Here is a 41,209-nt window from a genome sequence, read left to right as displayed (position 1 = left end):
GGGGCGGCGCCCCAGGAATCCCGGCTCCGCCGGGCACCGGGCTCCGCCCGGACCCGCGCCTCAAACGCCGGCGGGGCTGGATTTGCCGGGCGCTGGGCTCCGCCCGGGACGGGCGCCTCGGGCGCCGGCAAGGGTGGAATCGGCCGGCTGCGGCCGCGGCTGCGGTGGTCGCGTGGAGTAGGCGTGAAGAACGGGGGTGGGGGGCTGGTCCCCGGGGTTACTCGTCCGTAGATTACCGGCGGTAACAACTCGTGCCGAGCCAAGGAGCGCGCGCCGTGGAAACCGAACCGAAGCTGGTCGAGCCCGCCAAGACGGTCGTCGACGGAGTGGTCCGCGAGGTACGGGTCCCCCCGCTCGCGGCGGTCCCCGGGCACGGGTCCCTCGGGGACATCCCCTTCGAGAACGCCGCCCAGGCCCCGGCCGACCCCGTGCTCGCCCGCAAGCAGCCCGACGGCACCTGGCGCGACGTCAGCGCCGCCGAGTTCGCCGCCGAGGTGATGGCCGTCGCCAAGGGCCTGATCGCGGAAGGGCTCCGCGAGGGCGACCGGCTCGCCATCATGGCCCGTACCACCTACGAGTGGACCCTCCTCGACTTCGCCGGCTGGGCCGCGGGCCTGGTCACCGTACCGATCTATCCCACCTCCTCCGCCCTCCAGGCCCGCTGGATCATCCACGACTCCGGCGCCGTCGCCTGCGCCGTCGAGGACACCGCCCAGGCCCGCATCATCAGCGCCGAGCGCGGCAACCTCCCCTGGCTGGCGCACCTCTGGGAGTTCGACACCGGCGCCATCGGCCGCCTCGTGCACGCCGGCCGGCACCTCCCCGACGCGCTCGTGCACGCCCGCAGGGCCGCCCGTACCCCCGACTCCGTCGCCACCCTCGTCTACACCTCCGGCACCACCGGCCGGCCCAAGGGCTGCGTGATCACCCACGCCAACTTCTTCGCCGAGGTGGACAACGCCGTCGGACTGCTCCACCCCGTCTTCCGCTCCGTCAGCGAGGACCCCGCCTCCACCCTCCTCTTCCTGCCGCTCAGCCACGTCTTCGGCCGCATGGTCGCCGTCGGCTGCCTGCGCGCCCGCGTCAAGCTCGGGCACGCGCCCAGCATCAGCACCGACGACCTCCTCGCCGACCTCGCCGGCTTCCGCCCGACCTTCCTCCTCGCCATCCCCTACGTCCTGGAGAAGGTCTTCAACACCGCCCGCGCCACCGCCGAACGCATGGGCCGCGCCTCCTCCTTCGACCGCGCCGTCCGCATCGCCCGCAGCATCGGCGAGAGCGCCGAGGGCGAGAGCCCGGGGATCGGCCTGCGCGCGGCACGGGCCCTGTACGAGCCCCTGGTCTACCGGCGGATCCGCGCCGCACTCGGCGGCCGCGTCCGCTACGTCCTCAGCGGCGGCTCCCCCCTCGGCCGGCGCCTCGCCGCCTTCTACACCGGCGCGGGCGTCGAGGTCTTCGAGGGCTACGGGCTCACCGAGACCACCGGCGCCAGCACCGTCACCCCGCCGCAGCGTCCCCGCCTCGGCACGGTCGGCTGGCCGCTGCCCGGCACGGCGGTACGGATCGCCCCCGACGGGGAGGTGCTGCTCGGCGGCCGGCACGTCTTCGCCGGGTACTGGAACAGCGGGCAGGCCGTCCCGCACGGGAGCTGGCTGCCGACCGGCGACATCGGGGAGCTCGACGCCGACGGGTACCTCACCATCACCGGCCGCAAGAAGGACCTGATCATCACTTCCGGCGGCAAGAACGTGGCCCCGGCCCCGCTGGAGGACTGGCTGCGGGCCCATCCGCTGGTCGGGCAGTGCCTGGTGGTCGGCGACAACCGGCCCTACATCGCCGCGCTGATCACCCTGGAGCCGGACGGCCTGCTGCACTGGCGGCAGATGCACAAAAAACTGGGCGTACCGCTGCGGGAGCTGGTCCGGGACGAGGCGCTGCGCGCCGACCTCCAGCGGGCCGTGGACGAGGCGAACCGCCTGGTCTCCCGCGCCGAATCGATCCGCCGCTTCGCGGTCCTGCCGGGCGAGTTCACGGAGGCCCGCGGCCACCTCACCCCCTCGCTCAAACTGAGACGCGCGGCGATCGCCCGCGACTACGCCGACCACATCGACACCCTCTACCGGGGCCCCCGCGAGCCGTGACCCCCGCCCCCGCCCGCCCCCGGTACTCCCGCTCCGGTTCCCGCCGCCCTAAGCAGGTGACATCGGCTCGAAGTCGATGGATGATGATCCATGTCCGCGCGGTGCGCGTGCGCCCGACTGACGCTGGGGGAACAGAACGTCTACCAGTCGTGCGGCGCCGCCACCCGCGCGGATCCACCTCACCTCTGGCTTGAAGGAACCCCTTTCCGGTGCGTCCCACTCGTGCGACGGCCCTGCTCACAGCAGGTCTCGTCACCCTTCTCGGTGCTCCGGCCGCTGCGGCCGCCGCCCCGGGCCCGTCCACCCTCTTCGTGAACAACCAGGACAACGCCCACTGTTCGGACACGGGCCCCGGTACGCAGTCCGCGCCCTTCTGCACGATCTCGGCCGCGGCCAGGCTCGTCGTACCCGGCCAGACCGTCCGGATCAAGCCAGGCCGGCCGTACTACGAAGCACTCACCGTCGAGCGCTCCGGTGAGCCCGGCAAGCCGGTCTCCTTCGTGTCCGACGGGCCGGCCGGCAGCAACCCGTGGTGGGTCGACCCGGAGAAGGGGCTGACCGTCAAGGGCGCCTCGCACGTGGTGGTCCGCGGCGCGGCCCTCGGCGGCGCGGCCCGCGTCCTCGGCTCCTCCGACGTCGAACTCGACCGGATCTCGATGGTCCCCGGCGGCGGGTCCCTCGTCGTCGGCGAGGGGTCCCAGGACGTGCGCGTCAGCCGCAGCACCCTCTACGGCGCCCGCGTCGAGGGCGGTTCCGCGCGCACCGTGCTCAGCCACAACATGATCTACGGGGAGAAGGCCGCCGCCGTCGCCGCCGTGGACGCGCCCGGCACGGTCGTCACCAACAACACCGTCTTCCTCAGCTGCGTCGCCGCTGTCTCGCTCACCGGCGGCTCGGCGGGCTCCGCCCTGTTCAACAACGTCATCGCCGAGCGGGTCTCCAGCCCGTGCACGACGCCCGGACAGCGCTCCGGCGTCTCCGTGGCCCAGAGCGCCACCGCCGGCACGCGCGTCGACTACAACCTCATCGCCGGCAACGGCCGCGCCGACTACACCACGTACCACTGGGCCGGTACCGCCCACGCGGACCGGGACGCCTTCCACGCGGCGACCGGCCAGGGCGCCCGGGACATCGTCCTCGCCTCCGACGAGAAGGCCGAGTCCCTGGCCGTCGACTCGGCCGACGCGACCGCGCCCGGCGTCCTCCCCACCGACTCCCGCGGCTACCCGGTCGTCGACGACCTCCGCGTGCCCAACACCGGCAAGGACGGCGGCTACCTGGACCGGGGCGCGCGCGAGGGCCAGAACTGGCTGACGAGCATGACGGTCGACCTCGACCAGCCCTGGGCGCCGGCCGGCACCCCGGTGAAGGCGACCGCCACGGCGGTCAGCGCCTGGGCCGGTCCGCTCACCTACACCTACGACTTCGGTGACGGCTCCGCCCCGGTCACCACCACGGAGCGCACCGCCACGCACGCCTACGGCTCGCCGTGCGCGTGCACGGTCCAGGTGAGTGCCCGGAACGAGGCCGGCCACTCCGTCTCCGCCCAGCAGACGGCCAAGGCGGCCGCGCCCGGCCCGCTGACCGCCGCCTTCACCACCCAGCCGTACCTGCCGACCGCCGAGAACCCGAAGGCGTACGTCCTCCCGCTCACGGTCGAGCTCGACCCGCGGACCACCGCCGCGCCGTGGCCGGTCCGGCAGATGGACGTGGACTTCGGTGACGGCACCAAGGAGACCTTCTCGGCGCTGGAGCCCGTCCGGCACACCTACGGACGGCCCGGCGACCACAAGGTGACGGTGACCCTCAAGGACACCCGGGGCGCCACCTCCACGACCACCGGCACGGCGCGGGCGGCCTACACCCCGGCGGGCTACGTGCCCGTCTTCCCGCAGCGCATCCTCGACACCCGCACCGCCGGCGCCCCCGTGCAGGCCGGCACCGCCACCCCGCTGACCGTCCCGGTGCACTACTACAGCTCGGGCCCCAGCCACACCGCCGGGGCGAGCGCGGTCGTACTGAACGTGACCGTCACCGGCACCACCCAGGACACCCACCTCAACGTCTGGCCCGCCGGCCAGCCGCGCCCGGCGACCTCGAACGTGAACGTCCGCGCGGGCGGCACCTCCTCCAACACGGTCACCGTTCCCGTCGGCGCCGACGGCAAGGTCTCCGCCCAGCTCAACTCCGGCCAGGGGCACCTCGTCGTCGACTTCGTCGGCTACTACCAGCCCCACGCCGGTGAGCGCTTCACCCCGGTCACCCCGAGGCGCGCCGCCGACACCCGCACCGCGGGCGGCCCGCTGGGCGGCGGCCAGACCCGGACGGTGAAGGTCGCGGGCGTCGGTACGGTGCCCCCGGACGCGGCGGCCGTCGCGCTCAACCTGACCTCCACCGGCACCACCACCGACACCCACGTCATCGCCTACCCGGACCCCAACCGCCGGCCCGTCAGCTCCAACCTCAACCCGGAGCCCGGCAAGGACAAGTCCAACCAGGTCATCGTGCCGGTCGCCCCGGACGGCACCATCACCCTCTACAACAACGCCGGCTCCACCCACCTCGTCGTCGACACCGTCGGCTACTACGGCAGCGTCGGCGCGGGCTACTTCGTCCCGGCCACGCCGCAGCGGCTCGCCGACACCCGCACCACCGGCAAGCTCGCCGCCGGTGCCACCACCACCATCCCGGGCCTGCCCGCGGACGCCATCGGGGCCGCGCTGAACGTCACCGCGACCGACACCACCACAGCCGGCTTCCTCACCGTCCACGGCTTCGGCACCGCCCGCACGGACGCGAGCAGCCTCAACACCCGTCCCGGTGAAACCGTCCCGAACCATGTCATCACGCCCGTGGGCGAGGGCAAGGTGAACGTCTGGAACAGCTGGGGCGGCCCCAACCACGTGATCACCGACCTGCTCGGCTACTTCGTCCGGGGCTGACCCGGGCGTAAAACAGGGCGCACCGGGATCAACGGTGCGCCCTGTCGCGTCTGTTGTGCGATCGGTCGTGAGGGTGCGGTGAAGCCGAGACGAATGGTGCGTCACAACTGCCGGGGGGACGGCGAGTCGGGTCCGAATACCTGATAGACAGTGGATATCCACGGCTGGACCGGCCGTGCCATCTGAACGGCTCCTTGGGGGGATCGCCGCACTGTGAAGCCGCTTCACCGCCACATCGTCAACACCTCGCGCAAGGTCCTGTGCACGGCCGCCCTCGCGGCCAGCCTGACCACGGCCGCGGTCGTGTCCACTCCGGGCACCGCCGACGCGGGGGAGTCCGAACCGACCCCGGACAGCCCGCAGGCCACCGACCGCGGTGACGCCCGGCTGGACCTGCCCGACATCGTGGCGGACCCGCCGCCGGCCGCCGGTACGGGCGCCCCCGAGGGAGCCAGCGGCATACCCGCGACCGCCCTCGACGCCTACCACCGGGCCGAGGTGTCCGTGGCGGCGGCGCTGCCCGGCTGCAAGCTGCCCTGGCAGCTCCTCGCGGGCATCGGCCGCGTCGAGTCCGTCCACGCCTCCGGCTACGGGCTCAAGGCCGACGGCTACACCGAGCGCCCCATCCGCGGCCCCCGCCTGGACGGCAACGGCTTCGCCGAGATCCGTGACACCGACCGCGGCGAGTGGGACGCGGACGTGGTCTACGACCGCGCCGTCGGCCCGATGCAGTTCATCCCCTCCACCTGGGCCACCTGGGGCGCCGACGGCAACGGCGACTCCAAGCGCGACCCGAACAACATCTACGACGCGGCGCTGGGCGCGGGCCTCTACCTCTGCGCGGGCGACCGGGACCTGTCGGTCGCCGCCAAGCTGGACACGGCGATCCTCAGCTACAACAACTCCCGCGAGTACGTGAACACCGTGCTCGGCTACATGCGCCAGTACCAGCAGGGCGGCGCCTCCGAGGTGCCGAACCCGCCCGTCGGGACCTACCCGCCGCAGCAGCCGGGCACCCTGCCCACGCCCGCGCACACCCCGGTCACCTCGCGGCCGGGCACTCCGGCCCAGACCCCCAGGCCGACGCCCACGCCGACGCCGACCCCCACGCCCACCCCGAAGCCGACGCCGACCCCGACCCCCACGCCGACCCCGTCCCAGCCCGCCGCCCCGCACCTGGCCGAGCTGACGGTGCTCGGCGGCCCGGGTCTCACGGCCGAGGCCGGAGCGGCCTTCACCGAGGTCCCGCGGGTCAAGGTGGTCCTCAGCGACGGCAAGCCGGCGGTGGGCCAGGAGGTCGTCTTCGCGGTCGAGGAGGACTCCACCGGCACCCTGTTCGGCACGGAGAAGTCCCTGGTCGTCAAGACCGCCGCCGACGGCACCGCCGCCGCGCCGGGCCTCAAGGCGGGCGCCAAGGCGGGTACGTTCACCCTCCGCGCCGCCGCCTACGACACCACGAGCCGCCTCACCGTGAACTTCACGGGCACGGTCAAGGCGCCCGCCGTGGACCTGCTGGCGCGTCCGGCGGACTCCACGCCGCTCACCACCCCCGCGGGCGGCAGCATCAAGGACATCGAGGTCCGCGCCACGGCCAAGGGCAAGCCGGCCGCGGTCTCCGGCGTCACGATCGGCCTGGGTGAGGAGAAGGACGGCGCGTGGGTGCCGGCCGACCCGGCGACCGCGAAGGGCCCGTACTTCAAGGACGCGGCGGGGAAGAAGGTCTTCGGCCTCAAGCTGGCCGAGACGGCCGCCGACGGCCGGATCGTCCTGCCGGAGCTCTTCACGGACGCCGGTCTCGCCCCGGGGAAGTACAGCTTCCGCCTGATCACCCCGGACGGGGTGGCCCTGGTCCTGACCGTCGAGGTCACGGCCCCGAAGGCGGACACACCGAAGTAGCCCACACCCAGGGGGCCCGCACCGTGCAGACGGTGCGGGCCCCCTGGGCATGTCAGGCCCCAGGCATGTCGGGCCCCAGGCATGTCAGGCCCTCATTCCCACGGGAAAAGGCAGGAGCCCCGCCGCTCTGCTCGCGCAGAGAGGACGGGGCTCCTTGGGTACTGCTATCCAACCGCGATGAGGTTGGCCCAGGCGACTAGGCCGGGGTGACGTTCTCCGCCTGCGGGCCCTTCGGACCCTGCGTGACGTCGAAGTTCACCGTCTGGTTCTCCTCGAGGGAGCGGAAGCCAGAGGCGTTGATCGCGGAGTAGTGGACGAAGACATCCGGGCCGCCGCCGTCCTGGGCGATGAAGCCGAAGCCCTTTTCAGCGTTGAACCACTTCACGGTTCCGGTAGCCATGAGCCCTCCTATGGGCCAAAGGGTCGCCCTGCTCCAGAACCTGCTAAGAAGTCTGAAAACTACAAAAGCCTGCGGGTCACATTCTCCGCAGGCCTCGTACTGCAAGGGAAACCAAACTGCAACTTGCGTCGAGCCTAGCACGCACCCCGTGGCCGAGACCAGAGGGAAAGATCACGTCACCCGGACGTTTGAGACCCGGCGCGGAGCTGACGCCGACCCGGGGACTAGTCTCGCGATGTGGACGTCTACCGCAGCCGGCCCCGCGTCGGCCACATTCAGTTCCTGAACTGCCTGCCCCTCTACTGGGGGCTCGCCAGAACCGGCACGCTGCTGGACCTGGAGCTGACCAAGGACACCCCCGAGAAGCTCAGCCGGCGACTGGTCGAGGGGGAGCTGGACATCGCCCCGATCACCCTCGTGGAATTCCTCCGCAACGCCGACCGGCTCGTCGCCTTCCCCGATCTCGCGGTCGGCTGCGACGGCCCCGTGATGTCCTGCGTGATCGTCTCGCAGGTGCCGCTGGACCAGCTCGACGGAGCCCGCGTCGCTCTCGGCTCGACCTCTCGTACGTCCGTACGCCTGGCCCAGCTGCTGCTGTCCGAGCAGTACGGCGTACGGCCCGACTACTACACCTGCCCGCCCGACCTGGGGCTGATGATGCAGGAGGCCGACGCCGCCGTGCTGATCGGGGACGCCGCGCTGCGCGCCTCCCTGCACGACGCGCCCCGGCTCGGGCTGGCCGTGCACGACCTGGGGCAGATGTGGAAGGACTGGACGGGGCTGCCGTTCGTCTTCGCCGTCTGGGCCGCCCGCAAGGACTACCTGGCCCGCGAGCCCGTCGTGGTGCAGAAGGTGCACGAGGCGTTCCTCGCCTCCCGCGACCTCTCCCTGGAGGAGGTCACCAAGGTGGCCGAGCAGGCGGCCCGCTGGGAGGCATTCGACGCCGAGCTGCTGGAACGGTACTTCACCACGCTCGACTTCCGCTTCGGTCCCGATCAGCTGGCCGGCGTACGGGAATTCGCGCGCCGTACCGGAGCGACCTCGGGCTATCCCGCGGACGTGGCCGTGGAGCTGCTGAGCGTGGCGGTGCCGGAGGGGTGAGCGGGTTTACCGGGAGGTGGCGCCAAAGGGCCGCGCAGATGAATGCCCGGTTTCCCGGGAATTCCTGAGGATTTCCCCTTCCTCCGCCCGCGGCGGAATTGCGGGAGGAGTACGGCGCCCCTCCCGCAACCCCCGTACCCCTAGGCTGCTGTTCGGCCGGACGCCACAAGGCGCCCGGGATCACGGGGAATTGGGGGAGACCATGCATCCGCTGGAAGCCGGTGAGCCGCGGACGATCGGCGCGTACCGGCTGCTCGGCCGGCTCGGCGCGGGCGGCATGGGACGGGTCTACCTCGGGCGCAGCGCGGGCGGCCGCACGGTCGCCGTGAAGATCGTCCACCCGCATTTCGCCTCCGACGAGGAGTTCCGGGCCCGCTTCCGCCGCGAGGTGGAGGCCGCCCGCCGGGTGGGCGGCGAGTGGACCGCGCCGGTGCTGGACGCGGACCCGGAGGCCGCGGTGCCGTGGGTGGCCACCGGCTATGTGGCGGGCCCTTCCCTGGACCGCGCGCTCGCCGCGCACGGGCCGCTGCCGGAGGAGTCGGTACGGGCCGTGGGCGCGGGCCTGGCGCGCGCCCTGGTGGCCGTGCACGGCCTGGGGCTGGTCCACCGGGACGTGAAGCCGTCCAACGTGATGCTGACCCTCGACGGCCCGCGGCTGATCGACTTCGGGATCGCCCGCGCCACGGACGGCACCGCCTCCCTCACCTCCACCGGCGTCTCCGTCGGCTCCCCGGGCTACATGGCGCCCGAGCAGATCCTCGGCAAGGGCGTCACGGGCGCGGCCGACATGTTCTCGCTCGGCGCGGTCCTCGCCTTCTCGGCGACCGGGCGGCCGCCCTTCACCGGCGACCACTCGGCCACGCTCCTCTACAAGGTGGTCCACGAGCCGCCGGAGCTGGGCGAGCTGCCGCCCGGGCAGCTGCGCGAGCTGATCGAGGCATGCCTGGCGAAGGCCCCCGGCGACCGGCCCGCTCCCGCGGCGGTGGCGGCGGCCCTCGACGGCGCGCTCGGCCGGCCGGGCTGGCTGCCCGCGCCGCTGGTGGAGGAGGCCAGCCGGGCCGCGGTGGCCCTGCTGGACCTGGAGGCCGAGCCCTCGGACCACCGGCCCTCCGGGACGCCCTACGCCCCGTACGGGGACGGCCCCTCCGGCCCGGTCCCCTTCACCGCCCCCTCCTACGGCGGCCCCGCCGCCGGCGGCTTCGGGCCGCCCGACCCCGCGTACGGCGGTGCGGGGGCGGGCGCGGGCACACCGTACGGCGGCCCCGGCACCGGCGGCGCGGGACGGCCCGGGCAGGAGGCCGCCGGACAGGAGGCTCCGGGGCGGCAGGCCGGGATCCGGCTCGCCGGGCGCCGGTTCAGCTGCTCCCTGGTCCTGGCCGTGGCCGCCGCCCTGGCCGTGCTCTCCGGCGGCGTCTACTGGCTGGACCTGCTGCCCGGACAGGGCGGCGCCGACCGGGACCTGGCCGACTCCGGCGGCCGGCCCACCACTCCGGCCCCCGCCGCGAGCGGATCGGCCCCCGCCCCCGGCGGCTCCGGCGCGGCCTCGGCGCAGGGCAGCCGGCCCGATGTGCCCAAGGAGTTCATCGGCACCTGGAAGGGCACGGTCACCACGGCCCGCTTCGGCGTCCCCGCCGAGTTCGAGATCACCATCAGGGCGGGGCGGACCGGTGAGGTCGTCGGCCGGGACAAGTCCGTCCTGGCGGTCCTCGGCACCGACTGCAGCGGCGACTGGAAGCTGGCCTCGGCCACCGACCGCTCCCTGGTCCTGGACACCTCCGGCGGCCCCAACCCGGCCCCCGGGATCTGCTCCGGCGGCTCCGCCGACGAGCGCTTCGCCCTGAACGCGAACGGAACCCTCCACTACACCTCGGGCGACGCCGCCGCCGGGAACCCCGAGGGGGACCTCACCCGCAGCCCCTGAAATGCGCCGCGGACGGCTGGCGTAGGCTGGATCGGTCCGGACCCTGACACAGACACACCGCCGAAAGGTGACTCCCGGTGACCGACCAGGCCGTTCTCCAGTCTGTCCTCGACCGCGCCGCCGCGGGGGGCCGGATCACCCAGGAAGAGGCGCTCGACCTCTACCGCCACGCGCCGCTGCACGCGCTCGGCCAGGCGGCCGACGCGGTGCGCCGCCGCCGCTACGCCGGTACGGAGCACATCGCGACGTACATCATCGAGCGCAACATCAACTACACCAACGTCTGTGTCACGGCGTGCAAGTTCTGCGCCTTCTACGCGGCTCCCAAGGACCGCAAGAAGGGCTGGTCCCGCGATCTCGACGACATCCTGCGCCGCTGCGCGGAGACCGTCGAGCTCGGCGGTACGCAGATCATGTTCCAGGGCGGGCACCACCCGGACTACGGCGTCGAGTACTACGAGGAGCACTTCTCCGCCATCAAGAAGGCGTTCCCGCAGCTGGTCATCCACTCCCTCGGCGCCTCCGAGGTCGAGCACATGGCCCGCATCTCGGGTGTCTCGGCGGAGGAGGCCATCCAGCGGATCCACGCCGCCGGTCTGGACTCCTTCGCGGGCGCCGGCGCCGAGCTGCTGCCGGCCCGGCCGCGCAAGGCGATCGCCCCGCTCAAGGAGTCCGGCGAGCGCTGGCTGGAGATCATGGAGATCGCCCACCGGCTGGGCGTGGAGTCCACCTCCACCATGCTGATGGGCACCGGCGAGACCAACGCCGAGCGCATCGAGCACATCGCGATGATCCGGGACACCCAGGACCGTACGGGCGGCTTCCGCGCCTTCATCCCGTACACCTACCAGCCCGAGAACAACCACCTCAAGGGCCGCACCCAGGCGACGATCTTCGAGTACCTGCGCATGATCGCGATCGCGCGCCTGTTCCTCGACAACATCGCCCACATCCAGGGCTCCTGGCTGACCGTGGGCAAGGAGGCGGGCCAGCTCTCGCTGCACTACGGCGCGGACGACCTCGGCTCGATCATGCTGGAGGAGAACGTGGTCTCCTCGGCCGGTGCCAAGCACCGCTCCAACCGCCAGGAGATCATCGACCTGATCCGCAAGGCGGGCCGCACCCCGGCGCAGCGCGCGACCACCTACGAGCACCTGCTCGTGCACGAGGACCCGGCGAACGACCCGGTCGACGAGCGCGTGGTCTCGCACATCTCCTCCACCGCCCTCGAAGGCGGCACGGCGCACCCCGAGCTGAAGCTCATCTCCGCCAACTGACGCCCCGCCGCCCGATGCTGACGCTGCACACCGCCGAACTCCTCGTCCCCGGCGCCGGGGCCGCCCCGCTGCCGGGCGGCGCGGTCCTCGTCGAGGGCGACCGGATCGCCCGTACCGGGCCGTACGAGGAGGTCTCCGCGGCCTCCCCGCACGCCCGGGTCCGGCGCTGGCCCGGGGTGCTCACCCCGGGGCTGCTGGTGCGCGGCGCGGACGAGCTGCTGGAGCGGACGTACTACCCGGACGACCCGTACGAGGTCGCCGAGCTGGGCGCGGACCCGGTCAGCGGCGCGGAGGCGCTGGAGGCGCTGAGGATGACCGAGCCGCGCTGGGGGCACAGCGCCCGGCGCGGTACGCAGCGGCTGCTGGCGCGCGGGGTGGTCGCGGTGTGCGGGCGCTTCACCGTCGGGGCGGTGCGTACGGCGGTGTCCCGTTCGGGCCTGACGATCCTGCCGCCCGCGCCCTACGAGGGGCGGCCCGCGCTGGATCCGTTCGCGGGGCGGGGGGCGGCGGCCGAGGCGTTCCACGGGGCCCTGGAGGCGGGGGCGCTCGCGCGCTTCGCGGTGTTCGCGGCGGCGGACGAGGCGGAGCTGCTGGAGCGGGGGTCGGCCACCTGCGTGGCGACGGTCATCGGGGGACGGCTGCTGCACCGCCGGCGCTGAGGCCGGGCCCCGCGGCGGGGTCCGGGGCGCCGGGTCCCGGGGCGCCGGGTCTCCCGGTGCACGCCCTGGTGCTCTCGCGGGCGAGGGCGGCCAGCAGGCATGCCTGGAGGCGGCTGATCCCGCCCAGTTTGGCCCGTATGTTCACGACGTGGAACTTCACCGTGCTGACGGACAGCTGGAGTTCCCCCGCGAGCTCCCGGTTGGAGGCCCCGGTGGCCAGGCACAGGAACACCGCGGACTCCTGCTCGGTCAGCAGCGTCTCGGCCGGCCGGCCCTCGCGGGGCCCCGGCACCCCCGGCACCCCGGGCGGCTCCTCGTAGGAGGGGAACCACGCAGGGACGCTGAAGCTGACGACGCGCACGGTTTCCACTCCTCGATGCCCCCCGGCCGGCCCCTGCGGAGGCCGCCCTTTCCCTAGAGGACGGGTGGACCGGACAGATAGGTTCCGTCGGCGTCGTACGGCCAGGCGTTGGAGGTGCAGCCGAGCAGTCCCTTGATCTGCTGCATCATCGCCGGAGCGGGCTTGCCCGGACCGGGGCAGGTCTCGTGGCCGCGGCCGATCTCGTGCCCGACCTCGTGGTTGACGATCAGCGCCCGGTACTCCTCGGGGGTGCCGCTGAACTGCGGCGAACCCTCCTTCCAGCGCTTGAGGTTCACCACCACGGTGTGCCCGGCCCGGCAGTTGGTCTCGCCGATCAGCTCGGGGGTGACGACCTCGCACAGCCGGTCGGTGGTCGCGGGCGTGGCGATCTTCACGGTGAAGTCCACCGGCTGGCCGGCGCCGACCAGCTGGAATCCGTACGCCGGGTCCCTGGTCCAGCCGCGCGGGTCCCCGAGGATCTTCTCCACCGAGCGGGCGGCCGCCTCGGGGTCGACCCCGCTGCCCTCCTCCACCTCGATCCGCCAGCGCCGGGCGGGCCCCTTGCCCTGCGGGGAGCCGGCCGAGGCGGACGCCGTGAACACCCCGGGCCGCGCGGGCGTCGGGGAGGTCCCGGCGGAGTGCGTGGGGGAGGCCGAGGGGTGGTGCGAGGCGGCGGACTTCTGCGCCTCGGGGGACTTCGCCCCGCCCTGCGGTACGGGATCGGCCGCGGCGGCCTCGCCCTCCCCGGCCGAGGGCTCCGGCGAGGCGGTGTTGCGGGCCCTGGCGGAGGTGGCCGAGTCCTCCGCCGGGATCAGCGCGTAGGCGCCGGCCGAGGCGGCGACCAGCGCGGCCGAGCCGAGGAGGACGGTGCGCCGCAGCCGTCTGCGCCGCTCGGCCCGGCGTCTGGCGCGCGGGCCGCTGCCGCGGGAACGACCGGTGGAATGGCCTGCCGGCATCGGGAACCCTCTGTTCGCGGCGGCCACTGCCGGACCTGCCACGACGCGGGTGCCGATCCGGAGGGTGACCCTCACCGGGCCGCACCCTGGCAGTCAACGCGCGTCATACGGCCGCCCGTAACTGTCCTTCGGAACAGTTCTACGCTCCGGTACGGCTCCGCCACGGCGTGGCACCGCGGAGCCCGGAGCGGACCGGGCCGCGGGGCCTGAGAGGATGGGGACGTATCCGCCGATCCGCATCGCAACCCGAGGGGCGAACGCCAGTGACAAGGGCTTCCCTGGACAAGCAGCCGCATGAAGTCGCCTCCATGTTCGACAGGGTCGCGGCCAACTACGACCTGACCAACGACGTGCTCTCCCTCGGCCAGGACCGGGTGTGGCGCAAGGAGGTCGCCAAGGCGGTCGGCGCACGCCCCGGGCAGAAGGTCCTCGACCTGGCCGCCGGTACGGCGACCTCCTCGCTGCCCTTCGCCGCGACCGGGGCGTACGTCGTCCCCTGCGACTTCTCCCTCGGCATGCTCCGGGAGGGCAAGAAGCGCAACTCCTGGCTGCCGCTGACGGCCGGCGACGCGACGAGGCTGCCGTTCCGGGACGACGTCTTCGACACGGTGACGATCTCCTTCGGCCTGCGCAACGTCCAGGACACCGACGCGGCCCTGCGCGAGCTGTACCGGGTGACCAAGCCCGGCGGGCAGGTCGTGATCTGCGAGTTCTCGCAGCCGACGTGGGCCCCCTTCCGGACCGTCTACACCGAGTACCTGATGCGCGCGCTGCCGCCGGTGGCCCGCGCGGTGTCCTCCAACCCCGACGCGTACGTGTACCTCGCCGAGTCCATCCGCGAGTGGCCCGACCAGCCCGCGCTGGCCGCGCTGCTCCAGAAGGCCGGCTGGTCCCGGGTGGCCTGGCGCAACCTGAGCGGCGGCATCGTCGCGCTGCACCGGGGCATCAAGGACTGACGGCGGTGCCTGACGTCGCTCCCCCGGACTACGGGCCCCTGCTCCAGCGGATCGCGGCCGACATCGCCCCGCTGATCGGCAGCGGCACCCCCGCCGAGTACATCCCGGCGCTCGCGGCGGTGGACCGGCGTCAGTTCGGCATGGCCGTCGCCGATCTCGACGGCAATGTCTTCGGGGTGGGGGACTGGCGGGTCCCCTTCTCCGTGCAGTCGATCACCAAGGTGTTCGCGCTCGCCCTGGCGCTGGCCGAGGGCGGCGACAGCCTGTGGGAGCGGGTCGGCCGGGAGCCCTCCGGCAACCCGTTCAACTCGCTCGTACAGCTGGAGTACGAGAACGGCATCCCGCGCAATCCGTTCATCAACGCGGGCGCCCTGGTGGTCACCGACCGGCTCCAGACGCTGACCGGTGACGCGAGCAGCGAACTGCTGGAGTTCCTGCGGCAGGAGAGCCAGAACCCGGACATCGGCTTCGACGCCGAGGTGGCCGCCTCCGAGCAGGAGCACGGCGACCGCAACGCGGCCGTGGCCCACTTCATGGCCTCCTACGGCAATATCGACAACCCGGTGCCCGCCCTGCTGGAGCACTACTTCTGGCAGTGCTCCATCGAGATGACCTGCGCCGACCTGGCCCGCGCCGGGCGCTTCCTCGCGCGGCACGGGATACGGGCGGACGGCTCGCGGCTGCTGACCCGCAGCGAGGCCAAGCAGATCAACGCCGTGATGCTGACCTGCGGGACGTACGACGCGGCGGGCGAGTTCGCCTACCGCGTCGGGCTGCCCGGCAAGAGCGGCGTCGGCGGCGGCATCGTGGCCGTCGTACCGGGCCTGTGCACCCTGGCCGTGTGGAGCCCCGGGCTGGACGCCCGGGGCAACTCGGTGGCGGGTGTGGCCGCCCTGGACCGCTTCACGACCCTGACGGGCCTCAGCGTCTTCTGAGCCGCGGCCCCGCGGAGCCGGCCCGCGGGGGTCAGCGGGGGCCGAGGTCCAGCCCGTAGCGCAGGCCCGGGTTGCCGCGCGGGGAGGTGAACTCCTCGGCCAGGGTCATGCCGAGGCGCTCCGCCACCGCCACCGAACGCGCGTTCCGGGCATCGATCATCGCCACCACGTGCGGGACCCCGGCCGCCCGGACCCGTTCCAGCGTGGCCAGCGCCGCCGCGTGCGCGTAGCCGCGGCCCCAGGCGGAGCGGGCCAGCCGCCAGCCGATCTCGATCTCCCCGACGGGGCCCCAGTCCTCCCGCGGCCACGGCTGGGCCCCGGTGAAGCCGATGACCGCGCCCTCCTCGTCCAGCAGGGTCCACAGGCAGTAGCCGAGCCGGGCGTCGTGCAGCCGCTGCCGCGCGGTGAACTCCTCGTACAGGGACAGCTCCGCCCGGCCGCCCAGGAACTCCATCACGTCCGGGTCGTCGAAGGCCCGGTGCCAGGCGTGGGCGTCCTCGTCCGTCGGTACGCGCAACTGCGCGGCGGGGAGCGGCCGGGTCGGCGAGATGGTCATCGGGGCACCCTTCGGATCGCGATCTCTCTCGCTGCATAGACTGCACATGTCCGGTGCCGCCTGGCACCCTATATCGAGCCTTCGGGAGACCCCGCAGTGACCGAGCTCCTTTCCGAACACTCCGCGGACGTGATCGTCGTCGGGGCCGGGCCTGCCGGCTCGACCACCGCGTACTACCTCGCCAAGGCCGGATTGGACGTCCTGCTCCTGGAGAAGACGGCGTTCCCCCGCGAGAAGGTCTGCGGCGACGGGCTGACCCCGCGCGCCACCAAGCAGCTGGTGGCGATGGGTATCGACATCTCCGAAGAGGCCGGCTGGCTCCGCAACAAGGGCCTGCGGATCATCGGCGGCGGGCAGCGGCTCCAGCTGGACTGGCCGGAACTGGCCTCCTACCCGGACTACGGACTCGTCCGCAAGCGCGACGACTTCGACGAGACCCTGGCCCGCCAGGCGCAGAAGGCCGGCGCCCGGCTGTACGAGCGCTGCACGGTCGGCGAGCCCCTGCGGGACGCCCGTACCGGCCGGATCACCGGCGTGCAGGCCAAGCTGGGCGAGGAGAAGACCCCGGTCACCTTCCACGCCCCGCTGGTGGTCGCCGCCGACGGCAACTCCTCGCGGCTGTCGCTGGCGATGGGCCTGCACCGGCGCGAGGACCGGCCGATGGGCGTCGCCGTGCGGACGTACTTCACCTCGCCGCGCCACGACGACGACTACCTGGAGTCGTGGCTGGAGCTGTGGGACCGGCGCGGCACCGAGGACCGGCTGCTGCCCGGCTACGGCTGGATCTTCGGCATGGGCGACGGCACCTCCAACGTCGGCCTCGGCATCCTCAACTCCTCCTCCGCCTTCAAGGAGCTGGACTGGCGCGAGGTCCTCAAGGCGTGGTGCGCCTCGATGCCGGAGGACTGGGGCTACACCCCGGAGAACATGACGCAGCCGATCCGCGGCGCGGCCCTGCCGATGGCCTTCAACCGGCAGCCGCACTACACCAAGGGCCTGCTGCTGGTCGGTGACGCGGGCGGGCTCGTCAACCCGTTCAACGGCGAGGGCATCGCCTACGCGATGGAGTCCGGGCAGATCGCGGCGGACGTCATCGTGCAGGCGCAGGCCCGCTCCACCCCGGCCCAGCGCGAGCTGGCCCTGCACAACTACCCGAAGGTGCTCAAGGAGACCTACGGCGGCTACTACACGCTGGGCCGCGCCTTCGTGAAGCTGATCGGCAACCCGAAGGTCATGAAGGTGGCCACGCAGCGCGGTCTGACGCACCCGGTGCTGATGAAGTTCACGCTCAAGATGCTGGCCAACCTGACCGACCCGACGGGCGGCGACGCGATGGACCGCATCATCAACGGCCTCTCGAAGGTGGCCCCCCGAGCGTGATCATTCAAAGCCGGGTCGCTTGTCGTGCAGTCGAGCGGCCCGGCTCGCGGCGCCTGGCCGTCACACGTTGACGATCTTCACCTTCGGCGCACCGGGAAGCTCCTCGGCTGCCTTGCACAGCGCTGGGATGTGTGACTTGTCAGAGGTGACGAGCAGCACCGGGGGCGGGCAGAGCGCGGCCGTGGCCACCACAAGTGCGTCCACGAGGCATTCGTGCCCGTCAAGGCCCGAGGCGTCCAGCAGCTTCGCTGCGGCGTCCGTCACCGCGTCGTTGACCGGTTTCACATCGAACCGGGAAAGCAGGAACTGGAGTCGCTTGGCGGCCTCCCCGGTTCGACGTACCTCCAGGGGAGTCAGCGCGGACAGTGCCACGCGTCGGCCGCTCTGCTGGGCGACCTCGATGCGCGCACGCATCCCCTCGTCGCCGTCGACGTACAGTGAAAGCCCCTGGGCGTCCAGGACGAGCGTACCCTCGCTCCTGGCCTTGATCTTGAGGCGTTTGCTTACCACTCCTGCTCCGCCTGCCGCCGGGCTTCGGCGGAGACCGGGCCGAACGCCTTGCGGTCGGCGCTCACGACCTCGCGGAGCTTCTGGGCGGCGAGCCATTCCTCCAGGGCTTCGGCCACAACGGAAGAGAATCCGTTCTTGCCGGTGCGCTCCTCGACTTCCTTGATCAGCGACTGGGCGAGCGACACGGATCTCTTACCGGCCCGCTCGGCGGCCTGGGGTGCTACGTGACTGCTCATGCATAAAACGTAGCACCGTCGGTAGGAAACTTCCCGTCCGACGGCTGCCTCGGTGCCACCGAGGGCCTGACGGCCTGCACCGCAGGTCGTGGCGCGGCCCCGGAGGTCCGGGCCCCGCGGGAGATCAGTCCCGCGGGCCGGTGCCGGGGTCGTCGGTGTGTACGGCGCGGACGCAGCGGGTCAGGAGGGTGAGGCCGGTCAGGAGGAGGGCCGCCGACAGGGTCCAGCCGGCGCCGAGCACCCAGGCGTTGCCGGGTTTCTGCCAGGGGCGCACGGTGGTCAGCAGCCAGCCGCCGACGGCGAGGAGCGCGAGCCCGAGGGCGGCCCGGACGGCGGTCGGGTCGCCGGCGCCGTGGGGCTCGTACGGCGGTGTGCCCAAGGGAACCGCTACCTCCAGGATCGGGACGCCCGGCGGACGTGCGCCGCCCATCCTCTCAGGGCCCGGCCCGGGGAAACGACTGCGGGGCCGGTACTCCGCCCCCGAGCGGGGGAGTACCGGCCCTCGGCCGTGCTGCCGGCCGCGGCCTGAGCGGGGCTCAGGAGGCGGGCTCAGAGGACGCGGACGGCGCCCGTCGGCTTGTCGTAGCTCAGGGAGCGCTCGACGATGCCGGTGCTGGGGTTCTGCGCGCCGACGAACTTGCCGCCGCCGACGTAGACGGCCACGTGGTAGGCGTTGCCCTTGGAGCCCCAGTACAGGATGTCGCCGGGCTGGAGGGCGCTCAGAGACACGGAGGTGCCGGCCGAGGACTGCGCCTGGGACATGCGCGGCAGGGAGATGCCGGCCTGGCGGTAGGCGGCCTGGACGAGACCGGAGCAGTCGAAGGAGGACGGGCCGGTGCCGCCCATGACGTACGCCTTGCCGACCTGCGCGCGGGCGAAGTTGACGATGGCGGCGGCCGAACCGGTGGCCGGCGCGGTGACGGTGCCCGTGCCCTGCGGGGCCTTGGCGGAACCGGAGCCGGAACCGGAGTCGGAGGCGGAGGCGGTCCTGAGCGTGGTGCGCTCGGAGTCGCGGGCGGCGCGCTCGGCCTCGGCCTTGCGGTCCGCCTCCTCCTTCGCCTTCTTCTCGGCGGCCTTCTGGGCCTCTTCCTTGGCCTGCTTGGCCTCGGCGGCGGCGCCGGTACGGGCGCTCTCCTCCTGGGCGGTCAGTTCGCCCTCGACGGCCGCCAGTCGGGTGTTCTCGGCGGCCGTGGTGACGGCGGAGGAGACCTCGGCGGCCAGGTCCATGTTCAGGACCGGCATTTCCAGGGTCGACTCGGTCTTGGGCTCGGCGGGGGACGCGCTCGCCGTGCCGGCCATGGCCAGGGTGCTGAGGACGCCACCGGCAACTCCGGCGCGGACCGCGAGCTTCGAGGCGCTGCGGCGGGGCTTCCGGTGGCTGGGTATGTGAGCGGTGTGGGACATGAGGACAACCGCTATCAGGGCGCGAGGGTTCCCTTCAAGAAACGTGGGCTGCGCCACAGTTGCGTCCGAATGGCGCGAACCGGGCGCGCTTCGCTTCTTATTGACGCCGTAACGGGCTAAACGGACACACCATCACAAGGCTGTGATCATGGGGTTTCAGAATTAAGTCCGAATTGATCCACGGACTACCACCCCGCCGTACAGATGGCCAAGCCCTCTTTCGGAAGGCCGGATTCGGAGTGGCGCAGGTCACAGGAACATCACGCGTCCTGGACGCTGTGGCCCGCCCGTGACCTTCCTGTGAAGAGCCCGGGAGGGTTCGTGAACGGATGCACGTGCGCGCGGGCCGCCCTCCCCGCGCCTGCCCGGCGTCCACCTCCGTACACACGGCCTCCCCCGACCGGGCGACCCCGATCCCCTTATCGCCATGTCCCCGTCGATGCAAATTTGCCTGCACCCGCCACCGTTTGATAGGGCGACCCGCCTTCCACCTGCGAAAACGGGCCCGAATGTCACCTTTGGTGATCATGCGGATGCTTCGCGTACGTAGATCACCACTCATCGGGCTTCATGATCGTTCGTCAGGTGGCGGAGATCACAAACCCGGTGCTGTTACCCGTGTCGCAGATCACAGACGAGCGGGCATAAGATGCGCAGCAGTCCGGCTTGTGAACTGCCTCACATGTACACGATCTTCGCGAGGCGGGGCACGCCCCCGGCCCACCGCTGGGAGGGCTCCCCGGCCGGCAGCGGTCCAACGGTCAAGGACGACTGGAAGGAGCGAGGAGCGTGAATGCGTACGCGCCCATCCTCGTGCTCGGCGCCCTCGGCGCAGGGTTTGCGATCTTCTCCGTGGTCATGGCCACGCTGATCGGCCCAAAACGCTACAACCGGGCAAAGCTCGACGCCTACGAGTGCGGCATCGAACCGACCCCGATGCCGGCCGGCGGCGGCCGCTTCCCCATCAAGTACTACCTGACGGCGATGCTCTTCATCGTCTTCGACATCGAGGTTGTCTTCCTCTACCCCTGGGCCGTCACCTTCGACTCCCTGGGGATCTTCGGGCTCGTCGAGATGCTGCTCTTCGTGCTCACCGTCTTCGTCGCCTACGCCTACGTCTGGCGCCGCGGCGGCCTGGAATGGGACTGAGGGGCTGAATTCCCATGGGACTGGAAGAGAAGCTGCCGAGCGGCTTCCTGCTGACCACCGTCGAACAGGCCGCGGGATGGGTGCGCAAGTCGTCCGTCTTCCCGGCCACGTTCGGCCTCGCCTGCTGCGCCATCGAGATGATGACGACGGGAGCCGGCCGCTACGACCTCGCCCGCTTCGGCATGGAGGTCTTCCGCGGATCCCCGCGCCAGGCCGACCTGATGATCGTCGCGGGCCGGGTCAGCCAGAAGATGGCGCCGGTGCTGCGGCAGGTGTACGACCAGATGCCCGCTCCCAAGTGGGTGATCTCGATGGGGGTCTGCGCCTCCTCGGGCGGCATGTTCAACAACTACGCGATCGTCCAGGGCGTCGACCACGTCGTCCCGGTGGACATCTACCTCCCCGGCTGCCCGCCCCGCCCCGAGATGCTGATGGACGCGATCCTCAAGCTCCACCAGAAGATCCAGGGCGGAAAGCTCGGCGTGAACCGGGAAGAGGCGGCGCGCGAAGCGGAAGAGGCGGCCCTCAGGGCCCTCCCCACCATTGAGATGAAGGGGCTGCTCCGGTGAGCGAGACCCACGAGCCGCACGACGGCGCCGCCGCCGAGGACAACGCCGCCGAGGGCGGTCTGCCCGCCCCCCGCGCCCAGGGCCCCGAGGTGATCGGCGTCCGCAAGGGCATGTTCGGCGCCCGCAACGGAGGCGACACGAGCGGTTACGGCGGCCTCGTCCGCACCGTGGCCCTGCCCGGCGCGAGCGCCCGTCCGTACGGCTCCTACTTCGACGAGGTGGCCGACGAACTCGAAGGCGCCTTGGAGGAGCAGGACCTGCTGCCCGCCAACGCCATCGAGAAGACGGTCGTCGACCGGGGCGAGCTCACCTTCCACATCGCCCGCGAGCACCTGGTCCGCGTCGCCCGCACCCTGCGCGACGACCCCGCCCTGCGCTTCGAGCTGTGCACCGGCGTCTCCGGGGTGCACTTCCCCCACGACAAGGGCCGCGAGCTGCACGCCGTCTACCACCTGCGCTCGCTCACGCACGGCCGGATCCTGCGCCTGGAGGTCTCGGTCCCCGACGGCGACCCGCACGTCCCCTCGCTCGTCGCCGTCTACCCGACCAACGACTGGCACGAGCGCGAGACCTACGACTTCTTCGGCCTGGTCTTCGACGGGCACCCGGCCCTCACCCGGATCATGATGCCGGACGACTGGCAGGGCTTCCCGCAGCGCAAGGACTACCCCCTCGGCGGCATCCCCGTCGAGTACAAGGGCGCCCAGATCCCGGCTCCCGACCAGCGGAGGTCGTACAGCTGATGTCCACGTCACACCACGCGTCCTCCCGCGAGACCACCGAGGGCACCGTCTACACCGTCACCGGCGGCGACTGGGACGAGATCGTCCAGTCCGCCGCCAAGGCCGACGACGAGCGGATCGTCGTCAACATGGGCCCCCAGCACCCCTCCACCCACGGCGTGCTGCGGCTGATCCTGGAGATCGACGGCGAGACGGTCACCGAGGCCCGCTGCGGCATCGGCTACCTGCACACCGGCATCGAGAAGAACCTCGAATTCCGGAACTGGACGCAGGGCACCACCTTCGTCACGCGCATGGACTACCTGACGCCCTTCTTCAACGAGGCGGCCTACTGCCTCGGCGTCGAGAAGCTGCTCGGCATCACCGAGCAGATCCCCGACCGCGCCACCGTGATCCGCGTCCTGCTGATGGAGCTCAACCGGCTCTCCTCCCACCTGGTGTGCATCGCCACCGGCGGCATGGAGCTGGGCGCCACCACGATCATGATCTACGGCTTCCGCGACCGCGAGCTGATCCTCGACCTGTACGAGCTGATCACCGGCCTGCGCATGAACCACGCGTACATCCGCCCCGGCGGCCTCGCGCAGGACCTGCCCCCGGGCGCCGTGGACCAGCTGCGCGAGTTCGTGAAGACCATGAAGAAGAACCTGCCGGAGTACGACAAGCTCGCCACCGGCAACCCCATCTTCAAGGCCCGCATGCAGGACGTCGGCTACCTCGACCTCGCCGGCTGCATGGCCCTCGGCGCCACCGGCCCGATCCTGCGCTCCGCCGGACTGCCGCACGACCTGCGCAAGTCGGACCCATACTGCGGCTACGAGACCTACGAGTTCGACGTACCGACCACCGAGACCTGCGACTCCTACGGGCGCTTCCTGATCCGCCTGGAGGAGATGCGCCAGTCGCTGCGGATCGTCGAGCAGTGCCTGGAGCGCCTGGAGCCGGGCCCGGTGATGGTCGCCGACAAGAAGATCGCCTGGCCGGCGCAGCTCGCCATGGGCCCCGACGGCCTCGGCAACTCGCTCGACCACATCAGGAACATCATGGGCACCTCCATGGAAGCCCTCATCCACCACTTCAAGCTGGTGACCGAGGGCTTCCGGGTGCCGGCCGGCCAGGCGTACGCGGCCGTCGAGTCCCCCAAGGGCGAGCTCGGCGTCCACCTCGTCTCCGACGGCGGCACCCGCCCCTACCGGGTCCACTTCCGCGACCCGTCCTTCACCAACCTGCAGGCCATGGCCGCGATGTGCGAGGGCGGCCAGGTCGCCGACGTCATCGTCGCCGTCGCCTCCATCGACCCCGTGATGGGAGGCGTCGACCGATGACCGCCAGTTCTCGGAGCCAGGGGGTCTCGCTGGGCATGCCCCAGCTGCCCGCCCCGGACTTCCCGGCGGAGGTGCGCGAGCGCCTCGCGGCGGACGCGCGGGAGGTCGTCGCCCGCTATCCCGACAGCCGCTCCGCGCTGCTGCCTCTGCTGCACCTGTGCCAGGCGGAGGAGGGGTACGTCTCCAAGACCGGCATCCGCTTCTGCGCCGAGACCCTGGGGCTGACCACCGCCGAGGTCACCGCCGTCGCGACCTTCTACACGATGTACCGGCGCAAGCCCTCCGGCGACTACCAGGTCGGCGTCTGCACCAACACCCTGTGCGCGGTCATGGGCGGCGACGCCATCTTCGACGAGCTCAAGGAGCACCTCGGCGTCGGCAACAACGAGACCACCGCCGACGGCAAGGTCACGCTGGAGCACATCGAGTGCAACGCGGCCTGCGACTACGCCCCCGTGGTGATGGTGAACTGGGAGTTCTTCGACAACCAGACCCCCGCCTCCGCCAAGGCCATGGTCGACGACCTGCTCGCCGGCCGCGAGGTCGCCCCGACCCGGGGCGCGCCGCTGTGCACGTACAAGGAGACCGCCCGGATCCTGGCCGGCTTCCCCGACGAGCGCCCGGGAGCCGTCGAGGCCACCGGCGGAGCCGGGCCCGCCTCCCTGATCGGCCTGCGCATCGCCCGCGGCGAGGCCCCGCACACCCCGATCGTGCACCCGCGCGGCGAGACCACCACCGAGGGAGGGGAGTGATGAGCGTGTCGGCCAAGGAAAGCCAGGGGGGCACCTCCCGGCCGGAGACCGGCGGGGGCACGAGCCCGGAGAAGCTGCTGGCGCCCGTCCTGTCCGCTTTCTGGGACGAGCCGCACTCCTGGACGCTGGAGACCTACCGCCGCCACGGCGGGTACGAGGGCCTGCGCAAGGCACTGGAGATGACCCCGGACGAGGTGATCGCCTACGTCAAGGAATCGGGTCTGCGCGGACGCGGCGGCGCGGGCTTCCCCACCGGGATGAAATGGCAGTTCATCCCGCAGGGCGACGGCAAGCCGCACTACCTCGTCGTGAACGCGGACGAGTCCGAGCCGGGCACCTGCAAGGACATCCCGCTCCTCTTCGCCAACCCGCACTCCCTCATCGAGGGAATGATCATCGCCTGCTACGCGATCCGCTCGCAGCACGCCTTCATCTACCTGCGCGGCGAGGTCGTACCGGTCCTGCGGCGCCTGCACGAGGCGGTGCGCGAGGCGTACGCGGCCGGATACCTCGGCAAGGACGTCCTGGGCAGCGGCATCGACCTCGACATCACGGTGCACGCGGGCGCGGGCGCGTACATCTGCGGCGAGGAGACGGCACTGCTCGACTCCCTCGAAGGCCGGCGCGGTCAGCCCCGGCTGCGTCCTCCCTTCCCTGCCGTCGAGGGGCTCTACGCGTGCCCCACTGTCGTCAACAACGTCGAGTCCATCGCCTCGGTTCCCGCGATCCTGCACCAGGGCAAGGACTGGTTCACCTCGATGGGGACCGAGAAGTCCCCCGGCTTCACCCTCTACTCCCTCTCCGGGCACGTCTCCGGCCCCGGGCAGTACGAGGCCCCCCTCGGCATCACCCTGCGCCAGCTCCTCGACATGAGCGGCGGCATGCGGCCCGGGCACCGGCTCAAGTTCTGGACCCCCGGCGGCTCCTCCACCCCCATGTTCACCGACGAGCACCTCGACGTCCCGCTCGACTACGAGGGCGTCGGCGCCGCCGGCTCGATGCTCGGCACCAAGGCGCTCCAGTGCTTCGACGAGACCACCTGCGTGGTCCGCGCGGTGACCCGCTGGACGGAGTTCTACGCCCACGAGTCCTGCGGCAAGTGCACCCCCTGTCGCGAGGGCACCTACTGGCTGGTCCAGCTGCTGCGCGACATCGAGGCCGGCAAGGGCGTCATGTCCGACCTCGACAAGCTGAACGACATCGCCGACAACATCAACGGCAAGTCCTTCTGCGCACTGGGCGACGGCGCGGCCAGCCCGATCTTCTCCTCGCTGAAGTACTTCCGCGAGGAGTACGAGCAGCACATCACGGGCAAGGGCTGCCCCTTCGACCCCAGCAAGTCGACCCTCTGGGCCGACACGGAGGTGAACGCATGACCGTCACCACTACGTCCGCCTCCGGGGGCGGGGCGGCCCTCCCGCCGGAGGACCTGATCTCGCTCACCATCGACGGGGTCCCGCTCTCGGTGCCCAAGGGCACCCTCGTCATCCGGGCCGCCGAACAGCTCGGCATCGAGATCCCCCGGTTCTGCGACCACCCCCTGCTCTCCCCGGCCGGCGCCTGCCGCCAGTGCATCGTCGAGGTCGAGGGCCAGCGCAAGCCGATGGCCTCCTGCACCATCACCTGCACCGACGGCATGGTCGTCAAGACCCAGCTCACCTCCCCGGTCGCCGACAAGGCCCAGCGCGGGGTGATGGAGCTGCTGCTCATCAACCACCCGCTGGACTGCCCCGTCTGCGACAAGGGCGGCGAGTGCCCCCTGCAGAACCAGGCGATGTCCCACGGCAACGCCGAATCCCGCTTCGAGGGCAGGAAGCGCACCTACGAGAAGCCCGTACCGATCTCCACCCAGGTGCTGCTGGACCGCGAGCGGTGCGTGCTCTGCGCCCGCTGCACCCGCTTCTCCAACGAGATCGCCGGCGACCCGATGATCGAACTGCTCGAACGCGGCGCGCTCCAGCAGGTCGGCACCGGCGAGGACGACCCCTTCGAGTCGTACTTCTCCGGCAACACCATCCAGATCTGCCCGGTCGGCGCCCTCACCTCGGCCGCCTACCGCTTCCGCTCCCGCCCCTTCGACCTGGTCTCCTCCCCGAGCGTCTGCGAGCACTGCGCCGGCGGCTGCGCCACCCGCACCGACCACCGCCGCGGCAAGGTCCTGCGCCGGCTGGCCGCCGAGGACCCCGAGGTCAATGAGGAGTGGATCTGCGACAAGGGCCGCTTCGGGTTCCGCTACGCCCAGCGCCCCGACCGGCTCACCACCCCGCTCGTGCGCGGCGCGAACGGGACCCTGGAGCCGGCGAGCTGGCCCGAGGCCCTGGAGGCCGCGGCCGCCGGGCTCGCCGCCGCGCGCGGCCGGGCCGGGGTGCTCACCGGAGGCCGGCTCACGGTCGAGGACGCCTACGCGTACGCCAAGTTCGCCCGGGTGGTGCTCGACACCAACGACATCGACTTCCGGGCCCGCGTGCACAGCGCGGAGGAGGCCGAGTTCCTGGCCGCCACCGTGGCCGGCACCGGCAAGGACCTCGACGGCGAGGGGGTCACGTACACCTCGCTGGAGGCGGCCCCCGCCGTCCTGCTCGCCGGCATCGAGGCGGAGGAGGAGGCCCCCGGGGTCTTCCTGCGGCTGCGCAAGGCCCACCGCAGGCGGGGTCAGCGGACCTTCGCCCTCGCCCCCTTCGCCACCCGCGGCCTGGACAAGGCCGGCGGCACCCTGCTCGCCGCCGCCCCCGGCACCGAGCCCGAATGGCTCGACGCGCTGGCCACCCGCACCGGCCTGGAGGCCGGCGGCGCCGAGGCCGCGGAGGCGCTGCGCGCCCCCGGCGCCGTGATCGTCGTCGGCGAACGGCTCGCCGGGGTGCCCGGCGCCCTCACCGCGGCGGTGCGCACCGCCGCCGCGACCGGGGCCCGGCTGGTGTGGATCCCGCGCCGGGCCGGCGAGCGGGCCGCCGTCGAGGCGGGCGCGCTGCCGTCCCTGCTGCCGGGCGGCCGTCCGGCCACCGACCCGCGGGCCCGCGACGAGGTCGCCGCCGCCTGGGGCCTGGACGAGCTCCCGCACCGCTACGGCCGCGACACCGGCCAGATCGTCGAGGCCGCCGCCACCGGCGAGCTGGCGGCGCTGCTCGTCGCGGGCGTCGAGGTCACCGACCTGCCGGACCCGGCGCGGGCCCGGACCGCGCTGCGGGAAGCCTTCGTGGTCTCCCTGGAACTGCGGCCCGGCGAGGTCACCGACCACGCCGACGTGGTGTTCCCCGTCGCCGCCGTCGCCGAGAAGGCCGGCGCCTTCCTCAACTGGGAAGGCCGGGTCCGGCCCTTCGAGGCCGCCCTCAAGCCCGACCAGATGACCCGGCGGCTCGCCCCCGCCGACGCCCGCGTGCTGCACATGCTCGCGGACGCCGCCGACCGGCCGCTCGCCCTGCCCGACGTGCACGCCGTACGCCGGGAGCTGGAGCGGCTCGGCCCCTGGGAGGGTGGGCTCGCCGCCGAGGCGGCCGCCGGCACCGTGCCGCCGCCGCGCCCCGGCGCCGGGGAGGCCGTGCTCGCCGGCCACCGCCTGCTGCTCGACCTGGGCCGGCTCCAGGAGGGCGACGAGGCCCTGGCCGGGACCCGGCACGAGGCGAGCGCCCGGCTCTCGGCCGCCACGGCCGCCGAGACGGGCGTCAAGGACGGCGACCTCCTCGCGGTCACCGGCCCGGCCGGCTCCGTGGAACTCCCGCTCCGGATCACCGACATGCCCGACCGCGTGGTCTGGCTCCCGCTCAACTCCACCGGCTCCGGCGTGCTCGCCGACGCCGGGGCCCGGCCGGGCACCCTCGTACGCATCGGCCCGGCGACCCCGGCCGCCGCCGGCGACACCACCGCGGAGGTGGACGCGTGAACACCGTTCAACTCGCTGCCGAGGACCTCTCCCTGTTCGGGCGGGACGTCTGGTGGCTCGTCGTCATCAAGGCGGTGTTCTGCTTCGCCTTCCTGATGGTGACCGTGCTCTTCTCCATCGTCTGGGAGCGCAAGGTCGTCGCCTGGATGCAGCTGCGCATCGGCCCCAACCGGCACGGCCCCTGGGGCATGCTCCAGTCGCTCGCCGACGGCGTGAAGCTGATGCTCAAGGAAGACATCGTCGTCAAGCGCGCCGACAAGGTGGTCTACGTCCTGGCGCCCGTCATCGCGGCGATCCCGGCCTTCATGGCCATCGCGGTGATCCCCTTCGGGCCGCCCGGCGACGAGGTCTCCATCTTCGGCCAGCGCACCACGATGCAGCTGACCGACCTGCCCATCGCGATGCTCTACATCCTCGCGGTGGCCTCGGTCGGCATCTACGGCATCGTGCTCGCGGGCTGGTCCTCCGGCTCGACGTATCCGCTCCTCGGCGGTCTGCGCTCCTGCGCGCAGATGATCTCGTACGAGATCGCGATGGGCGCGGCCTTCGCCTCGGTCTTCCTCTACTCCGGGTCGATGTCGACCTCCGCGATCGTGGAGGCGCAGGCGGACCGCTGGTACATCGTGCTCCTGCCGGTGTCCTTCATCATCTACGTGATCACGATGGTCGGCGAGACCAACCGCGCCCCCTTCGACATGCCGGAGTCCGAGGGCGACCTGGTCGGCGGCTTCAACACCGAGTACTCCTCCATCAAGTTCGCGCTGTTCATGCTGGCCGAGTACGTCAACATGGTCACCGTCTCGGCGGTCTCCGTGACCCTCTTCCTCGGCGGCTGGCGGGCCCCCTACCCGATCAGCACCTTCTGGGAGGGCGCGAACCACGGCTGGTGGCCGCTGCTCTGGTTCGTCATCAAGGTCCAGCTGCTGCTGTTCTTCTTCATCTGGCTGCGCGGCACGCTGCCGCGCGTGCGCTACGACCAGCTGATGAAGCTCGGCTGGAAGGTCCTCATCCCGGTCTCCGTGGTGTGGCTGATGCTCGTCGCCACCGTCCGGGCCCTGCGCAACGAGGCGTACGACTTCAGCGAGATCGCCCTCTACGTCGGCGGCGCCGTCATCGCGATCCTCCTGCTCTCCTTCGTCGCCGACGTCTTCCGCGACAAGCGGGAGAAGGCCACCGCGGAGCAGGCCGGCCAGGCCGCGGGGGCCGAGCCCTTCGACCCGCTGGCGGGCGGTTTCCCCGTGCCGCCGAAGCCCGGCCAGCACCTGGCACCCGTACCGCGCAGGCGTCCCCGCGGTGAGCGGGAGCTGATTGTCAGTGGCGGGGCGAATACTGAGAGTGACCGAGAGGAGGGTGCTGAGAATGTCTGACGAGAAGTGGCAGAACCCGGTGGCCGGTTTCGGCGTGACCTTCAAGGCCATGTTCAAGAAGCGCCTCACCGAGCAGTACCCGGAACAGCAGAAGACCACCGCCCCGCGCTTCCACGGACGCCACCAGCTCAACCGGCACCCCGACGGTCTGGAGAAGTGCATCGGGTGCGAACTGTGCGCCTGGGCCTGTCCCGCCGACGCCATCTATGTGGAGGGCGCGGACAACACCGAGGAGGAGCGCTACTCCCCGGGCGAGCGGTACGGCCGGGTCTACCAGATCAACTACGCCCGCTGCATCCTGTGCGGTCTCTGCGTCGAGGCGTGCCCCACCCGGGCGCTGACCATGACGAACGAGTTCGAACTGGCCGACTCCAGCCGCGAGTCGCTGATCTACACCAAGGACCAGCTGCTCGCCGGGCTCACCGAGGGCATGGTCGAGGCCCCGCACTCGGTCTTCCCCGGCACGGACGAACAGGACTACTACCGCGGGCTGGTGACGGGCGCCGCCCCGGGCACGGTCCGGCAGGTGGCGGTCTCCAAGGGGGAGGAGCCGGCCCCGGCCGGCGACGGGACCGCGGAGGTGGGAGCATGAGCACCGTCGCCGCGACCGTCACCTCCACCGGCGAGGCCGTGCAGTTCTGGGTCCTCGGCACCGTCGCCGTCATCGGCGCGCTGGCCACGATCCTGATGAAGAAGGCCGTGCACAGCGCCCTCAGCCTCGCCGGGACGATGATCATCCTGGCCGTGTTCTACCTCGCGAACGGGGCGTACTTCCTGGGCGTCGTCCAGGTCATCGTCTACACCGGCGCGATCATGATGCTGTTCCTCTTCGTGGTCATGCTCGTCGGCGTCACCGCCGCCGACTCCTTGAAGGAGACCATCAAGGGCCAGCGCTGGCTGGCCGCCCTCTGCGGGCTCGGCTTCGGCACCCTGCTGATCGGCGGCATCGGCAACGCCGGGATCAGCCACTTCAACGGCCTCGGCAAGGTCAACTCCGCCGGGCACGTCGAGGGCCTGGCCCAGCTGATCTTCACCAAGTACGTCTTCGCCTTCGAGATCACCGGCGCACTGCTGATCACCGCCGCCGTCGGCGCGATGGTCCTCACCCACCGCGAGCGCACCGAACGGGCCGCCACCCAGCGCGAACTGGCCGAGCGCCGCGTCCGCGAGGGCGTCCAGCTCCCGCCGCTGCCCGCGCCCGGCGTCTACGCCCGGCACAACGCGGTGGACGTCCCCGGCCTGCTGCCGGACGGCACCCCCTCCGAGCTGACGGTCAGCGGGACGCTGCGCGCCCGCGGCCAGATCCGGGACGTGTCCGGCGAGGCGCTGAACGACCTCAAGGCGCTGGAGCGGCGTTCCGCGGAGCGTCTCGGCCGCGAGGAGGCGGCGAAGTGAATCCGGTCAACTACCTCTATCTGGCGGCCCTGCTCTTCACCATCGGCGCCGTCGGAGTGCTCATCCGCAAGAACGCGATCGTGCTGTTCATGTGCGTGGAGCTGATGCTCAACGCCTGCAATCTCGCCTTCGTCGCCTTCTCCCGGATGCACGGCAACCTCGACGGCCAGATCATCGCCTTCTTCACGATGGTCGTCGCCGCCGCGGAGGTCGTGGTCGGCCTGGCGATCATCGTGTCGCTGTTCCGTACCCGCCACTCGGCCTCGGTCGACGACGCCAGCCTGATGAAGCTGTAAGGGGTCGCTGTGCAGAACCTGATCGCGCTGCTGATCGCGGCGCCCCTGCTCGGAGCGGTGGTGCTGCTCTGCGGCGGCCGCCGCCTCGACAAGGCCGGCCACTGGATCGGCACCCTGCTCGCGGCCGTCTCCTTCGGCATCGGCGTGGCCCTGTTCGCGGACATGCTGGGCCGGCCCGCCGAGGAGCGGACCCTCACGCAGACGCTGTACACCTGGATCCCCGTCGAGGGCTTCCAGGCGGACATGGCCTTCCAGCTCGACCAGCTGTCGATGACGTTCGTCCTGCTGATCTCCGGGGTGGGCACGCTCATCCACGTGTACTCGATCGGGTACATGGAGCACGACGAGCGCCGCCGCCGCTTCTTCGGCTACCTCAACCTGTTCGTCGCGGCCATGCTGCTGCTGGTCCTCGCCGACAACTACCTGCTGCTGTACTTCGGCTGGGAGGGCGTGGGCCTCGCCTCCTACCTCCTGATCGGCTTCTGGCAGCACAAGCCCAGCGCGGCCACCGCCGCCAAGAAGGCGTTCCTGGTCAACCGCGTCGGTGACATCGGCCTCTCGATCGCGATCATGCTGATGTTCACCACCTTCGGCACCTTCGCCTTCGGGCCGGTGTTCGGCGCCGCGGGCGAGGCGTCGGAGGGCACGCTCACCGCCATCGGCCTGATGCTGCTCCTGGCCGCCTGCGGCAAGTCCGCCCAGGTGCCGCTGCAGTCCTGGCTCGGGGACGCGATGGAGGGCCCGACCCCGGTCTCGGCCCTGATCCACGCGGCGACGATGGTCACCGCCGGTGTCTACCTGATCGTCCGCTCGGCCGCCGTGTTCAACGCGGCGCCCGACGCCCAGCTGGTGGTCACCGTGGTGGGCGCGGTCACGCTGCTCTTCGGTGCGATCGTCGGTTGCGCGAAGGACGACATCAAGAAGGCCCTGGCCGGCTCGACCATGTCGCAGATCGGCTACATGATCCTCGCGGCCGGCCTCGGCCCGATCGGCTACGTCTTCGCGATCATGCACCTGGTGACGCACGGCTTCTTCAAGGCCGGCCTCTTCCTCGGCGCCGGTTCCGTGATGCACGGGATGAACGACGAGGTCGACATGCGCAAGTACGGGGGCCTGCGCACGTACATGCCGGTCACCTTCGTCACCTTCGGCCTCGGCTACCTGGCCATCATCGGCTTCCCGGGCCTGTCCGGCTTCTTCTCCAAGGACATGATCATCGAGGCGGCCTTCGCCAAGGGCGGCACCGAGGGCTGGATCCTCGGCGGGGTCACCCTGCTGGGCGCGGGCATCACCGCCTTCTACATGACCCGCGTCATGCTCCTCACCTTCTTCGGGGAGAAGCGCTGGCAGCCCGACGCCGAGGGACACGCGCCGCATCCGCACGAGTCCCCGAAGTCCATGACCGTCCCGATGGTGATCCTCGCCTTCGGATCGGTCTTCGCCGGCGGCTTCTTCGAGATCGGTGAGCGCTTCCTGAAGTGGCTGGAGCCCGTCACCGGATACTCCCACGGGAACCCGCCCGTCAGCGCCCTCACCGTCACCGCCGCCACCATGGTGATGCTCCTCGCCGGCGTCGGCATCGCCTGGGCGATGTACGGCAAGCGGCCCGTCCCGGTGGTCGCCCCGCGCGGCTCCCTCCTCACCCGGGCGGCCCGCCGGGACCTCTACCAGGACGACTTCAACCACGTCGTGCTGGTGCGCGGCGGGGAACACCTCACCCGCTCCCTCGTGTACGTCGACCACAGCCTGGTCGACGGCGTGGTGAACGGGACGGCCGCCTCGGTCGGCGGCCTCTCGGGCCGCCTGCGCAGGCTGCAGAACGGCTACGCCCGCAGCTACGCGGTCTCGATGTTCGGGGGCACGGCGATCCTCATCGCCGCGACCCTGCTGATGAGGGCGGTGTGACATGAACTTCCCGCTTCTGACGGTGACGGCCGCGGTACCCGCGGCCGGCGCGATCCTCACGGCGGCCGTCCCGGCCGCCCGCAGGACCGCCGCCAAGTGGCTCGCGCTGCTCTTCTCCCTGGCCACCCTGGCCCTGGCCGTGCTCGTCGCGGTCCGCTTCGAGCCCGGCGGCGACCGCTACCAGCTCACCGAATCCCGCGCCTGGATCGCGGACTTCGGCGTCCGCTACGAACTGGGCGTGGACGGGATCGGGGTGGTGCTCATCGGGCTCACCGCGCTGCTGATCCCCTTCGTGATCGCGGCCGGCTGGCACGACGCCGACCCGCTGGAGACCCAGTCGAAGCGCTGGCGGCCCACCCAGGGCTTCTTCGCCCTGATCCTGCTGGTCGAGGCGATGGTGATCATCTCCTTCGAGGCCACCGACGTCTTCCTCTTCTACATCTTCTTCGAAGCCATGCTCATCCCGATGTACTTCCTCATCGGCGGCTTCGGGGACCGGGCCCACTCCGGCACCGACGAGAACGCCGCGGCGCAACGCTCCTACGCGGCGGTCAAGTTCCTCCTCTACAACCTGGTCGGCGGCCTGATCATGCTGGCCGCGGTCATCGGGCTGTATGTGGTCGCGGGGAACTTCTCCCTCCAGGAGATCGCCGCCGCCCGCGCCGCGGGCACCCTGGACATGGCCACCAACACCGAGCGGCTGCTGTTCCTCGGCTTCTTCTTCGCCTTCGCGGTGAAGGCGCCGCTGTGGCCGCTGCACACCTGGCTGCCGAACGCGATGGGGGAGTCCACCGCCCCCGTCGCCGTGCTGATCACCGCGGTCGTCGACAAGGTCGGCACCTTCGCGATGCTCCGCTTCTGCCTCGGGCTCTTCCCCGACGCCAGCAAGTGGGCCACGCCCGTGATCCTCGTACTGGCCCTGATCAGCATCGTCTACGGCGCGCTGGTGGCGGTCGGCCAGCGGGACATCAAGCGGCTGGTGGCCTACGCCTCGATCTCGCACTTCGGCTTCATCATCCTGGGCATCTTCGCGATGACCTCCCAGGGCCAGTCCGGCGCCACCCTCTACATGGTCAACCACGGCCTGTCGACGGCGGCGCTGATGCTGGTGGCCGGCTTCCTGATCTCGCGGCGCGGATCCCGGCTCATCGCGGACTACGGAGGCGTCCAGAAGGTGGCCCCGGTGCTCGCCGGGACCTTCCTGATCGGCGGCCTCGCCACGCTCTCGCTGCCGGGGCTCGCGCCCTTCGTCAGTGAGTTCCTGGTCCTGGTCGGCACCTTCGCCCGGTACCCGGTCGTCGGCATCATCGCCACCACGGGCATCGTGCTCGCCGCGCTCTACACGCTGGTGCTCTACCAGCGCACGATGACCGGCCCCGTGAAGGAGGAGGTCCGCACCATGCCGGACCTGCGCGTGCGGGAGGTGCTGGTGGTCGCCCCGCTGATCGCGCTGCTGATCGGGCTGGGCGTCTACCCGAAGGTGCTCACCGACATCGTCAACCCGGCGGTGGAGCACACCATGTCGGACGTCAAGCAGACCGACCCCAAGCCCGAGGTCGTGGTCGACGCCAAGAACGGAGAGGCGGCGAAGTGAGCGCTCTGAACTCCGCCCACAGCCTGTGGACACTGGCGGCCGACGGCCCGGCCGGCCGGATCCCGGCCCCCACCATCGAGTACGCGCAGCTCGCCCCCACCCTGATCGTGGTGGGCGCGGCGGTCGTCGGGATCGTGGTCGAGGCGTTCGTGCCCCGCAAGGCCCGCTACCACGTCCAGGTCTTCCTGGCCCTCGCCGCGCTGGCCTCGGCCTTCGCGGCGGTCGTCGGCCTCGCGGCCGGCGGGTACGGATCGACCAAGGCGCACGTCGCGGCCATGGGCGCCATCGCGGTGGACGGCCCGGCGCTGTTCCTCCAGGGCACCATCCTGCTGGCCTCGGTGGTCGCCGTCCTCACCTTCGCCGAGCGGCGCCTGGACCCGGCCGCGCACGGCAACCGCGTGGACTCCTTCGCCGCCCAGGCGGCCTCCGTACCGGGCAGCGAGAGCGAGAAGGCCGCGGTCAAGGCGGGCTTCACCACCACCGAGGTCTTCCCGCTGGCGCTGTTCGCGATCGCCGGCATGCTGATCTTCCCGGCGGCCAACGACCTGCTGACGCTGTTCGTCGCCCTGGAGGTCTTCTCCCTCCCGCTGTACCTGCTCTGCGCCGTCGCCCGCCGCCAGCGGCTGATGTCGCAGGAAGCGGCGGTGAAGTACTTCCTGCTCGGCGCCTTCTCTTCCGCCTTCCTCCTCTTCGGCATCGCGCTGCTCTACGGCTACGCGGGCTCCGTCTCGTACGCGGTCATCGCCGACGTGGTCGACGGCACGGTCACCAAGATCGACCCGGCCCTCGCGGGCACCATGGGCAATGACGCGCTGCTGCTGATCGGCGGGGCGCTGATCCTGACGGGCCTGCTCTTCAAGGTCGGAGCGGTCCCCTTCCACATGTGGACCCCGGACGTCTACCAGGGCGCCCCCACCCCGGTCACCGGCTTCATGGCCGCGGCCACGAAGGTGGCCGCCTTCGGCGCCCTGCTGCGCCTGCTCTACGTGGTCCTGCCGGGGCTGCGCTGGGACTGGCGGCCGGTGATGTGGGGCGTGGCCATCGTCACGATGCTGGCGGGCGCGGTGATCGCCGTGACCCAGACGGACGTGAAGCGGCTCCTGGCCTACTCCTCCATCGCGCACGCGGGCTTCATCCTGGCCGGTGTCATCGCGACCTCGGCGGAGGGGGTCAAGGCCGTCCTCTTCTACCTGGGCGCGTACTCCTTCGTGACGATCGGCGCCTTCGCGGTGGTCACGCTGGTGCGGGACGCGGGGGGCGAGGCGACGCACCTGTCCAAGTGGGCGGGGCTCGGGCGGCGTTCGCCGCTGACGGCGGCCGTCTTCGCGGTGTTCCTGCTGGCCTTCGCGGGCATCCCGCTGACCTCGGGCTTCACCGGCAAGTTCGCGGTGTTCTCGGCGGCGGCCGAGGGGGGTGCGGGGGTGCTGGTCGTGATCGGTGTGCTGTCCTCCGCGATCGCCGCGTTCTTCTACATCCGGGTGATCGTCCTGATGTTCTTCAGCGAGCCGAAGGCGGACGGCCCGACGGTGGCCGTCCCCTCCCCGCTGACGATGACCACCATCGCGGTGGGCGTGGCGGTCACCCTGGCCCTGGGCCTGGCCCCCCAGTACTTCCTGGACCTGGCCGGCCAGGCGAGCACCTTCGTCCGCTGACGGTCCGCCGCACGACCCAGGGCCCGGCCCCCCTCGGGGGAGCCGGGCCCTGTGCTGTGTGCGGTGCTACTCGGGCCGCCCACCCCCCGGCTTGATGGCGGTGAGGTCCAGGTCGATGGGGAAGGGCGCCGAGACCTTCAGCCGGTCGTGGAAGATGCCCGTTGCGACATAGGCGCGCGTGGCCGGTTCGAGTTCGAATACGTAGACGACAGCCCGGTCGTTCTTGTTCTCCACCCGCCAGTAGTGGGGGATTCCTGCCCTGGCGTATCTGGCCGGTTTCGTCTCGCGGTCCCGGCTGATCGAATCGGGAGAGACGACCTCGATGGCCAGCTGGACCGACGCGGCGGGAATGCGTGTCTGCTGCTCGGAACCCCGGGCCAGTTCCTCGTCGACGACGAGGACGTCCGGCTCGGGCCGGTTGTGTCGATCGATGTCGACGGTGAACTCTCGCATCACTTCGAGTCCGTCCGGAACCAGTGATTCGAGCTGCCATTCGAAGAATCGCAGGGCTCGCATATGGAATCGGGTTTGCGGACTCACGAAAATCAGGCTCCCGTCGATCAGCTCCGTGTGCGGAGGCAGGTTGGGAAGCCGGTCAAGGTCGTCAGCCGTCCACCCGCCCGCAGGCGGGACGGGCCAGCGCAGGGCGGGCTCCTGTTCAGGTGTCTCGGGATCGACGCTCATCGGTAGTGCTCCCATGCCACGGAGTCTCGCGAGTGCGATCAGAGTATCGCCGCGCATCCCCGGAATACCGCCCTACTGGGTGAGTCATATGCGCGAGGCACTTGACGGCGCCGACGGGCGCAGACTAGTGGCCGTGGGCGTGGGAGGTGGCCGGCTTGCCCGGGGTCGGGGGCTTCTTCGGGCAGGTGAGGGCGGGGTTCCAATTGTGGAAGCGGCCCGCCGGGTTCTTCTTGTACGCCCACATGTGCAGGTCGTAGTGCTTCGGCATGCCCGCCCAGTGGCCCGGCATCGGGCCGTCGAAGGGCAGGCCGAACATGCTCGGCCGGTCGTCGGCGGTCTTGAGGTCCTGGTCGCGGTCGGTGGACATCCACTCCACCGTCTCCAGCCGGCGCCGGCCGTTCTTGTCCTTGTCCCGGCTGTAGAGCAGCGCCGTCGGCCTGGCCGGGTCCTTCGAGCCCCAGTTGGCCTGCTTGACGTAGTGGTAGTTCATCGCGCCCACGCCGAAGGGGTTGCTCATGCACTCCTCGCCCTTCGGGACGTAGCCGTCCTTGATGGCCTGCCGCTCGTCCGCGTACTTGGCGGTCGCCGCCATCGCCGTCGCCATGTCCCGCATGGCCTTCGCGTCGCGCGGGTCCGGCGCCGGCCCCTCGACCCCGTGGGCGGGGGCCACCGCCGCGAGGCCGAGCGAGGCGGCGGCCGCGCAGGCGAGGACGGTCCTGAGGCTGCGTACGGACATGGTGGCGGCTCCCTCGCGGTGGGGGTACGGGGTACGGGTTCCCGCGCCCGGTCGTCCGTCCACCATCACCGCCCGCACCCCCCACCGCACGCGGCGCGCCTCCGAACGGGGGTGTGAGGGCCCGTACGGAGGCGCGCCGTGCGCCCGAGTGGCTAGGCCGCGGCCACGATGCGGCCCGTGACCTCGCCGAGGCCGACGCGGGTGCCGTCCGGGCCGGGGGCCCACGCCGTCAGGGTGACGGTGTCCCCGTCCTCCAGGAAGGTCCGCTTGCCGTCGGCCAGCTCGATCGCGTCGCGCCCGTTCCACGTGAGCTCCAGCAGCGAGCCGCGCTGGTCCACCTCCGGCCCGCTGACCGTGCCCGAGCCGAAGACGTCGCCGGTGCGCAGGGAGGCGCCGTTGACCGTCATATGGGCCAGCTGCTGGGCGGCGGTCCAGTACATCGTCGCAAACGGCGGCCGCGCCACCTCCTGGCCGTTGACGGCCACGGCGATGTGCAGGTCGAAGCCGCCCGGCCGGTCGACGGCCGCGTCGTCCAGGTAGGGCAGCAGCGGGAAGTCCCGGGCCGGCGGGGCCACCCGGGCGGCGTCCAGGGCCTCCAGCGGGGTCACCCACGCGGAGACGGAGGTGGCGAAGGACTTGCCGAGGAAGGGGCCGAGCGGGACGTACTCCCACGCCTGGAGGTCCCGCGCCGACCAGTCGTTGAGCAGGAACAGCCCGAAGACGTGGTCCTCGAAGGCACCCAGCGGCACCGGGCTGCCCATCGCGGACGGCGCGCCGACGACGAAGCCGACCTCCGCCTCGATGTCGAGCTTCACGGACGGGCCGAAGACGGGCGCCGGGTCGGTGGGCGCCTTGCGCTGCCCGGAGGGGCGTACGACATCGGTCCCGGAGACCACGAGCGTGCCGGAGCGGCCGTGGTAACCGATGGGCAAGTGCTTCCAGTTGGGGGTCAGCGGCTCGCCGTCCGGGCGGAACATGCGGCCGACGTTGGTGGCGTGGTGCTCGCTCGCGTAGAAGTCGACGTAGTCGGCGACCTCGTACGGCAGGTGCAGCGTGACCGCGTCGAGCGGCAGCAGGTGCGGCTCCACCGTCGGGCGGTGGCCCGGGTCGGTCACCCACGCGGTCAGCGCGCGCCGCACGTCGCGCCAGGCGGTGCGCCCGGCGGCCAGCAGCGGGTTGAGGGAGCTCTGCCCGAGCAGACCGGCGTACGGGGAGCCGAGCGCGGCCGCGGCCGCCCCCGCGTCGAGCACGTACCCGCCGATGCGCACGCCGATCCGGCGGCGCTCCTCACCGGCGGCCGAGAAGACGCCGTACGGGAGGTTGTGCGGCCCGAACGGGTCGCCCTCGGGGACATCGAGGGGGCTCTGCTGGGGCATGGGGTGCTGCCTCGCTTTCGACGCGGTCCGGGGGTGTCCCGGGGGCTGGTTGACACGTTACGTGGCTGAAGGGGCCTAGGGGAGGCCGGATTCGCGCTCTATTTGTAGGACTTGTCCGCAGGGGTCCGTATCCTTGGCGCCGTGACTTCCGCGCCGTTTCCGGCCCTCCCCCATGCCTTGATCGCGACGGACCTGGACGGGACCCTGCTGCGCGCGGGGGACACCGTTTCCGCCCGTTCCTACGGGGCTCTCGCGCAGGCCCGCGCCGCCGGCGCCCAGCACATCGTCGTCACCGGCCGTCCCGTGCCGCAGGTCCGGCACGTCCTGGACCGTCTCGGCTACACGGGGCTCGCGGTGTGCGCGCAGGGCGCCCAGGTGTACGACGCGGCGCGCGGCCGGCTGCTGCACTCCGTCCCCATGGACCGGGAGCTCGCGGAGGTCGCCCTCGGCAAGATCGAGGCCGAGATCGGCGAGGTGTACGCGGCCGTGAACCAGGAGGGCCTGGACGCGGAGATGCTGATGGGGCCGGGCTACCGGATGTGGCACCCGCACCTGCCGACCGTACGGGTGGACCGCCGCTCGGGCCTGTGGTCGGCGCCGATCAACAAGGTGCTGCTCCAGCACCCGGAGCTCGACGACGACGAGCTGACGCGGGTGGCCCGCGCGGTGGTCGGGGACCTGGTGAACGTCACGATGGCGGGGGAGTACACCGTGGAGCTCCAGCCGCCTGGCATCGACAAGGCCGGCGGTCTCGCCCGCGCGGCCGAGGTCCTGGGGGTGTCCCCGGCGGGGACCATCGCCTTCGGGGACATGCCGAACGACATCCCGATGTTCGCGTGGGCGGCCTGGGGGGTGGCCATGGCGAACTCGCACCGTGAGCTGGTGGCCGTCGCGGACGAGGTGACCCTGTCGAACGAGGAGGACGGGGTCGCGGTGGTCCTGGAACGCCTCTACGGCTGACCGGCGCGGCCCCGGAGGCCCGGGGAGGGCGGCCCGGCGGGGGCTCAGCCCGCCGCCCGCGGCAGCCGGCGCTCCCAGGTGCGGTGGAAGACCACCTCCCCGCCCTCCCGGCACACCAGCTCGTTCCACGTCAGGAAGCCGCCCTCGTCGCAGCCGGACTCCGAGCGGGTCTCCACCCGCGCGTCCCAGCCCAGGTCCGGCCGGTGCAGCCGGATCCGCCACTCCGAGCGGATCCGGGCCGACAGCGGGTCCGCGTCCTGGATCTCGTACGTCTCCACCGCCTCCTCCTCGCACTCCAGCCCGTCCGGGTACACCCGCGTGCCCCCGTGGCGCGGGTCCACCTCCAGCCGCCAGGTGCCCCGCGCCACGTCCCGTACGACCAGCCGCTCCGGGCGCTCCTCGTCCAGCGTGGCCGGGGCGGTCACGCCCAGGGGCTCGGCCTGCTCCGGCGGTTCGAAGACCACGCCGTCGTCGGCGCGGGAGCCCATCCGCACCGGCAGGGTCACGGAGCTGCCCGCCGGGTCGAGGGTCCACCCGGCCTCCGAGCCGGCGCGCGGCCAGATCCACGGCCAGTACGCGGAGGACACGGCGAGCCGGATCCGGTGCCCCGGCGGGAAGGCGTGGCCGATGCCGTCCAGCGCGAAGGTGACGTCCTCGTACGAGCCCACCGGCCACGGGACCGCCCGGTCCGGGCCCTGCCGCGCGGACAGGTTGAGCACGCCCCGCGTGAGCAGCGTCGAGGAGCCGTCCGGGGCCACGTCGCAGAGCCGGGCCACGACCTGCCCGTACGGCACGTCCAGCCGCAGCCGCAGGGTCACCGAGGGGCGGCCCAGGATCTCCACCGGCTCCTCGCCGCTCACCGGGAACTCGAAGCAGGCCGACTTGGCGTCCTCCTCGCGCTGGTCCGGCGGCAGGTCGGCGGCGTTGCCGAGGGGGCGGAAGCGGCCCGCGTCCAGCCCCGTGTGCTGCGGGGAGGCCACGGCCACCGGCGCGCCCGCGAACACGTACGGGACGGGGATCACGGTCGGGGAGGGCCAGGCCCGCTCTCCGGCCCAGCGGCCGGGCAGCTCCTCGTACACGGTGGCGGGCGGGTGCGCGTCGCCGATCCAGGCGCGCAGCAGCGGCTCCTCCAGGGCGCCGTTGTCCTCGCCCCGGAGCCAGTGGTCCCACCAGCGCAGGGTCTCCTGGAGGAAGCCGA

Annotated in this window: 37 protein-coding genes (1 of these 37 running past the window's edge); 25 read left to right on the top strand and 12 right to left on the bottom strand. The window is 71.8% G+C overall.

The genetic code is table 11. The features are described from left to right. Positions 1 to 326: 326 nt before the first annotated feature. From ABZ873_RS10565 to ABZ873_RS10555, 3 genes are all read left to right on the top strand, one after another. On the top strand, positions 327 to 2,141 hold the full coding sequence (locus ABZ873_RS10565; RefSeq protein ID WP_360868263.1) for an AMP-dependent synthetase/ligase: 1,815 nt from the start codon (positions 327 to 329) through the stop codon (positions 2,139 to 2,141). Positions 2,142 to 2,350: 209 nt separating this feature from the next. Continuing rightward, entirely contained in the window at positions 2,351 to 5,083 is a 2,733-nt protein-coding gene (locus ABZ873_RS10560) for a PKD domain-containing protein (RefSeq protein ID WP_360868250.1), read from the top strand. A gap of 213 nt (positions 5,084 to 5,296) precedes the next feature. After that, entirely contained in the window at positions 5,297 to 6,979 is a 1,683-nt protein-coding gene (locus ABZ873_RS10555) for a lytic transglycosylase domain-containing protein (RefSeq protein WP_360868247.1), read from the top strand. A gap of 196 nt (positions 6,980 to 7,175) precedes the next feature. On the opposite strand, the gene ABZ873_RS10550 is transcribed toward ABZ873_RS10555, so the two are convergent. Further along, positions 7,176 to 7,379 carry a cold-shock protein gene (locus ABZ873_RS10550; protein ID WP_030012116.1) on the bottom strand — a complete coding sequence of 68 codons (204 nt, stop codon included), beginning with the start codon at positions 7,377 to 7,379 and terminating at the stop codon, positions 7,176 to 7,178. A 237-nt stretch (positions 7,380 to 7,616) separates the two neighbouring features. On the opposite strand from ABZ873_RS10550, the gene ABZ873_RS10545 reads away from it, so the two are divergent. The 4 genes from ABZ873_RS10545 to ABZ873_RS10530 all read left to right on the top strand — a co-directional run bounded on the left by ABZ873_RS10545 (position 7,617) and on the right by ABZ873_RS10530 (position 12,337). Next, positions 7,617 to 8,480 carry a menaquinone biosynthesis protein gene (locus ABZ873_RS10545; protein WP_360868244.1) on the top strand — a complete coding sequence of 288 codons (864 nt, stop codon included), beginning with the start codon at positions 7,617 to 7,619 and terminating at the stop codon, positions 8,478 to 8,480. A gap of 202 nt (positions 8,481 to 8,682) precedes the next feature. Next, positions 8,683 to 10,401, top strand: coding sequence for a serine/threonine-protein kinase (locus ABZ873_RS10540; RefSeq protein ID WP_360868241.1), 1,719 nt, complete (start codon positions 8,683 to 8,685; stop codon positions 10,399 to 10,401). Between the two features lie 77 nt (positions 10,402 to 10,478). Further along, positions 10,479 to 11,678, top strand: a complete 1,200-nt coding sequence (mqnC, locus tag ABZ873_RS10535) for a cyclic dehypoxanthinyl futalosine synthase (RefSeq protein WP_360868238.1) — start codon at positions 10,479 to 10,481, stop codon at positions 11,676 to 11,678. A 14-nt stretch (positions 11,679 to 11,692) separates the two neighbouring features. Beyond that, positions 11,693 to 12,337, top strand: a complete 645-nt coding sequence (locus ABZ873_RS10530; protein ID WP_360868236.1) for a hypothetical protein — start codon at positions 11,693 to 11,695, stop codon at positions 12,335 to 12,337. Here the strand turns inward: ABZ873_RS10530 and ABZ873_RS10525 are convergent. Together ABZ873_RS10525 and ABZ873_RS10520 are read right to left on the bottom strand one after the other, a co-directional pair. Continuing rightward, on the bottom strand, positions 12,303 to 12,698 hold the full coding sequence (locus tag ABZ873_RS10525) for a helix-turn-helix transcriptional regulator (RefSeq protein WP_360868233.1): 396 nt from the start codon (positions 12,696 to 12,698) through the stop codon (positions 12,303 to 12,305). The two genes, ABZ873_RS10530 and ABZ873_RS10525, sit on opposite strands and share 35 nt — an antisense overlap. A gap of 53 nt (positions 12,699 to 12,751) precedes the next feature. After that, complete coding sequence (locus tag ABZ873_RS10520; RefSeq protein WP_360868230.1) at positions 12,752 to 13,654, bottom strand: DUF3152 domain-containing protein; 903 nt, start codon at positions 13,652 to 13,654, stop codon at positions 12,752 to 12,754. A gap of 263 nt (positions 13,655 to 13,917) precedes the next feature. On the opposite strand from ABZ873_RS10520, the gene ABZ873_RS10515 reads away from it, so the two are divergent. After that, positions 13,918 to 14,610 carry a demethylmenaquinone methyltransferase gene (locus ABZ873_RS10515; protein ID WP_360868227.1) on the top strand — a complete coding sequence of 231 codons (693 nt, stop codon included), beginning with the start codon at positions 13,918 to 13,920 and terminating at the stop codon, positions 14,608 to 14,610. A gap of 5 nt (positions 14,611 to 14,615) precedes the next feature. After that, positions 14,616 to 15,545: a glutaminase gene (locus ABZ873_RS10510; protein WP_360868225.1), complete on the top strand. Its 930-nt coding sequence runs from the start codon at positions 14,616 to 14,618 to the stop codon at positions 15,543 to 15,545. 31 nt (positions 15,546 to 15,576) lie between these two features. Here the strand turns inward: ABZ873_RS10510 and ABZ873_RS10505 are convergent, their stop codons facing one another. After that, a complete protein-coding gene (locus tag ABZ873_RS10505; RefSeq protein WP_360868222.1) occupies positions 15,577 to 16,101 on the bottom strand; it encodes a GNAT family N-acetyltransferase in 525 nt (174 codons plus the stop codon). Between the two features lie 96 nt (positions 16,102 to 16,197). On the opposite strand from ABZ873_RS10505, the gene ABZ873_RS10500 reads away from it, so the two are divergent. Continuing rightward, positions 16,198 to 17,481, top strand: a complete 1,284-nt coding sequence (locus tag ABZ873_RS10500; RefSeq protein ID WP_360868220.1) for a geranylgeranyl reductase family protein — start codon at positions 16,198 to 16,200, stop codon at positions 17,479 to 17,481. A 60-nt stretch (positions 17,482 to 17,541) separates the two neighbouring features. Here ABZ873_RS10500 and ABZ873_RS10495 read toward each other — a convergent pair whose 3' ends face one another. From ABZ873_RS10495 to ABZ873_RS10480, 4 genes are all read right to left on the bottom strand, one after another. Beyond that, positions 17,542 to 17,991, bottom strand: a complete 450-nt coding sequence (locus ABZ873_RS10495; protein WP_360868217.1) for a DNA-binding protein — start codon at positions 17,989 to 17,991, stop codon at positions 17,542 to 17,544. After that, the gene (locus ABZ873_RS10490) at positions 17,985 to 18,227 is read right to left on the bottom strand and encodes a hypothetical protein (protein ID WP_360868214.1); all 243 of its coding nucleotides are present in this window, start codon (positions 18,225 to 18,227) and stop codon (positions 17,985 to 17,987) included. Before ABZ873_RS10490 ends, ABZ873_RS10495 begins: the two co-directional genes overlap by 7 nt. A gap of 124 nt (positions 18,228 to 18,351) precedes the next feature. Continuing rightward, a complete protein-coding gene (locus tag ABZ873_RS10485; RefSeq protein ID WP_360868211.1) occupies positions 18,352 to 18,606 on the bottom strand; it encodes a hypothetical protein in 255 nt (84 codons plus the stop codon). A gap of 170 nt (positions 18,607 to 18,776) precedes the next feature. After that, positions 18,777 to 19,631, bottom strand: a complete 855-nt coding sequence (locus tag ABZ873_RS10480; RefSeq protein ID WP_360868208.1) for an NlpC/P60 family protein — start codon at positions 19,629 to 19,631, stop codon at positions 18,777 to 18,779. A 789-nt stretch (positions 19,632 to 20,420) separates the two neighbouring features. On the opposite strand from ABZ873_RS10480, the gene ABZ873_RS10475 reads away from it, so the two are divergent. The 14 genes from ABZ873_RS10475 to nuoN are packed head-to-tail and all read left to right on the top strand — an operon-like array spanning position 20,421 to position 36,255. Beyond that, the gene (locus ABZ873_RS10475; protein ID WP_030653431.1) at positions 20,421 to 20,780 is read left to right on the top strand and encodes an NADH-quinone oxidoreductase subunit A; all 360 of its coding nucleotides are present in this window, start codon (positions 20,421 to 20,423) and stop codon (positions 20,778 to 20,780) included. Positions 20,781 to 20,794: 14 nt separating this feature from the next. After that, positions 20,795 to 21,349, top strand: coding sequence for an NADH-quinone oxidoreductase subunit B family protein (locus ABZ873_RS10470; protein WP_360868204.1), 555 nt, complete (start codon positions 20,795 to 20,797; stop codon positions 21,347 to 21,349). Further along, complete coding sequence (locus tag ABZ873_RS10465) at positions 21,346 to 22,092, top strand: NADH-quinone oxidoreductase subunit C (protein ID WP_360868201.1); 747 nt, start codon at positions 21,346 to 21,348, stop codon at positions 22,090 to 22,092. Before ABZ873_RS10470 ends, ABZ873_RS10465 begins: the two co-directional genes overlap by 4 nt. Further along, on the top strand, positions 22,092 to 23,417 hold the full coding sequence (locus tag ABZ873_RS10460; RefSeq protein WP_360868198.1) for an NADH-quinone oxidoreductase subunit D: 1,326 nt from the start codon (positions 22,092 to 22,094) through the stop codon (positions 23,415 to 23,417). Before ABZ873_RS10465 ends, ABZ873_RS10460 begins: the two co-directional genes overlap by 1 nt. After that, a complete protein-coding gene (gene nuoE, locus ABZ873_RS10455) occupies positions 23,414 to 24,169 on the top strand; it encodes an NADH-quinone oxidoreductase subunit NuoE (RefSeq protein WP_360868195.1) in 756 nt (251 codons plus the stop codon). Before ABZ873_RS10460 ends, nuoE begins: the two co-directional genes overlap by 4 nt. Then, positions 24,169 to 25,545 (top strand): NADH-quinone oxidoreductase subunit NuoF, encoded by a 1,377-nt coding sequence (nuoF, locus tag ABZ873_RS10450; RefSeq protein WP_360868192.1) that lies wholly within the window; start codon positions 24,169 to 24,171, stop codon positions 25,543 to 25,545. Before nuoE ends, nuoF begins: the two co-directional genes overlap by 1 nt. Further along, positions 25,542 to 28,046 (top strand): NADH-quinone oxidoreductase subunit G, encoded by a 2,505-nt coding sequence (locus ABZ873_RS10445; RefSeq protein WP_360868189.1) that lies wholly within the window; start codon positions 25,542 to 25,544, stop codon positions 28,044 to 28,046. Before nuoF ends, ABZ873_RS10445 begins: the two co-directional genes overlap by 4 nt. Further along, the gene (gene nuoH / locus ABZ873_RS10440) at positions 28,043 to 29,413 is read left to right on the top strand and encodes an NADH-quinone oxidoreductase subunit NuoH (protein ID WP_360868186.1); all 1,371 of its coding nucleotides are present in this window, start codon (positions 28,043 to 28,045) and stop codon (positions 29,411 to 29,413) included. The genes ABZ873_RS10445 and nuoH overlap by 4 nt, the downstream gene beginning before the upstream one ends. Next, on the top strand, positions 29,406 to 30,005 hold the full coding sequence (gene nuoI / locus ABZ873_RS10435) for an NADH-quinone oxidoreductase subunit NuoI (protein WP_360868183.1): 600 nt from the start codon (positions 29,406 to 29,408) through the stop codon (positions 30,003 to 30,005). The genes nuoH and nuoI overlap by 8 nt, the downstream gene beginning before the upstream one ends. Continuing rightward, positions 30,002 to 30,808 carry an NADH-quinone oxidoreductase subunit J gene (locus ABZ873_RS10430; RefSeq protein WP_360868180.1) on the top strand — a complete coding sequence of 269 codons (807 nt, stop codon included), beginning with the start codon at positions 30,002 to 30,004 and terminating at the stop codon, positions 30,806 to 30,808. Before nuoI ends, ABZ873_RS10430 begins: the two co-directional genes overlap by 4 nt. After that, entirely contained in the window at positions 30,805 to 31,104 is a 300-nt protein-coding gene (gene nuoK / locus ABZ873_RS10425) for an NADH-quinone oxidoreductase subunit NuoK (RefSeq protein WP_030016652.1), read from the top strand. Before ABZ873_RS10430 ends, nuoK begins: the two co-directional genes overlap by 4 nt. A gap of 9 nt (positions 31,105 to 31,113) precedes the next feature. After that, the gene (nuoL, locus tag ABZ873_RS10420) at positions 31,114 to 33,009 is read left to right on the top strand and encodes an NADH-quinone oxidoreductase subunit L (protein WP_360868177.1); all 1,896 of its coding nucleotides are present in this window, start codon (positions 31,114 to 31,116) and stop codon (positions 33,007 to 33,009) included. Position 33,010: 1 nt separating this feature from the next. Further along, a complete protein-coding gene (locus ABZ873_RS10415; protein WP_360868175.1) occupies positions 33,011 to 34,603 on the top strand; it encodes an NADH-quinone oxidoreductase subunit M in 1,593 nt (530 codons plus the stop codon). Further along, positions 34,600 to 36,255 carry an NADH-quinone oxidoreductase subunit NuoN gene (gene nuoN / locus ABZ873_RS10410; protein ID WP_360868172.1) on the top strand — a complete coding sequence of 552 codons (1,656 nt, stop codon included), beginning with the start codon at positions 34,600 to 34,602 and terminating at the stop codon, positions 36,253 to 36,255. The genes ABZ873_RS10415 and nuoN overlap by 4 nt, the downstream gene beginning before the upstream one ends. 66 nt (positions 36,256 to 36,321) lie before the next feature. Here the strand turns inward: nuoN and ABZ873_RS10405 are convergent, their stop codons facing one another. The 3 genes from ABZ873_RS10405 to fahA form a co-directional block, all read right to left on the bottom strand. Continuing rightward, positions 36,322 to 36,939, bottom strand: a complete 618-nt coding sequence (locus tag ABZ873_RS10405; RefSeq protein ID WP_360868169.1) for a Uma2 family endonuclease — start codon at positions 36,937 to 36,939, stop codon at positions 36,322 to 36,324. A gap of 124 nt (positions 36,940 to 37,063) precedes the next feature. Continuing rightward, on the bottom strand, positions 37,064 to 37,675 hold the full coding sequence (locus ABZ873_RS10400; protein WP_360868166.1) for a hypothetical protein: 612 nt from the start codon (positions 37,673 to 37,675) through the stop codon (positions 37,064 to 37,066). A gap of 152 nt (positions 37,676 to 37,827) precedes the next feature. Beyond that, on the bottom strand, positions 37,828 to 39,051 hold the full coding sequence (gene fahA / locus ABZ873_RS10395) for a fumarylacetoacetase (RefSeq protein ID WP_360868163.1): 1,224 nt from the start codon (positions 39,049 to 39,051) through the stop codon (positions 37,828 to 37,830). A 141-nt stretch (positions 39,052 to 39,192) separates the two neighbouring features. Between fahA and ABZ873_RS10390 the strand changes: the two genes are divergently transcribed. Then, a complete protein-coding gene (locus tag ABZ873_RS10390; protein WP_360868160.1) occupies positions 39,193 to 40,011 on the top strand; it encodes an HAD family hydrolase in 819 nt (272 codons plus the stop codon). 44 nt (positions 40,012 to 40,055) lie between these two features. Here ABZ873_RS10390 and ABZ873_RS10385 read toward each other — a convergent pair whose 3' ends face one another. Beyond that, on the bottom strand, positions 40,056 to 41,209 hold the 3' portion of the coding sequence (locus ABZ873_RS10385; RefSeq protein WP_360868157.1) for a CocE/NonD family hydrolase. It continues 850 nt past the right edge of the window; the window shows 1,154 of its 2,004 coding nt (coding positions 851-2,004); its start codon lies beyond the right edge, outside the window; the stop codon is at positions 40,056 to 40,058.

Origin of the sequence: Streptomyces sp. NPDC047014 (genome assembly GCF_040644195.1) — a bacterium.
Lineage (GTDB): Bacteria > Actinomycetota > Actinomycetes > Streptomycetales > Streptomycetaceae > Streptomyces.
The sequence above is the reverse complement of the archived record's forward strand: the minus strand, read 5'-3'. Positions and strand labels throughout refer to the sequence as shown.

What these genes read in the sequence shown, in the direction of transcription:
- ABZ873_RS10400 (WP_360868166.1), bottom strand. Translation starts at nt 37,675, where the DNA reads ATGTCCGTACGCAGCCTCAGGACCGTCCTCGCCTGCGCGGCCGCCGCC.
- nuoF (WP_360868192.1), top strand. Translation starts at nt 24,169, where the DNA reads ATGAGCGTGTCGGCCAAGGAAAGCCAGGGGGGCACCTCCCGGCCGGAG.
- ABZ873_RS10550 (WP_030012116.1), bottom strand. Translation starts at nt 7,379, where the DNA reads ATGGCTACCGGAACCGTGAAGTGGTTCAACGCTGAAAAGGGCTTCGGC.
- nuoE (WP_360868195.1), top strand. Translation starts at nt 23,414, where the DNA reads ATGACCGCCAGTTCTCGGAGCCAGGGGGTCTCGCTGGGCATGCCCCAG.
- ABZ873_RS10540 (WP_360868241.1), top strand. Translation starts at nt 8,683, where the DNA reads ATGCATCCGCTGGAAGCCGGTGAGCCGCGGACGATCGGCGCGTACCGG.
- ABZ873_RS10405 (WP_360868169.1), bottom strand. Translation starts at nt 36,939, where the DNA reads ATGAGCGTCGATCCCGAGACACCTGAACAGGAGCCCGCCCTGCGCTGG.
- ABZ873_RS10430 (WP_360868180.1), top strand. Translation starts at nt 30,002, where the DNA reads ATGAGCACCGTCGCCGCGACCGTCACCTCCACCGGCGAGGCCGTGCAG.
- ABZ873_RS10415 (WP_360868175.1), top strand. Translation starts at nt 33,011, where the DNA reads ATGAACTTCCCGCTTCTGACGGTGACGGCCGCGGTACCCGCGGCCGGC.
- ABZ873_RS10505 (WP_360868222.1), bottom strand. Translation starts at nt 16,101, where the DNA reads ATGACCATCTCGCCGACCCGGCCGCTCCCCGCCGCGCAGTTGCGCGTA.
- ABZ873_RS10445 (WP_360868189.1), top strand. Translation starts at nt 25,542, where the DNA reads ATGACCGTCACCACTACGTCCGCCTCCGGGGGCGGGGCGGCCCTCCCG.
- ABZ873_RS10520 (WP_360868230.1), bottom strand. Translation starts at nt 13,654, where the DNA reads ATGCCGGCAGGCCATTCCACCGGTCGTTCCCGCGGCAGCGGCCCGCGC.
- ABZ873_RS10480 (WP_360868208.1), bottom strand. Translation starts at nt 19,631, where the DNA reads ATGTCCCACACCGCTCACATACCCAGCCACCGGAAGCCCCGCCGCAGC.
- ABZ873_RS10530 (WP_360868236.1), top strand. Translation starts at nt 11,693, where the DNA reads ATGCTGACGCTGCACACCGCCGAACTCCTCGTCCCCGGCGCCGGGGCC.
- nuoI (WP_360868183.1), top strand. Translation starts at nt 29,406, where the DNA reads ATGTCTGACGAGAAGTGGCAGAACCCGGTGGCCGGTTTCGGCGTGACC.
- ABZ873_RS10470 (WP_360868204.1), top strand. Translation starts at nt 20,795, where the DNA reads ATGGGACTGGAAGAGAAGCTGCCGAGCGGCTTCCTGCTGACCACCGTC.
- ABZ873_RS10490 (WP_360868214.1), bottom strand. Translation starts at nt 18,227, where the DNA reads ATGAGCAGTCACGTAGCACCCCAGGCCGCCGAGCGGGCCGGTAAGAGA.
- ABZ873_RS10460 (WP_360868198.1), top strand. Translation starts at nt 22,092, where the DNA reads ATGTCCACGTCACACCACGCGTCCTCCCGCGAGACCACCGAGGGCACC.
- fahA (WP_360868163.1), bottom strand. Translation starts at nt 39,051, where the DNA reads ATGCCCCAGCAGAGCCCCCTCGATGTCCCCGAGGGCGACCCGTTCGGG.